This window comes from Streptomyces sp. NPDC001100, assembly GCF_053598575.1.
Map to the genome: position 1 here is coordinate 127,033 of NZ_JBSFKO010000008.1, position 56,598 is coordinate 183,630.

Annotated in this window: 54 protein-coding genes and 1 tRNA gene (1 of these 55 only partly in view); 35 read left to right on the forward strand and 20 right to left on the reverse strand. The window is 68.8% G+C overall.

Translation table 11 applies throughout. From position 1 onward, the window contains the following. A partial coding sequence (locus ACWDEW_RS14035; RefSeq protein WP_450512636.1) for an NACHT domain-containing protein occupies nt 1–2,766 on the reverse strand: 2,766 nt, incomplete at its 3' end. 749 nt (nt 2,767–3,515) lie between these two features. Between ACWDEW_RS14035 and ACWDEW_RS14040 the strand changes: the two genes are divergently transcribed. Both ACWDEW_RS14040 and ACWDEW_RS14045 read left to right on the forward strand, forming a co-directional pair. Beyond that, nucleotides 3,516–3,977: a GntR family transcriptional regulator gene (locus ACWDEW_RS14040; protein WP_450512638.1), complete on the forward strand. Its 462-nt coding sequence runs from the start codon at nt 3,516–3,518 to the stop codon at nt 3,975–3,977. A 1-nt stretch (nt 3,978) separates the two neighbouring features. Further along, nucleotides 3,979–4,545, forward strand: coding sequence for an HD domain-containing protein (locus tag ACWDEW_RS14045; protein WP_450512640.1), 567 nt, complete (start codon nt 3,979–3,981; stop codon nt 4,543–4,545). Here the strand turns inward: ACWDEW_RS14045 and ACWDEW_RS14050 are convergent. Then, the gene (locus ACWDEW_RS14050; protein ID WP_450512642.1) at nt 4,533–5,006 is read right to left on the reverse strand and encodes an NUDIX domain-containing protein; all 474 of its coding nucleotides are present in this window, start codon (nt 5,004–5,006) and stop codon (nt 4,533–4,535) included. The two genes, ACWDEW_RS14045 and ACWDEW_RS14050, sit on opposite strands and share 13 nt — an antisense overlap. A 2-nt stretch (nt 5,007–5,008) precedes the next feature. Next, a complete protein-coding gene (locus tag ACWDEW_RS14055; protein WP_450512644.1) occupies nt 5,009–5,725 on the reverse strand; it encodes an XRE family transcriptional regulator in 717 nt (238 codons plus the stop codon). 1,147 nt (nt 5,726–6,872) lie between these two features. On the opposite strand from ACWDEW_RS14055, the gene ACWDEW_RS14060 reads away from it, so the two are divergent. The 18 genes from ACWDEW_RS14060 (at nt 6,873) to ACWDEW_RS14145 (ending at nt 23,128) form a co-directional block, all read left to right on the forward strand. Beyond that, the gene (locus ACWDEW_RS14060) at nt 6,873–7,166 is read left to right on the forward strand and encodes a hypothetical protein (protein WP_450512646.1); all 294 of its coding nucleotides are present in this window, start codon (nt 6,873–6,875) and stop codon (nt 7,164–7,166) included. After that, nucleotides 7,163–7,492 carry a hypothetical protein gene (locus ACWDEW_RS14065; protein ID WP_450512648.1) on the forward strand — a complete coding sequence of 110 codons (330 nt, stop codon included), beginning with the start codon at nt 7,163–7,165 and terminating at the stop codon, nt 7,490–7,492. The genes ACWDEW_RS14060 and ACWDEW_RS14065 overlap by 4 nt, the downstream gene beginning before the upstream one ends. Next, a complete protein-coding gene (locus ACWDEW_RS14070) occupies nt 7,492–7,863 on the forward strand; it encodes an RRQRL motif-containing zinc-binding protein (protein ID WP_450512650.1) in 372 nt (123 codons plus the stop codon). Before ACWDEW_RS14065 ends, ACWDEW_RS14070 begins: the two co-directional genes overlap by 1 nt. A gap of 12 nt (nt 7,864–7,875) precedes the next feature. Beyond that, on the forward strand, nt 7,876–8,892 hold the full coding sequence (locus tag ACWDEW_RS14075) for a hypothetical protein (RefSeq protein WP_450512651.1): 1,017 nt from the start codon (nt 7,876–7,878) through the stop codon (nt 8,890–8,892). A 372-nt stretch (nt 8,893–9,264) separates the two neighbouring features. Then, nucleotides 9,265–10,839 carry an FtsK/SpoIIIE domain-containing protein gene (locus tag ACWDEW_RS14080; RefSeq protein WP_450512653.1) on the forward strand — a complete coding sequence of 525 codons (1,575 nt, stop codon included), beginning with the start codon at nt 9,265–9,267 and terminating at the stop codon, nt 10,837–10,839. Between the two features lie 168 nt (nt 10,840–11,007). Continuing rightward, nucleotides 11,008–12,003, forward strand: coding sequence for a C40 family peptidase (locus tag ACWDEW_RS14085; RefSeq protein WP_450512655.1), 996 nt, complete (start codon nt 11,008–11,010; stop codon nt 12,001–12,003). Between the two features lie 3 nt (nt 12,004–12,006). Continuing rightward, the gene (locus tag ACWDEW_RS14090; RefSeq protein ID WP_450512657.1) at nt 12,007–12,282 is read left to right on the forward strand and encodes a hypothetical protein; all 276 of its coding nucleotides are present in this window, start codon (nt 12,007–12,009) and stop codon (nt 12,280–12,282) included. Between the two features lie 6 nt (nt 12,283–12,288). Next, entirely contained in the window at nt 12,289–13,539 is a 1,251-nt protein-coding gene (locus ACWDEW_RS14095) for a hypothetical protein (RefSeq protein WP_450512659.1), read from the forward strand. A gap of 99 nt (nt 13,540–13,638) precedes the next feature. Then, on the forward strand, nt 13,639–14,712 hold the full coding sequence (locus ACWDEW_RS14100) for a hypothetical protein (RefSeq protein WP_450512661.1): 1,074 nt from the start codon (nt 13,639–13,641) through the stop codon (nt 14,710–14,712). Then, a complete protein-coding gene (locus tag ACWDEW_RS14105) occupies nt 14,709–16,880 on the forward strand; it encodes a hypothetical protein (protein WP_450512663.1) in 2,172 nt (723 codons plus the stop codon). The genes ACWDEW_RS14100 and ACWDEW_RS14105 overlap by 4 nt, the downstream gene beginning before the upstream one ends. 169 nt (nt 16,881–17,049) lie before the next feature. Further along, nucleotides 17,050–17,268 (forward strand): hypothetical protein, encoded by a 219-nt coding sequence (locus ACWDEW_RS14110; protein ID WP_450512665.1) that lies wholly within the window; start codon nt 17,050–17,052, stop codon nt 17,266–17,268. A gap of 17 nt (nt 17,269–17,285) precedes the next feature. Beyond that, entirely contained in the window at nt 17,286–17,618 is a 333-nt protein-coding gene (locus ACWDEW_RS14115) for a MazG-like family protein (protein ID WP_450512667.1), read from the forward strand. After that, entirely contained in the window at nt 17,615–17,920 is a 306-nt protein-coding gene (locus ACWDEW_RS14120) for a hypothetical protein (RefSeq protein ID WP_450512669.1), read from the forward strand. Before ACWDEW_RS14115 ends, ACWDEW_RS14120 begins: the two co-directional genes overlap by 4 nt. 23 nt (nt 17,921–17,943) lie before the next feature. Further along, nucleotides 17,944–18,384, forward strand: coding sequence for a single-stranded DNA-binding protein (gene ssb, locus ACWDEW_RS14125; protein WP_450512671.1), 441 nt, complete (start codon nt 17,944–17,946; stop codon nt 18,382–18,384). An 89-nt stretch (nt 18,385–18,473) separates the two neighbouring features. Then, nucleotides 18,474–19,394, forward strand: coding sequence for a bifunctional DNA primase/polymerase (locus ACWDEW_RS14130; protein ID WP_450512673.1), 921 nt, complete (start codon nt 18,474–18,476; stop codon nt 19,392–19,394). Nucleotides 19,395–19,585: 191 nt separating this feature from the next. Further along, the gene (locus tag ACWDEW_RS14135; protein ID WP_450512675.1) at nt 19,586–19,768 is read left to right on the forward strand and encodes a hypothetical protein; all 183 of its coding nucleotides are present in this window, start codon (nt 19,586–19,588) and stop codon (nt 19,766–19,768) included. Then, a complete protein-coding gene (locus tag ACWDEW_RS14140; RefSeq protein ID WP_450512677.1) occupies nt 19,765–21,027 on the forward strand; it encodes a DUF3631 domain-containing protein in 1,263 nt (420 codons plus the stop codon). The genes ACWDEW_RS14135 and ACWDEW_RS14140 overlap by 4 nt, the downstream gene beginning before the upstream one ends. 532 nt (nt 21,028–21,559) lie before the next feature. Beyond that, entirely contained in the window at nt 21,560–23,128 is a 1,569-nt protein-coding gene (locus ACWDEW_RS14145) for a LacI family DNA-binding transcriptional regulator (RefSeq protein WP_450512679.1), read from the forward strand. A gap of 285 nt (nt 23,129–23,413) precedes the next feature. Here ACWDEW_RS14145 and ACWDEW_RS14150 read toward each other — a convergent pair whose 3' ends face one another. The 4 genes from ACWDEW_RS14150 to ACWDEW_RS14165 form a co-directional block, all read right to left on the reverse strand. Continuing rightward, nucleotides 23,414–24,223 carry a hypothetical protein gene (locus tag ACWDEW_RS14150; protein ID WP_450512682.1) on the reverse strand — a complete coding sequence of 270 codons (810 nt, stop codon included), beginning with the start codon at nt 24,221–24,223 and terminating at the stop codon, nt 23,414–23,416. 617 nt (nt 24,224–24,840) lie between these two features. Continuing rightward, a tRNA-Pro gene (locus tag ACWDEW_RS14155) sits at nt 24,841–24,914 on the reverse strand. A 54-nt stretch (nt 24,915–24,968) separates the two neighbouring features. After that, on the reverse strand, nt 24,969–25,754 hold the full coding sequence (locus ACWDEW_RS14160) for a Pr6Pr family membrane protein (protein WP_450512684.1): 786 nt from the start codon (nt 25,752–25,754) through the stop codon (nt 24,969–24,971). Between the two features lie 219 nt (nt 25,755–25,973). After that, nucleotides 25,974–26,900, reverse strand: coding sequence for a metallophosphoesterase (locus ACWDEW_RS14165; RefSeq protein ID WP_450512686.1), 927 nt, complete (start codon nt 26,898–26,900; stop codon nt 25,974–25,976). A 103-nt stretch (nt 26,901–27,003) separates the two neighbouring features. On the opposite strand from ACWDEW_RS14165, the gene ACWDEW_RS14170 reads away from it, so the two are divergent. Continuing rightward, a complete protein-coding gene (locus tag ACWDEW_RS14170; protein ID WP_450512688.1) occupies nt 27,004–27,471 on the forward strand; it encodes a GatB/YqeY domain-containing protein in 468 nt (155 codons plus the stop codon). 115 nt (nt 27,472–27,586) lie between these two features. Here ACWDEW_RS14170 and ACWDEW_RS14175 read toward each other — a convergent pair whose 3' ends face one another. Then, on the reverse strand, nt 27,587–29,848 hold the full coding sequence (locus ACWDEW_RS14175) for a transglycosylase domain-containing protein (RefSeq protein WP_450512690.1): 2,262 nt from the start codon (nt 29,846–29,848) through the stop codon (nt 27,587–27,589). A 63-nt stretch (nt 29,849–29,911) separates the two neighbouring features. On the opposite strand from ACWDEW_RS14175, the gene ACWDEW_RS14180 reads away from it, so the two are divergent. Together ACWDEW_RS14180 and wblA are read left to right on the forward strand one after the other, a co-directional pair. Then, on the forward strand, nt 29,912–30,085 hold the full coding sequence (locus tag ACWDEW_RS14180) for a hypothetical protein (protein WP_450512692.1): 174 nt from the start codon (nt 29,912–29,914) through the stop codon (nt 30,083–30,085). 703 nt (nt 30,086–30,788) lie between these two features. Beyond that, on the forward strand, nt 30,789–31,127 hold the full coding sequence (gene wblA / locus ACWDEW_RS14185; protein ID WP_019063745.1) for a transcriptional regulator WblA: 339 nt from the start codon (nt 30,789–30,791) through the stop codon (nt 31,125–31,127). A gap of 66 nt (nt 31,128–31,193) precedes the next feature. On the opposite strand, the gene ACWDEW_RS14190 is transcribed toward wblA, so the two are convergent. Together ACWDEW_RS14190 and ACWDEW_RS14195 are read right to left on the reverse strand one after the other, a co-directional pair. Then, nucleotides 31,194–32,567, reverse strand: coding sequence for an ArsA family ATPase (locus tag ACWDEW_RS14190; RefSeq protein WP_450512694.1), 1,374 nt, complete (start codon nt 32,565–32,567; stop codon nt 31,194–31,196). Then, on the reverse strand, nt 32,564–33,541 hold the full coding sequence (locus ACWDEW_RS14195; protein WP_450512696.1) for an ArsA family ATPase: 978 nt from the start codon (nt 33,539–33,541) through the stop codon (nt 32,564–32,566). The genes ACWDEW_RS14190 and ACWDEW_RS14195 overlap by 4 nt, the downstream gene beginning before the upstream one ends. A 95-nt stretch (nt 33,542–33,636) precedes the next feature. Between ACWDEW_RS14195 and ACWDEW_RS14200 the strand changes: the two genes are divergently transcribed. From ACWDEW_RS14200 to ACWDEW_RS14215, 4 genes are all read left to right on the forward strand, one after another. Continuing rightward, entirely contained in the window at nt 33,637–33,795 is a 159-nt protein-coding gene (locus ACWDEW_RS14200; RefSeq protein WP_019063748.1) for a DUF4177 domain-containing protein, read from the forward strand. Next, nucleotides 33,792–34,259, forward strand: a complete 468-nt coding sequence (locus ACWDEW_RS14205; protein ID WP_450512698.1) for a RidA family protein — start codon at nt 33,792–33,794, stop codon at nt 34,257–34,259. The genes ACWDEW_RS14200 and ACWDEW_RS14205 overlap by 4 nt, the downstream gene beginning before the upstream one ends. Before the next feature lie 74 nt (nt 34,260–34,333). Beyond that, complete coding sequence (locus tag ACWDEW_RS14210) at nt 34,334–35,215, forward strand: NUDIX hydrolase (RefSeq protein WP_450512700.1); 882 nt, start codon at nt 34,334–34,336, stop codon at nt 35,213–35,215. Next, nucleotides 35,212–36,042, forward strand: coding sequence for an MBL fold metallo-hydrolase (locus tag ACWDEW_RS14215; RefSeq protein ID WP_450512702.1), 831 nt, complete (start codon nt 35,212–35,214; stop codon nt 36,040–36,042). The genes ACWDEW_RS14210 and ACWDEW_RS14215 overlap by 4 nt, the downstream gene beginning before the upstream one ends. Nucleotides 36,043–36,051: 9 nt before the next feature. On the opposite strand, the gene ACWDEW_RS14220 is transcribed toward ACWDEW_RS14215, so the two are convergent. Then, nucleotides 36,052–36,870: a nucleotidyltransferase domain-containing protein gene (locus tag ACWDEW_RS14220; RefSeq protein ID WP_450512909.1), complete on the reverse strand. Its 819-nt coding sequence runs from the start codon at nt 36,868–36,870 to the stop codon at nt 36,052–36,054. Nucleotides 36,871–37,113: 243 nt separating this feature from the next. After that, entirely contained in the window at nt 37,114–37,788 is a 675-nt protein-coding gene (locus tag ACWDEW_RS14225; RefSeq protein WP_019063754.1) for a Crp/Fnr family transcriptional regulator, read from the reverse strand. Nucleotides 37,789–38,040: 252 nt separating this feature from the next. On the opposite strand from ACWDEW_RS14225, the gene nth reads away from it, so the two are divergent. From nth to ACWDEW_RS14240, 3 genes are all read left to right on the forward strand, one after another. Next, complete coding sequence (gene nth / locus ACWDEW_RS14230; protein WP_450512705.1) at nt 38,041–38,916, forward strand: endonuclease III; 876 nt, start codon at nt 38,041–38,043, stop codon at nt 38,914–38,916. A gap of 75 nt (nt 38,917–38,991) precedes the next feature. Beyond that, a complete protein-coding gene (locus tag ACWDEW_RS14235; RefSeq protein WP_450512706.1) occupies nt 38,992–39,687 on the forward strand; it encodes an NUDIX hydrolase in 696 nt (231 codons plus the stop codon). A 13-nt stretch (nt 39,688–39,700) separates the two neighbouring features. Then, nucleotides 39,701–40,900: a MarP family serine protease gene (locus ACWDEW_RS14240; protein WP_450512708.1), complete on the forward strand. Its 1,200-nt coding sequence runs from the start codon at nt 39,701–39,703 to the stop codon at nt 40,898–40,900. A 15-nt stretch (nt 40,901–40,915) separates the two neighbouring features. On the opposite strand, the gene ACWDEW_RS14245 is transcribed toward ACWDEW_RS14240, so the two are convergent. From ACWDEW_RS14245 to ACWDEW_RS14270, 6 genes are all read right to left on the reverse strand, one after another. After that, the gene (locus tag ACWDEW_RS14245; RefSeq protein WP_078623198.1) at nt 40,916–41,095 is read right to left on the reverse strand and encodes a hypothetical protein; all 180 of its coding nucleotides are present in this window, start codon (nt 41,093–41,095) and stop codon (nt 40,916–40,918) included. A 127-nt stretch (nt 41,096–41,222) separates the two neighbouring features. Continuing rightward, nucleotides 41,223–42,173: an alpha/beta fold hydrolase gene (locus ACWDEW_RS14250; protein WP_450512711.1), complete on the reverse strand. Its 951-nt coding sequence runs from the start codon at nt 42,171–42,173 to the stop codon at nt 41,223–41,225. Further along, the gene (locus ACWDEW_RS14255; RefSeq protein ID WP_401944782.1) at nt 42,170–42,655 is read right to left on the reverse strand and encodes a phage holin family protein; all 486 of its coding nucleotides are present in this window, start codon (nt 42,653–42,655) and stop codon (nt 42,170–42,172) included. The genes ACWDEW_RS14250 and ACWDEW_RS14255 overlap by 4 nt, the downstream gene beginning before the upstream one ends. 59 nt (nt 42,656–42,714) lie before the next feature. Continuing rightward, a complete protein-coding gene (gene nhaA / locus ACWDEW_RS14260; RefSeq protein WP_450512713.1) occupies nt 42,715–44,154 on the reverse strand; it encodes a Na+/H+ antiporter NhaA in 1,440 nt (479 codons plus the stop codon). A 159-nt stretch (nt 44,155–44,313) separates the two neighbouring features. Next, nucleotides 44,314–46,314 carry an acetate--CoA ligase gene (acs, locus tag ACWDEW_RS14265; protein ID WP_450512911.1) on the reverse strand — a complete coding sequence of 667 codons (2,001 nt, stop codon included), beginning with the start codon at nt 46,312–46,314 and terminating at the stop codon, nt 44,314–44,316. Nucleotides 46,315–46,438: 124 nt separating this feature from the next. Beyond that, nucleotides 46,439–48,757: a SulP family inorganic anion transporter gene (locus tag ACWDEW_RS14270; RefSeq protein WP_450512715.1), complete on the reverse strand. Its 2,319-nt coding sequence runs from the start codon at nt 48,755–48,757 to the stop codon at nt 46,439–46,441. Between the two features lie 335 nt (nt 48,758–49,092). Here ACWDEW_RS14270 and ACWDEW_RS14275 point away from each other — a divergent pair, with 335 nt between their 5' ends. Further along, nucleotides 49,093–50,364, forward strand: coding sequence for a hypothetical protein (locus ACWDEW_RS14275; RefSeq protein WP_450512717.1), 1,272 nt, complete (start codon nt 49,093–49,095; stop codon nt 50,362–50,364). A 21-nt stretch (nt 50,365–50,385) separates the two neighbouring features. Here ACWDEW_RS14275 and ACWDEW_RS14280 read toward each other — a convergent pair whose 3' ends face one another. After that, nucleotides 50,386–51,366 carry an ATP-binding protein gene (locus ACWDEW_RS14280; protein WP_450512719.1) on the reverse strand — a complete coding sequence of 327 codons (981 nt, stop codon included), beginning with the start codon at nt 51,364–51,366 and terminating at the stop codon, nt 50,386–50,388. A gap of 101 nt (nt 51,367–51,467) precedes the next feature. Here ACWDEW_RS14280 and ACWDEW_RS14285 point away from each other — a divergent pair, with 101 nt between their 5' ends. Next, nucleotides 51,468–52,292, forward strand: coding sequence for an oxidoreductase (locus ACWDEW_RS14285; RefSeq protein WP_450512721.1), 825 nt, complete (start codon nt 51,468–51,470; stop codon nt 52,290–52,292). A 340-nt stretch (nt 52,293–52,632) separates the two neighbouring features. Here the strand turns inward: ACWDEW_RS14285 and ACWDEW_RS14290 are convergent, their stop codons facing one another. Continuing rightward, entirely contained in the window at nt 52,633–53,475 is an 843-nt protein-coding gene (locus ACWDEW_RS14290; RefSeq protein ID WP_450512723.1) for an HAD family hydrolase, read from the reverse strand. A gap of 583 nt (nt 53,476–54,058) precedes the next feature. Between ACWDEW_RS14290 and ssd the strand changes: the two genes are divergently transcribed. From ssd to ACWDEW_RS14305, 3 genes are all read left to right on the forward strand, one after another. Beyond that, nucleotides 54,059–55,162, forward strand: a complete 1,104-nt coding sequence (gene ssd, locus ACWDEW_RS14295) for a septum site-determining protein Ssd (protein ID WP_450512725.1) — start codon at nt 54,059–54,061, stop codon at nt 55,160–55,162. A 79-nt stretch (nt 55,163–55,241) separates the two neighbouring features. Further along, nucleotides 55,242–56,486: a TadA family conjugal transfer-associated ATPase gene (locus tag ACWDEW_RS14300; protein ID WP_450512913.1), complete on the forward strand. Its 1,245-nt coding sequence runs from the start codon at nt 55,242–55,244 to the stop codon at nt 56,484–56,486. Further along, nucleotides 56,486–56,598, forward strand: partial view of a type II secretion system F family protein gene (locus ACWDEW_RS14305; protein ID WP_450512727.1) — the 5' end (the start) only. 760 nt of this gene lie beyond the right edge of the window; the window shows 113 of its 873 coding nt (coding positions 1–113); the start codon lies at nt 56,486–56,488; its stop codon lies off the right edge, out of view. Before ACWDEW_RS14300 ends, ACWDEW_RS14305 begins: the two co-directional genes overlap by 1 nt.

Here is a 56,598-nt window from a genome sequence, read left to right on the forward strand (position 1 = left end):
ACACTCGCGGACCAACACCGCGGTCTCAGGATCCTCCCCCCAATGACTAGCAAGCACCTCAACGGCAGAGGCTCGCACTTTCGCCTCATTGTCAGCAAGACACTCGCGGACCAACACCGCGGTCTCAGGATCCTCCCCCCAATGACTAGCAAGCATCTGAACGGCAAGGGGCCGAAGGTGCACCTCGCCGCCGGCAACGAGTTCACGCATAAAGGGCAGCGTGCTCGGCTCATCGATCCATCGAGAACCAAGAATACGCAGGGCCGTATCCCGCACACCAGAGTCCTCGTCATTTACTGCGCGCTCACGCACCAGTAGTGACGCCTCAGAGGAATTCCCCCATGCATACGCGACAAAATTCAGGGCATAACTCCTCACCTTTGGCAATGGGTCTCCTGTTGCCCACTCACGCGCCAGGGAGAGCATATCGGCAGCAGCACGCACGTGACGCAGAGCAGCCAGAGCACTCATGCGAACCCTGGGCTCTTCATCCTCAACTGCACGCGCTAGAAAATCTCGCGTGCTCTGCTCGTCAGGCCAGTATTCGCCAAGCGCACCGATTGCAGCACAGCGAGTCGGCACTGTCACGCCGTTTTGAGCCCACTCACGCAGGACCGAGGAATCCGGGTGACACTTCAGCATGGACGTCGCGATTTCCCCTATAAGGGTGCTTAATGAGTTCGCTATGACCTCATCATCTTCCCTGAACAGCTTTGCACCGACAGCTTGATACCAATCGAGGTAATATTGACGACCAGCCCAGTGCGCCCCCAGCGTTGAAACTGCGGAAGCGATCGAGCTGATAAATTCATACGGGTAGATATATTGTTCATCTATCGCGCTATATGCTTCAAACATATGGGCAAGCTTCATCGAAGCCGCTCTGCTCTGTGGGGCAAGTACACCAAGACGTCGAGTTTCACTCAGATACCGAAATGAAAGAGTCAGACCTTCGTATCCTCGCGCACCATCTCTGCCTATCGGGATTGATGGTGCTGTATCAAGGAGTCGATCTATAGCTTGCGCTACATAGCGTTCATCCACCAGACCTACCAGTAGAAGCAAAACCTCGTTCCATGTGGAATCACGCCACTTATCCGACAGTAAACTAACGAGATCACTCTCAGACAGGGAGCGTTCCTTATGGAAGCGATGCGCGATATCGACAGCAGCTAGATATTCAAGAAACGTACGGTGTACGAAACCATAGACTTCTCCCCCGAAGCGGCTAAGGATGAAATTTCTTTCCCTAAACTGCTGCAACATAATACGCGCAGCAACCGCTGCCCGATCACGCGGCAGGCTATAGCGGTCTTCTAGGTAGCTCTCGAAGCTGTCTATGAGATCGGGGCCAGCGATATGGTTACCCGCAATCCCACTACTCCCCTCCTGCATTCTTCGCGCGACCAAGCGTAAGAGTTCAAGTTTGTCTTCCGGACCCAGGTATGGAAGGTGCTCTTCCACTCGACGATCCCTGAGGTACTTGCTGGGATCCCAATGTTCTACGAGTACAGCCACGGCGTGTTCGTATACAGTTCGCCGATCTCTAGGTAGCTCGCGACGCCGACCAATTATCGCTAGAATGGTGAGGATAAGAGGATTGCCAGCGAGTTCGCGAACCGATGCCGACCCTTCGACGGCATCAGTGACTCGACGGGTCAAGCGTCGCGCTTTATTCTCATCGCCAGGACACGCGTGCGTGAACCATTTAGTGGCAAAATCGGCGATCTGTTGACGGTCGAGATCCTGAAGCATGTAGTGCGTAAATCCAGCTGCGTCTAAAGTAGCCCTTTGGTAGCCTACTCGTCGGGACGTAACAATTATTCGAACCGATGGGTATCGAGATGAGAATGCAGCTATGCGCTGCGCTACAGTGCTGCGCACTTCCTTCTCAAACAATTCATCCAACCCATCGAAGATCATTAGAATTCTTCGTGGACCATTTTCACCCAGACATGATTTCAATAAATTAGAAGGCAGGCTGAGGCCTTCGGTGGAACTAACATGATCCAAAAATTCCTCGAATGTCTTCGCTCGCCATTCTGCCTCAGCGTAGCTCCGCAGTTCCACAATCAATGGCACAAAGTTGTTCAACGAGGATAGTTCACGCATCGAGTTCCCCGCCGTGAGGGCTAAAGCCAAGAAACGGCCCAGTGTGGATTTACCCGCCCCTGGGTCCCCAAGAAGGACGATTCGACTCGCAGTCGAATTATTGAGCACCTCAAGGATGGGACGAGCCGGCCGTGCCATATATGCACGTTGAACACGTTCTACGGCTTCTCGGTCTACCCCTGGAGGCAGGTCAAGATCTCTTTCCTCTGATGCCGCCAACCTATGCAGCAACTCCCTGGGCAATTCCACGGGAGGCGGGTCCGCGCGGACCGCTTGGGCGATGAATACCTCGCGCAACTCAATGACTGGGTGCTCATCCTGCTCTTTGAGCGGTGTCAACACTTCCAGGTCGAGTCTCCCATACCTCTGACGCAACCGCTCAGCGTAACTTGTACATGCTGTAATTACCTCCTCCTCGCGCGGTTCGGAAGGGGGATTCGACGACGCGCCTTGAATGATAGAGACCTGGCCATTCACGCCGCTGATCATAGTTACATCTCGACCGACCAGGGTGCTGTCCACAGACATCACCGAGGGTCCTACTACGTATTTCGATGCTGCTGGCAGGTCCGACTTACTCTGGTCTAGTGCCGTGTCTATGCCATCATTCCGCTTGCTTCGTAATTTCCAATTCCACGGCAAGAATCGGGTCATCAGTTTGGCGCTCCTTCTCCGTCTCGTGATTCGCTGGGAGGATTTCCAATCTGCACTGCTCCGCCTACTTGGTCAATCTGCGAAACGTCTCCGCCTACCCGCGAGTTTGAAACGGACTGTCCATCCTGAGTATCGGCTGTTTGATTCGGCGTTTGTTGGTGTTGCACGTCCCTAGGCGTTACGGTACTTTGAGCTATTCGGACGTCGCCGCGGACGTTTCGCACCTGGTGAACAGAACCGGCCACGGAACTACCGTCTGTCGCCTGTCTGCGGGAATCCCCCGTATTGCGGGGAAAGAAGCCTGCCCCGCCCACGAAGAGGCCTGCCACAGTCAAACCGAGGCTCAGGATGCTGCTCCACTGGTCTGCGCGCTCAAGGCCCTGACGCCAGAGGAAGATCGTCAAGCTTGCGATTGTCAGCCCGGCACCGGACCAAAACAGAACGGGTCGTCTCATGACACCATCGTCCCCCCATTTGGCACAGGCTGCGGCGAGTTTGATGATGTCGATGTTGAGGGCTGCTGTTTGCGGCTGAGATGGGAGATCCACTGGCGTGACCCTGTCCACGCCAGGTTCAAGGTTGCCGTATAAGGAAAGGCTCTGCTTACCATGCAGGTGTCCATATGGTGAGACAGTGAAAGGCGGATGACAACCCGGGGGTAGCAGACCTCGTACATCCTTGACGACCCTTCACGGAGGGCCGCACATGGGAGGCTTGTTCTATCCGATGAGCTGACGGGGGGAGAGTGAGTGTCGCAGCAGGCCAGCCCTCGGGGAACCTTCCTGAAGATTGCCGACTCAGTGAAGGTGCTGATCGAGGGCGACCCGGAGATGACTGAGTTGCCGTCCCTGGCTGAGGTCATGCGTGACCACGGCGTCTCACGCGGCGTTGCCATCCGCGCATACGGGGTACTGCGGCAGGAAGGCCTGGCCGAACCCGTGCCGGGCGACCGGTGGCGCGTCGTGCGCTCCGGTGATCGAGTTGACCGGCGTCCGCTCGATCAACGGATCGCGGACATCATCGCGGCTGAAGGCCTCGCAGTGGGGGAAGCGTTCCCGAGTGCTTCCGTGCTCGCCGAACGGTTCGGGGTCTCCCGCCCCACAGTGACCAAAGCTCTGGAAAAGTTGGAGACCGCCGGCGTGCTGGCGGGGGGAGGACAGGGCAGGGTGCGGAGAGTCCGTGCCGTGCCGACGCGAGAGGAGCGTTCGTAGCTTGCCGACGTTGACGGAGTGGGCCCATCCCCTGGCTGAGTCCCTACTCGCCGAGCCGCTGCCGCGGCGGTGGAAGCACTGCCAAGGGGTCGCTGAGAGGGCACGCACGATCGCTCTCGTTCTTGATCAGGACGCGGATCTGTTGGAGGCCGCGGCGGTACTGCACGACATCGGCTATGCGCCGGACCTGGCCAAGACGGGGTTCCATCCTCTGGACGGCGCCCGCTACCTGCGGGATACGGCCAACGCCGATGAGCGGGTCATCAACCTGGTCGCCCATCACTCCTGTTCCTGGCTGGAGGCGGAAGCGCGCGACCTGCGTGAGGAGTTGGAGAGTGAGTTCCCCCGCGAGAGTGCGCACCTGAACGACGCGCTCTGCTACTGCGACATGAGCACCACACCGGACGGGACTCCCACGAATCCGATCGACCGGATCATCGAGATCACAGGACGGTACGGGCCGGACAGTTTGATCGGTAAGTTCATCCGGCGGGCCGAACCCGAGATCCTCGGCTGCACGTCGCGCGTCCTGGAACGCGTCGCCGCCGCCAAGCGTCAGCCGATGTAGGGAGCAGTGCGCGTTCGGTCCATGGCGTGCTCGATACGGAGCCGCATCGTGGGGTGGACGTCCAACTCCCGCAGGTCCGTTGGGTCAACCCAACGGACCTGCGTCGTCTCGTCGCTCGTACGCAGCTCTCCGCCGACAGGCCGCGCTCGGAAGCAGATGCTGAACTGCTGGCGGATCTCGCCGTCGTCGTACTGCATGACGTGCCCAGGGTCCGTGTAGATCCCGGACAGGTCGACGACTTCGGCCTTGACCCCCGTCTCTTCCGAGACTTCACGGACCACCGTGTCACTGATGGACTCGCCGACATCGTGGCCACCGCCGGGTAGCGCCCAACGGCCGTTGTCGGACCGCTGAATCATGAGCACCTGGCCTGCGTCGTTCTGGACGAACGCCACGACCGAGGGCACAACCGAGTTGGCCGGCGGAGCATCCGGATCGTGCAGGTAGTCGATGCGTCCCATGTTCAGGCTCCGGTGATGTCGTGTTCGGTCACTGGCCTGGCGCCTTCCCAGGTCTGCTGAACGCTATTGGCGAAAGTGTCGAACAGACCCCCTCCGGGGAGCCTCCGCAGGTGGAACACGGGCGCCATGTAGGCGCCGATGCCGTACACGTGCGTGTTGGCCAACATCTCGTCATCAGCGCAGTAGATCGAGTTGTAGAGCACAGTGTCGTGCAGGCGGAAGGCAATCTCGGGGTGGCTGGTGAACAACGGGCGGTAGTTGACCAGCGCATTACGGATCTTGCCGTCCATGATGCGATGCCCTTCGTCGATGCCGCGTCGTGTGACGGCTTCGCACTCTGGATCGCCCATGAGTACTCGGATGCGGACGCCAGTCTCTGCCTTCTTCTTCAGTGTCGAAAAGAAGCGAGGATCCTCCGCCAGGTAGATGCCTGCGTACACGAGGATGTCGATGCGCTCCGTGGCTCGCTCGCACATCTCACGCCAGAGGTCTGTCGGCACCGTGTGGCGATGCGGATAGACAGAGACGATCTCGGCCTTCGACAGGTCTGCTGCGCTCTCCGCATTGCGATCGTCGTCCCACAGCATCGTCACGTCGACCTTGAGCGCTGCCGCCGTTGCGTACTGATGTCGCCGGTATGGCGCTATGTCTTGCGTGATCCAGCGCTCAACGGTTTTCGGGTTGACCTTGATCTCCTCAGCGAGGCTCTGGATGGTCATGCCTCGCGCCAACAGGGCTGATCGCAAACGCTCGTTAGACATCCGTCCCCTCCGTTGGACATCTAGGGAGCTCTTGACGGTAGCGAGATCAATCGAAGCTGTCCACGAGCGGGGTGACCAACTCCCCTGACCTGGGGCGATTCTGATTGTGCGCCAAGAAGTCCTGGCGCGAACACCAACGAGTTCCGTGCCAGTACTTGACGGACCACTATGCAGTACCTGTAAAACAGGTACTGCAACACAGTGAAACCCCGTCGGCCCCGCTTGCACGCGGTCCGAGCGGTAGGGGAGACGTAGAAGTCCGTCGTCTTCACGGATCGATCGGTGTCATCGGCTAAGCCGCTGGTCTGACCCTCGGGCGTAGACCCAGGACCGGACCGGCGGGGACCCCGGTGATTGGGCTGCACCCGGTCCATGACAGGTAGCCATTCCAGGGAGATCGACTCAGCGAGTGACGTCTGAGTGACGCGGTGACCGCGCGCCGTCCAAAGGAGGCGGAGCAAGGCGCACACGGGAGCCGCGAGACGACAGTGACGGGCTTTCCCGTCACTCGTCATGCGGGCAGGGCGCCGACGTCATGTCGGTGCCCTGCCCGTTTGATGAGAAATCAGAGCAGCCCCCTGGGATGCCACCCGGGGGACCGCGTACAGGCACCTGATTGGGAGGCACCTGTGGTCACGAGTTTGACAGACGCGGAGCGGGACGAACTGTCCCGCAAGAACGGCGACGTGAACAAGCGCAGCGAGGACAACGCCCGTGCCCGGGGCGGCCAGTGATGGTCGGCAGCGAACACGACAAGGCGGGCGGCAGCCCGGTGCCAGCCGCCGGATTCAGGGTCGTGGCGTATCAGCGTGCCGTTGCAGTGTGTGAGGTCGCCAGCGTAGGCGCCGGCCTCACCGGGACGGACGCGACCTACTTCGCTCACGAACTGCGCGAGGAGTTCCCGGGCGCGATCGTAGCGATCCTTCCCTGGGACTAGGCCTAGTCACTCTGATCAGCCCCGATGTGCAGGTCGGGTTCGACTCCAGGCCGGGGCGCTTCGGTCCGCCGCTCCACGAGGCGGCGCCGCGCAACCCGGACCAGCCGCCGCCCTCTTGGCGCTCTCGCGGCCCGGCTTTTCTTCTATCCCCTCGACATGGGAGCTCCCATGCGTTCTTTCGTGTCTGGCCACCGGGCCGACACCCCCCAGGACTTCGCCGAACTCGCCCTCGGCACCCCCGCCGAACTCTGGCTTGGGGTCGACGGCGAGAGCGACGAGGAGCGCGCGGCCCGTCTGGACGCGGCCCGCGACATCCTCACTGATCCCGAGTACCGCACCCTGCCAAACGAGCTGATCCGCCTGGCCGCGCGGGTGGTCGAGGAGCACCCGGACCTGTTCAACGTGGTCCCGCTGGCCCGCCCCGCCCGCCGCCGTCCGGCACACCGGGAAGTTGCGGCATGAGCGAGACGCCGACGCTGGACGACCTGTCCCTGCCGCTGCGGGCGCTACGCCTGCTGGCCACCGACTTCGGGCACCTGCCCGCACCGCACGTGCACGTCTCCCCGATCTACCCCGCCCAGCTCACGCTGGCACTCCATGACGACCTGGCCCACTTCGAGGCCTGGCGCCAGGCGCTTGGCATCGCCCCGGACGCGGTCACCCACGGCACCCAGAGCGCGGGCCGCACGCACGTGCTGAAGACCTCAATCGAGTACGCGGGCGCCACGCTGGAACTGGTGGGCTACGCCGACATCCCCGACCCCGAGCCGGTCGGAGCCTCGGTCTGATGACCGCATGGGCCAAGTGCTTCGATCCGACCGGTGCCCGCTACGGCATCCCCACCTACCCCTGGCGCTACGCCCCCGAGGGACTGGCCACCAGGCGGCAGTTACGGGCCCGTGGCCTGCGCCCTGGCGGTCAGCCGATCGCCGGGCAGGCCTTGCTCCCGCGCTTTCGGCGGGCCCCGCTGGTCGCCTACTTCTACCGCATCGACCTGGCGAAGCCGGTACGGCCGATGACCTCCCGCAAGTGGGGCGCGCTCGCCCTGGCGATGCACGCCCGCCGCACCTGCCCGAAGTGCCAGATCACCTACAGCTACTGCATCCCGCCGTCGCTCGGCATGTGCGTGCTGTGCGCCTACCCCGACGACCAGAACTAAGGAAGTGATCACATGAACAAGGAGTGGAAGGACATCGCCCGCAAGGCGGTTCACTGGAGTCTGCCGGTCGGTCTGACCGGCCTGTCGCTGGGCTGGACGGTCTACGCGGTAGGCGAGATCCTCGCCCACCAGGCCCCGGCACCGCTCGCCTACACGGTGGCCGGGATCTACGACGCGGTATGGCTGTACGCGCTGGCGATGGAGACCGCGCACCGCCGGCAGGGCTCCAACGGGACGCTCCCCGCCGTGCTCGGCTGGCTGTTCCTCGTGACCTCGGTCGGCGTGCTGTTCACGCACGGCCTGCTCTACGCCACCGCGGTCGTCGCGGTGATCGGCGCGGTGGTTCCGGCCGCGGCGAAGGCGACGCTGATCATGGCTGTGGAGCGGGACACCACCCGGATCTCCTCCGCGGCGCAGCAACAGATCGACGCCGTGCGCAGCGCGACGCGGGATCAGGTGGCGGTCGGCCGTGCGGTCACCCGGGCCAAGGCCGACCGGCACAAGACGGCCGCGGTCCTGGAGCGCGAGGAGCGCACTGCCCGCGGCAAGGCGCACAAGGTGCGCCACGAGGCCGCCGACAAGCTGGCGAAGCTCACTGCCAAGCACCCTGCCGCGGACCTCCCCGAGGAGGTTCCGGCGCTGTTCTCGGACGACGACCTGGCCCAGGTGCTGGGTCAGTGGACGCAGGGGGGTGTGTCCCCGACCGTGTCCCCTGTGTCCCCGCAGGTCGGCCCCGTGTCCCCGATCGGGGAACTCCCTGCGCCGCAAGGCGGGGGACACGCCCCGCTCGACTGGCTGGCGCTCGCCGCGGTCGCGGCCGTGGCCGGTGTCGAGACCCCCGAGCCGGGCGAGCCGCTGACCGAGGATCAGCTCACGGTCGTACTGCGGTGGCTGCGCCACTCGGAGAACCCCCCGCTGTCTTACCGCAAGGCCCTGACCGCGTACCGCGCGGCGGGCTTCTCCGCGAAGGAGGAGCGGGTGCGCAAGGCGTACGCCGCCCTGATCGACGCGGAGGACGCACAGCCGTAAACCGGCATCCGGCACACATCAATGAAGGCCAGCCCAGGGCTAGTGGGCTGGCCTTCGTCGCGACTGCCGGAGCAGTCGACCGCACCAGTGAAGCAGACCCGGTGAGCCCCGGCGAGCGGCACGTTCGCAGACCCGGCGCGCAGACCCGGCGAGCACCACAGCACCCGAATCCCATGAATCCGAAAGGGACGCGCGAGTCATGCCCGCGTGCCCACGATCACACAGAACGGAGGGGGTGTGACGAGGAAGAAACAAGCAGGCCAGGGTGGGGACACCTACGGGCAGGCGGCGGGCGCGATCGGCGGTCTCGCCACCGTTTTCGGTGTCCTCGCCGCCATCAAGGACAAGTTGGGCCTGTCCTGGCCGGCCACGGTGCTTCTCACCGCCGGGGCGCTGGTCGCCCTCGGCTACCTGGCCTGGAGGATCCGGCGGGGCGTCCCACAGCTGTGGGCCCGCACCCCGCGCAGCTCCTCTGCGAGCCAGCCGACGGCCCTGCAACAGGAATCCCCTGCCCAAGCCGTCAACCAGGAACAGGCGCCTGGTCAGCCCGTCCATGAGGAGCAGACGCCCGGCCAGCCCATGAGCGAGGCGCATACGTCTGCCGCGGCCTCCCCGGGCGGGGAGGCGAGCCACCCGCAACTGACCATGGTGCTCAGCAGGGTTGGGGCCATTGGCAGGGGCGAGCAGGTCCGTGCCAGTGACGTCACGATCGAGGATCTGCCCGGTGTCGGCACCGTCTACGACTTCCTGGTGCCGGAGGGCCGTACCTGCGATGACGTGGCGAAACGGCTCGGTCCTATCGCGTCGATGTTCGGCGTGACCCGGCTGCACCTGAAGCTGGAGACGAGCCGGAAGACCGAGCGCCGTGTGCGTCTTCTGGTGCTGAACGAGCCCCCGTTCAGCAGCCCGTTCGCCTCCCCGACTCGACAGGAGATCCAGTCGTTCGCGGGAGTTCCCCTCGGACACGAGGTCACCGGCCGGCTTGCCGGGGTGCCCACGTTCGACAAGGCGTCACTGCTGATCGCGGGCATGACCCAGATGGGCAAGACGACGCTGGTCAACGGGCTCATCACGTGCCTGCTGATCGCGTACGGCGAGTTCGATCTGTATCTGCTCGACGGGAAACTGTGCGGGCTGACCAAGTTCGAGAAGCTCGCCGTCCGTTACGAGGCGTCCGACGATCCGGCCGTTCTGGAGGACATGCTCGATGAGCTGAACTCCCGTGTGGAGGGCCGGTATACGCAGTTGCAGGACGCCATCCGCAACCGGCAGCCTGCACCGGTCTTCAAGCCGGTGTTCTTCATCGTCGACGAGGCAGCCGACTTCTACACGGACAACGGCACCAAGGAATCCAGGGAACAGGTCCGCCGGGTAGAGGACAAGTCCCGGTCCCTGGTCTCGAAATCCCTGGAATCCGGCATTGCCACGGTGATGCTGACGCAGCGTCCGGCACGGGACGCGATCCCGGTGAAGGTCCGGGATCAGTTCCTGTACCGGATGTGCCTCTACGTGGCGTCGGAGGGAAGCGCGAAAGTCGCCCTCGGGGACTCGTATTTCGATACCGTCGCCCCGATCCACCCGGCGCTTCTCGATCCGGACATCAAGGGCCAGGCCGTGCTGTTCGCCAACGGCTCTTCGACCCTGCTCCGGGGCTTCAATTTCCCGGATCAGTTCATCTGGGACGTGGTCGACGAGGTCCACGCCCGCCGCGAGGCGGCGATCCCGGATTCTCCGCTGAAGCAGGCAATCGAGCTGATGCGGAACACCGGAGTGGAGTTCATGCCCACGCCCGACCTGGCCCCGGCTCTCGGGATCACGGAAACCGATCCGACAGAGCGCGGAAAGCAGTTGTCGCGGCTTCTGGGCGGGGTGTCGGCGGGCAAGACCGCGCAAGGCCGCGGCTACCGCCTGGCCGACCTCACCGCAGCCGCCATGTCCGCTTCCTGACCGCCACCCGGCACCGCCCGCCCACAGCCATGCGACCGCCACACACGACCCGCCCATGGCGGTCACATGGCGGTCCCCGGCGACGGCGTGGCGGTGCCCTGACGGTCCGGCATGGCGGTTGTGGCCAGCACAGACGACCACACACCCAGAAAGGAGGGAGGAAGCTCGTTGCGTGCCTCTTCAGCCGTCACCATCGGCGTGGGAGCGACCGCGGCCGTCATCGTGGCCGCTCTCGTACAAGCCGCCGGCAACAACCCCGTGGCGGGGACGGCGCTCAGCCTGTCCGTCCCGAGCACCTACCGCAGCCTGATCGAGGACGCGGGAAACACCTGCTCCACTGTCACACCGAATCTGCTCGCCGCGCTCCTCACACAGGAATCCGGCTTCGACCCGAAGGCGCAGTCCCAGGTTGGCGCGGAAGGCATAGCGCAGTTCATGCCGTCCACATGGGCGGCCCACGGAATCGACGGCAACGGCGACGGAAAGCGCGATGTGTGGGATCCCGTCGACGCGATCCCTTCGGCAGCCGCATACCTCTGCGACATCGCCAAGGACGTCAAGGACGTTCCCGGCGATTCGCAGAGCAACATGCTCGCCGCGTACAACGCCGGAAGCGGAGCCGTCCACAAATACGGGGGCGTTCCCCCCTACAAGGAGACTCAGAACTACGTCAAATCCATTCAGGCACTCGCCGACCAGCCGTCTGCCGGGAAAGCCGCGACCACGGCGCAGGCCGAAGCCGCGCTCAGTGCGGCGAAAGAAATGACCGGCACCCCGTATTCGTGGGGCGGCGGCACGGCCGGCGGTCCCAGTACGGGAATCTGCTGCTCGCCCAACGGGCGTTCCGGCACGAGCATTTCCGGGTTTGACTGCTCGGGGCTCACGCTCTACGCCTACGCGAAGGCAGGTATTTCCCTGCCCCGCACGGCAGTTGAGCAGTACGCGGCCTCGGAGCCCGTCAAGCCGGATGACATGCGCCCCGGGGATCTCGTCTTCTACGGCTCCAGCCTTTCGACGATCCACCACGTCGGCATCTTCGTCGGCGGCGGCTGGATGCTCGACGCCCCCCGCCCCGGCACCAAGGTCCGCTACGACCCCCTGAACGTCATGACGGACCTGATCGCCGTTGCCCGCCCCACCTCCCACCGCAACAAGGAGATCTGATCCATGTCCAGGTTCACCGTCCTAGCCAAGCCCGTCGACATGAGCGGCGGCTTCAAGGACTTCTTCGACACCATCGGCCTGACCGGCGGCGGCCTGGTCACCAAGGGCATCGCCGCCGTCATCACGATCATCGCGCTGCGGATGCTGCTGCAACTGTCCGGCGACCCCAAGGGCGCGCTGCGCAAGGGCTCCATGGCCATCGGCACCCTGTTCGTCGCCGTGGTCCTCGCCCTGTACGGCGACACCCTGTTCTCCACCGTCACCCAGGCCAAGGGCTGACCCGGCATGGCAGACAACCCCTCGTGCTCCGGCCTGTTGGGCGAAGCGAAGAAGATCTGCGAACAGGGGCAGTCGGGCAGTCCCCCCACCAACCCGGACGGAGGCGGCATCACCGGTGGCGCCTCCGACCACGTCAAAGACCTGGCCAACAGTCTCATTGGTGCGCTCAAGGGACTCATCGCGCCTCAGCACGCGTGGGTGCCGACGGACAACGGGCTGTACGCACCGTTCCTATGGCTCGGTCAGCACCTGGCGGTTGCGATCTTCGTGTGCGTGGTCGTCGTCTGCGCCCTGACCGCCTGGCAGGGCGCACCCCGCCTCAAGCAGATGGGCGCGTCGACCGGATGGACCCTGGTGGCCGTCGCCAGCATGGCGTCGGCCCCCGGGGCCGTCATGCTGCTGAACAAGGCCGTGAGCGGCGCGTTCACGGTCGCATTCAGCAGCAACGAGTCGACGCTGTTCGGCGCGATCAGCGACGACATGCAGCACGGAACGGACGCGGGCAACCCGCTCGCCACCCTGATCATCGTCAGTGCTCTGGTCGTCGCTCTCGGCTTCGCCGCGCTGGTGTTCATGACCCGTCAGCTCGGCATCCTGGCGTTCGTGTGCGTGGCCCCCCTGGTGCTGGCGTCGCTGGCCCGCGGGGGCAACACGTCGGCGGTCACCACGTGGGCGCGGCGGCTGCTGGGCCTGATGTTCGCCCCGTTCGCGCTGCTGCTGGTCAGTCCCTTCGTCGAACTCGCCCACGGCTCGCTCGTACTGGACGCCGTCCTGTTGGTCGCCGCGGACGTCCTCATGCTCCGCCTGATCTTCCACGGTGTGCCGTACTTCGGGCCCCGGGTGGCCCGTGGCGCCCGCGCCTGGGTGGAACGCCGAACCCCCAGCCCACTGGTCCACGCTCTGGTGCGGGCCGGTGCCCCCGACTTCTACGAGAAGGAGAACGCCCCGCGCAGCGCCCGCACTGTGAACACCCCGGGCCGCGCCGTGTCCCAGGACCGCGGGGTCCTGTTCGCCGCCTACGGCGCCAACAAGCCAGATCGGCCCGGACGGCTGACCACCACGTCGGCCGTCACGAAGGAACGGCGGGACGCCAACGAGAGCGCAGCCCGCCGTCAGCAACTCCGGACAGTGCGCGAGCAGTACCGGACCACCCGGACACAGACCCCGGCCCCGGCCCCCGCAGGCCAGCCGGCCAACACCCCCGCACCGACGCCCGGCCCCCGACGCCCGACCAGGGGCCGACCGCCCACCCCGTAGAGCCGGTTCCTGGCCCCGGCGCTCTCACCTCTGCCAAAGGGCAGCGGGGAGAGCGCCGGGGCCAGGACCGCTCACCCACAGACCCAGGAGGTTGCTCCCGTGTACTCCCTGACCCCCGGCTACCGCATCCCCGCCGTGCAGCGCGGACTCAGCCGCGCCGAAACCCTGCTGACCAAGGTGAATGCCGGGCTCGGGAGCGCCGCGCTGATGTCGGCGATGATCACCCAGCCCCCGGTGTGGGCGTTCGGCGCCGTGGGCGCGACGGCCGCCGTCGTCAACCTCGCCCCGGGGCCGCGCTCGATCGCCCGGTGGGCGACGGTCGGCTACCGGCATCTGCGCGAGCGCACCGTGCCGGACACGATCGCCACCCACCCGGGTACGACCACGACGTGGGAGCTCTACCCGGAGCACGGCACCATGCAGGACCCGCAGCGCCGGGCGGGCTTCCACGACGCGTTCGCCCGAACCCTGGTCTTCGCCGGCGGGCAGGCCCGCACCGCGGGCGTCCAGGTCCACGTCACCCACCACACCACCGCCCGCGACTACACCGACCACACCCAGACCATCACCGTCCACGTCCCCAAAGGGCTGATCGCCCATCCCGCCCGGGTCATCGACAGCCTGGAAGCCGAGTTCGTCGGCCTCGGGACACTGACCCGGACCCAGCCGGAGCCGCTGCCCACGGTGACTGAACGCGGCTCCGGCTGGGTGGGGTTGGACGACGGCTGCTTCGTGGCGACCGCGCGCATCACCGGCTGGCCGGAGGAGACCGACGGCGACCTCATGCCCAGGCTCCTGCTGGGACCCGGCGCCGACCGGTCCCTCGCCGTTCTGTACCGGCCGTTGCCGGTGGGCCTGTCCCGCAGGTCCGCGAAGTGGCAGCGCGCCGCGTCCGAGGCCTTCACCGCCGACAAGGTAAAGGCCGACGCGCAGGACATCGCCAGCGGATCGACGCACGGCGCGCTCGTGCAGGGCGCCACTCTTGTCGACCTGGACGCCTACCTCACGGTGTTCGGCGACTGCCCCGAGAGCGTCACCGAGGCACGCTGGCAGGCCTCCCTCACGGCCGACCGGCACCGCATCCGTCTGGACTGGCTCACCGGCCAGCAGCACCGCGCACACGTGATGACCACCCCGCACGGCGCCGCCACCAGGAAAGGGGCGATCCTGTGATTCGTCTGCCCACCACCCATGCCGCGATCACGGCGCCGCTGGTCGCCTCCAGCACCCGCTTCCCCGGCATCGCGATCGGCCGCTCCCTGCTGGACGGACGGCCCTTCCACCTCTCGCCCGTCCAGACGTCGGCCGCACTGCTGCCGTCGACCAACTCGCTCGCCCTGGGCGGTCTCGGCTCCGGCAAGAGCACGACCGCGAAGACGCGGATCCGCCGCGAGATCCTGGACAACGGCCACCAGGCCGTCGTCATCGACTCCTTCGGCGAGGACAACGCCGGCGAGTGGGCACCGCTGGTGCGCTCCCTGGACGGCCGGGTCATCGAAGCCGGCACGTTCACCCTCAACCCGGTCAGCACCCTCTTCCCGCCCGAGGTCCGCGAGCAACTGGTCCGGTCACTGATCCTGGCGGTCGAACCCGGCGCGCTCACCCACCAGGCCACCCACGCCTTGCAGCACGCGCTGAACCACCCCAAGGCCACCTCACTCAACGGCCTGGTCGACGCCCTCGTCAGCCCGGAAGACGGCCGCTGGCCCGCCGCGAAGCTGACCGAGTGGGGCGAGGGCGCCGCGATCGGCCTGTCCCGCTACACCGAAGGCAGCCTGCGCGGCCTCTTCGACGGCCCCGACGCGAGCCTGCCCGAGACGGACCTGCCGATCATCTCCTTCGACTTCTCCCACCTGGACCGCAACTCCCCGGCGATCCCCTCGCTGATGGCCGCGGTCAGCTGCTGGGCAGAGCACGTGTGGCTGCGCCAGTCGACCGCCGTGCACAAGCACCTGGTGCTGGAAGAGGCGTGGCAGATCCTGCTCTCACCGGCCACCAGCGAACTGATCCAGCGGCTGCTGAAGAACAGCCGCAAGGCCGGGCTGTCGCTGGACGTGCTCATGCACACGCTGTCCGACCTGGGGGAGGGCAGGGCCCGCGACCTGGCACGGCTGTGCGAGATCGCCCACGTCGGACGGCTGAACCCGGAAGAAGCCGCCCTCGTCGGCGCCCTGCTCGGCCTGCCCGCCTGGGCAGTCGAGAGGATCCCGGCACTCGATCCCGGACAGGCCGTCTGGAAGGTCGGCCCCGACTACGTCGACATCGTCCAGACCGTCCTCAGCGACGAGGAAGCCGCTCTCACCGACACCTCGGCACGACGCCGCGCGGCGCAGCACGCTCTGGCCGTCGAACAGGACACCACCGCCTCCCCGACCGAGCCGCTCGCGGAGCCGGGCGAGGACACTGACATCGCCGTCGACCCCCGCGAGGACCTGTACGTGCCGTTCACGACGGCCGACGACGGGTGGGACTGGGAGGCGCTGCCGCCCAACGTCATCGGCACCCCAGAGCACTTCGACCTTGCCCGGCACGAGAGCGTCCTGCGGACCGCGCTGGAGGGCCGGTTCGACGAGGCCGCTCAGGTTGCCGCCGTCTACGAGCGCGAGGACATCAGCGCCCACGGCCTCAACTCCGCTCAGGCCCTTGCCTGGTTGGAGACGCGGGCGCAGATGGCGGATCTGCGCGGTGAGCCCGGACAGGCCATGCAACTGCGCGCTACCGTCGCCCGTATGGGCATCGACGAGGGCGAGTGGTTCCAGAAGCGAGGCGACAGCACACCCCCGGCACCCCATCCCGAGCCGCCGTCGTCCGCCCCCGCGCAGGCATCGAGCGAGGAACAGCCCGGACGGAACCGTCGGCGCACCTGGCCGTACGTCGCTGCGGTCGCGGGCCTGTCGATTGCGGCTGCCGGCGTGTGGACGAACGCACAGAGTGAACACCACGCCCAGGAACGCCAGCAGAAAGCCGCCGCCTACAAGGGCCGTTCGGGCGCGGCGCTCACCATCGACGGCGTCAAGACCGATGTCGTGGCGCAGTGGACCACGGACAGGGACAACGTCATCGTCGAACTGCGCTCGTTCTTCGACAAGAATGCCCGGTACCTGCGGATCGACGGATCCGGCAAGACCGCCAGCAGCGTCCGCGAAAATGGCTGGTTCCCCAAGGACCCCGAGATCAAGCTCCCGGTGAGCGACTACCTCGCCGACGTGACGGTCCACATCGCGGTCGGCGGACGTACCTGGAAGGACGGCTCCCGAGCCCCCTCGCGGACCGTCCGCCTGTCCCCGACCGGAATCGCCTACGACGCACAGACCGGAGAAAAGCTCCCCTCCGACCTGTGACGCACGCCAGTCACTGAGGGCCCGCACCCACGAGGGTGCGGGCCCTTACTCGTGCTCGCCTCCCGGCGCTCCGTCCGGTCCTCGCCCATGCGCTCCGGCGCGGTGAGCGAGGACCGAACAGGCCGCCCGGCCACCCCGAACCGCCCCCGAGAGACAAGGAGATCCCGTTGTGGCGAACATCAACGACACCGGCCGTACCGACTTCCCGTGGCGGCGCCTGTTGTACCCGTTCGCCGTCGCCGGCGCATTCATCGTCGGCGCCTGGGGACTCGCCGCCGCCCTGGCCTGGCTGCTCGGCATCGCCGCCCACACCGCCACCGTCATGGCAAATGCTGCCGGACCCATAGGCGTCGGCGGCATCACCCTCAAGCTCTTCGCGAAGAAGTGACCCAGGAGGAATACCGGATGAATGCTGCTCTGTGGCCCGTCACGGCCCGCATCGTCACCACCCTGAACACCGCCAACGGCACCGGCGAACACGAGACCGCGATGCGCCTGATGAAGGTCGTCGAAGAAGCGGGCGAGGCATCGGCCGCGTACATCGGCATGACCGGCCAGAACCCCCGCAAGGGCGTCACCCACACCGCGGCGGACGTGGCCGACGAACTCTGCGACGTCATCATCGCCGCGGCCGTCGCCCTGCACGCCTTCACCACCCGCCCGCCCGCCGTCCTGGACACCAAGCTGCACGCCGTCGCCCGCCGGCTCAGCGCCCCCGCCGCGGAGTCGGCCGCATGAGCCGCCGCACCCTGCCCCGGCTCCGCTTCCAGGTCATCGGCTACCCCCGCCGGGCACTGATCCTGACCGACACGCCCCGCCCCGGCTGCCTCAACTGCGAGGGCGACGGCGGCATTGAGTACCCCTACGGCGACGACAACGGCGAGTACGCGGGCAGCGACTGGGAGCCCTGCGAGTGCTCGAACGAGACCCACCGCTGGCGCCTGCTGGCCCTGCCGCGACTTCCCCGCCTGCTGCGTCGCGGCTGCGGCGGCCGTGACCCGTGGGGGCCGTCCGGCTACAGCAACGAACCGCCCTTCTAACCCGACCAGTTCAGGAGACAAGCATGTCGTTCGGAGAGACCCCGATCACCATCATCGGCAACCTGACCGCCGACCCCGAGGTCAAGGTCACCGACTCCGGCCAGGCCCTGGCCCGCTTCACCGTCGCCTCCACCCCGCGCACCTTCGACCGCGACGCGAACCAGTGGAAGGACGGCACGTCCACGTTCTTCCGCTGCGCCGCCTGGCGCACGCTCGCGGAGCACGTCGCCGACTCGCTGACGAAGGGCTCGCGGGTGGTGCTGTCGGGCCGGATCCGTCAGCACGACTGGAAGACCCCGGAAGGCGAGAACCGCTCGATGCTCGCCGTGGAAGTTGACGACATCGGCGCCTCGCTCCGCTTCACCACCGTGGCCATCAACGGCAAGAGCACAGCCGGCGGCGCCCCGTCGGATGACCCGTGGGCCACGGACGGCCGACCGGCCGCCGACAAGCCGCCGTTCTAGCTGTGCCCGGGGCGACCGCCCGATCTCGCCAAAGACACGCGGTCGCCCCGGCCAACCAGTCCACAACAGACCTGTTGGAGGCATCCAGCATGACCCATCCCACCGACCCGCGGCGAGCATCCCTGCTCACCGCCGCCCTCAACACGGCCGCGCGCGGCTGGCACGTCTTCCCGCTCCGGCCCGGCAGCAAGCAACCCGCCCTGCACGGCGCGGCGCGCTGCCGCACCACCGGTGACTGCGCCGACGGACACCTGAAGTGGGAGCAGCGGGCCAGCACCGACCCGCACCGCATCGCGCAGTGCTGGGAGACCCACCCCGCCAACATCGCGATCGCCACCGGCCCCTCCGGTCTACTCGTCGTCGACCTGGACGTGCCCAAGGAGCAGAACGGGAAGGGAAGTTCGGACACGTCTGACGGCGTGAGCTCCTTCCTGGCGCTCTGCGCGCGCGCCGGCCAGACCTGGCCGACGACCTACACGGTGCGGACGCCTTCCGGCGGCATGCACCTCTACTTCCAGGCCCCACCCGGCATCCGTCTGACCAACACGGCGGGCACGCTCGCGCCGATGGTCGACACCCGAGCGTGGGGCGGCTACGTCGTCGCCGCGGGAAGCACCCTCAACGGTGCCGAGTACGAGGTCACCGCCCCCTGGCGCGTCGCACAACTCCCCGACTGGCTGCGCGCCACCCTCGCCGACACCCCGAAGACCGGCGCCACGGGCACGATCGCCCCGGCGCGCAACGCCACCCGGCTCGCCCAGGTGGTGCTGGAACGCGAGACCGCCGCCATCGCGGCGGCACCGGAGGGCGAGCGGGAGCAGACCCTGTTCAAGGCCGCACGCGCCATGGGGCGCTTCGTGGCCTGGGGCGACATCCCCCGCGACGAGGTCGAAGAGGCTTTTCAGTGCGCGGGAGAGACGGCCGGACTGCGGTCGTACGAGTGCCGCTCGACCCTGCGCAGCGCCCTGGACTGGTCCATCCGCAACGCCCGACCGCGGGAGACGCGATGAACCCCGCCGCCCCGCCCGCATCCCCCACTGAAAAGCCCCTCACCCCCGCCGAACCAGGCCGTGTGCGCCCGGTTGCGGCGGGCCCCGGCGGGGGTGATGGCGCGAAGGACGACGGCCGTCAGGCCGTCCTTTCAGCCCTTCCCCCGGGGCAGGACCCCAGCCTCCCGCCGCCCGGTGACGGGCGCTTCCCCGTGGCCTGGCTCTGTATCCGCGCACCGCGCGGCGCCACCCCGACGGCCACGTCGACGTGCCTGTGCGGCAGGGATCGCAGCGCCGTCGGACACCGCAAGGTGCTCGCCCTGATCGCCGACCACAAAGCCCACCGCGACCTCTGCCCGCTCCGCACCACCGAGGAAAGGAGGAACGCGGCATGACCAGCACCAACACGTCCGAGCCGATCGACGGCGCGGCCCTGCTCGACGAGGTCGAAGCGTTCCACCGCCGCTTCAACGTCTTCCCCACCGAACACGCCTACGTCGCGGTCGCGTTGTGGGACGCGCACGCCCACCTGATGGACGCCCTCGACGGTACCGCCCGCATCGCCTTCCTGAGCCCCGAACCGGGATCGGGGAAGTCCCGCGCCCTGGAGATCATCGAGACACTCACCCCGCGCGCCGCGACCACCGTCAACGCGTCCGCGAACGCCCTGTTCCGGCTCGTCTCCGCAGACGAGGGAACCCCCACGCTCCTCTTTGACGAGATCGACACCGTGTTCGGGCCGAAAGCCGGCGGGAACGAGGAAGTCCGTGGGTTCCTCAACTCCGGCTACCGGCGCGGCGCCAAGTCCCTGCGCTGCGTCGGTGAAGGCTCCGACCAGAAGGCAGGGTTCTTCCCGTCGTTCTGCGCGGTCGCCATGGCCGGACTGGGCTCGCTGCCGGACACGATCCTGACCCGCTCGGTCATCATCCGCATGCGCAAGAAGGCGCCCAACGAGAAGTGCGAGCCCTACCGGCGCCGCATCCACGAGAAGCAGGGCCACGTTCTGCGGGACCAGCTCGCGGACTGGACCGCCACCCTGCACGACCAAGTCGCCGAAGCCTGGCCGGAGATGCCCGAAGGCGTCTCCGACCGGCCCGCCGACGTGTGGGAACCGCTCCTCGCGGTCGCGGACGCGGCCGGCGGACACTGGCCCGAGCGCGCCCGCACCGCCTGCGTCGCGCTCCTCCAAGACGCGTCCGCGGGTGATCAGGCATCCCTCGGGGTGCGTCTACTGACCGACCTGCGCGACAAGGTGTTCTGCGGAGTGGACCGGATGCCCACCGCGGCCATCCTCGAAGTCCTCCATGGTCTGGACGACGCTCCCTGGTCCGACATGAGCGAGGACGGGCAGAACGCCAAGCCGCTCACCGCGCGTGGCCTGTCGAAGCTCCTGAGCCAGTACGTGCGCCCCGACATCACCCCCATCAAGCCCCGCGGAATCCGGGTCGGAGCCGCGACCCCGAAGGGGTACTACGCGGAGGATCTCGCGGACGCGTGGATGCGCTACTGCCCCCAGGACCCCCAGAAGTCCGCAACATCCGCAACGTCCGCAACATCGCAGGTCAACGGAGGTGAATCTGTGGCGGATACCCCTTCCGAGACCCGCCACATGTTCGAGGAATCCGACACACGCCCACTCCGCATCGCCGGCTGACCAGCGCGTACCCCAGAGTCCCGCCGCGCCGCGGTGCGGCGGGACCTATCCGCAACAGAAACGGCATCCGCCACAGATTCAAGCCGCTGACCAGCAATGTTGCGGCGTGGCGGATGTTGCGGATTCCCCAGAAGGCAGAGAGGAGTCACGCAGGTGCCGAAGGAGAGTGGACTTCCCCTGAGCTATTCGGCGGCGGAGGTAGCGACGTCACTGGGGTGCTCGGAGTGGTGGGTGAAAGAACAAGTCCGCCGACGGCGTATCCCCTTCCTGAGGAGCGGTGGCGGGTACCGCTTTACCGGCGATCACGTTCAAGAGATCTTCCACATTCTTGAAGAGCGACCCAGCCCGGCAAACGCCACCGACGGCGAAGCCGTACCCCGCCGCCGCACTGTGGCGCAGCCGGTACGACCAGTAGCGAATCTCCGTGCGCGCCGTCCGCGTCGCGCACAGAACGCCGCCTGATAGAAGAGCCGATCATGAGGGGTGGAGGCCAGCCATGGCCTCCACCCCTCTCCTGTCGTGAGAGGTACCCATGGGCTACGGCGAGAAGCGAGCCGATTACTACCGAGGCCGGTACTGGATTGCACCCGGTGTGCTTCGCACCGTGGTGGACGCCAACGGTGCCACGATCCGATTCGCCACCAAGCGCGAAGCCGCGAAGGCGGCGAACGATGCGGAGGCCAAGGTCCGAGAGGTCGGCTACCGCGACCCGAATGCCGGTAAGGAGACCTTCGGCGAGTACGTGAATCGCTGGTACGCGGCACAAGAGTTGGCCGCGTCCACCATGCAGAACTACAAGCGGCACATCGAGGAACACCTTCTCCCCGCCTTCGAGAACAAGGCCATTGCCGACATCCAGCCCACGGACGTTGGCGCCTGGGAGAAGCAGGAGCAGAAGCTCTACGCTCCCTCCAGTGTGAAGACCTGGCATGGCACGCTGCACCTCATCCTCGCTGACGCCGTGGACGAGGGGCTTCGAGACTCCAACCCGGCCACCAAGCGGCGCGGCCGAGGCAAGCGTGCCGGCCGCTCCCGGAACCGCGGCCCCGAGAAGGTGGTAACCGACGCTCTTGGCATCCTCCTGACAGCCGAGCGAGCCTCACTACTGTCCGGCCGCGATGACGAGTTCGTGGCTGTGGTCCTTAAGGGCTACACCGGTATGCGGTGGGGCGAAATCGTCGGCCTGGAGCGCAAGTTCGTGCGCCCCGCATCGGTGCGGGTGGAGTGGCAGCTGTACGAACTCGACTCGGGAGAGTTCGAGCGCTGCCCGCCCAAGGACGACTCCTACCGGACCATCGACACGCCGAAGTGGCTGTCTACCTTGGTCGCAGGCCATATCGCCAGGACCGAGTCGGCACCCTGCCCGTGCCACGAGCACACCTACGTGTTCCGTGGCCACGGTCCCGCCAACGGCGCTGCCCGGCATATCGGCGCAAAACTGGTCGACGTCGCCCGCCGCGCCGAGGTCTCTGCCGCAACGGTCTCGAACGTGCTGAACCGTCCGGACACGGTCGCGGAGCGAACGCGGATCAGGGTGGAGACGGCCATTGCGGAACTCGGCTACGTCCGTGCGGGCCAGGCGGGAGAGACAGCCGCGCACTGGCGTCGTACCGGCTTCGCGACCTGGCTGTTCCATCCGGCCACGACGGGGTGGTATCCGAAGAAGGCCCCGCAGGCAGCTCACCCCGTACCCGTGATGGCGCATCCCTGGCCAGGGGTGCCGGCGCGGGGCCGGAATGCCTCGGGCCGTGCCGACGCGTGCTGGCTGCCGATCGCACGGGGGCTCACTCCGCACGGGCTCAGGCACTCCCACAAGACAGTCATGGAGGAGCTCGGGACCCCACCCAAACTCATGGATGAACGGATGGGACACGAGGATGGCTCGGTGCAAGCCCGCTACTCGCATATCACGGCGCGGATGAGGAACCGGCTCATGGACGAACTGACCGAGCAGTGGGAGGAGGCGTTGGCGGTACGGTCTGCCATGCACCCGCGGTCACCGGTGCGCGCGCTTGATGGTCTGCTGAGCGCATCCACTTCGGAATCGGCGCGCTCTGACCGCAGTTGGCGTCCTACAGGTCCATCGGGATGTACTGGGTGACTTGCTGGACGCGCATGTTGAGCTGGAACGGGAGGAACCCGTTCTGCCTGTGCGGGTCGTCGTGGCCTCCAGCGCCTGGCGGCGCATCGCATCCCGGGACTTGAACTGGTCGAGGCCCGGGTTGGGCCACTTCCAGTTCGCCTCGTCCCACGGGTCGAGGCTCACCGACAGGTCGGGGTGGCAGGGGAAGACGCGGTGCAGCCGGTCCAGCTCGTCCTGGGAACGGGGGCGCCTTGCGGACGTAGGCGAAGATGTGCGGCGCCCGGGCCTTCCTCCTCCGGCCGGTCATGCGGGCGGGGTCACGCGCTCCTTGTAGAGCTGGAAGCCGTACTCGACCATCTGCACGGTGCGCGTCGTGACCCAGACCATGATCTTGGAGTCGGTGGAGAGGCGGGTAAGCGCGACGTTGCCCACCTGGCCGACTGTCTCCTTCTCCAGGAAGCCCATGCTGTGGACGTCCCCGTGCGCGAGCGCGCTGCATGCGCTCCAGACAGCTTCTGCCTGGTCCTTCCCCATGCCAGCGAGGTGTTCGCCAGCGGTTTGGACCATCTTTGTGTAGCCGAAGGCCAGCTCCTTCTTCACGTCGCTCTGCGGGATCCCGGCGCCGACGGCCAGGTCCCGGATCTGCTTCGCGCGCTCGGCCGTGGTGCGCGGCGGGGTCGTGCCGAGGAGCTCGTGCACGCGGTCCGAGTGCTTCTCGTTGTCCGCCTGGAGGGCCAGTCTGCGCTTGATGCGCGTCAGGCGCTTGCCCGGCGCGAGCAGCCAGACCGAGCGAGCGCCGTTCTCGAACGCCCCGCGCAGCAGCGTCGCCTGGGCGTAGGGGTGCATCGTGACCGTGATGTGATCGCCCTGCTGGTCGCCGACAAGGCTGCGGCGGAGGGCATTCAGGTGATCGGACGCGACGGTGAGTGCCTGCCAGGCCAGATGCGATACCTGATACGGGTTGGTCTTGGCGTCGTCGCCCGCCAAGGCGCTGCTCGCCTGCACATCCCAGGCTGACGAGCGCGTGGAGGTGAGCGCCTCGTAAGGTTTCATCCTCTCCAGCTGCGTCAAGATGGCCTGGAGGTACTGCTGTTCGTTGGTGCTCGTTGTCACGGGATGAGCGTATTCAGGGAACTCGCCCGTACGCGACCGACTTTCGAGGGCGGGTAAATGGGCGCCAGCGGTGGCGGCCCGGGCTCTCAGCCGTGGTGTGGCGCCCGGGTCGATCGGTGGCCGGGGGCAGAGCCCGCTTCCGTTTTACGGTACCGGCCAGCGCGTACCGCCACGGGCGGGGGTCGGCCTACCCATCCCTGTGCGTCACCCCTATGTGGGAGTCCTCTGCATGTGGCGCTCAGCGTACGTCTTCAGATGTGCTGGCCAGACCGGATGGCTGCGGAGTGCTCCGCGAAGGCGACTTCGGCCACGGCGCCGCCAGGGCTTGACCCGGCAACGTACCCACAGGAGCAGATAGTTACCTTGCCGTTCGGCGCGAGCACAGCGCGACCATCGCGGCCAATGATCTTGTGATGGATAGGGCGTATTTCGAGTCTGTGGGTAGTCATGCCCCAAGTGTGCGCCCCATTTCTCCTTGATCGTTCCGGAACGCCAGGGGCGCTGGGGGGAGTCAATTTCCTTGATCCACTCCCCATTCACTCCCCAGGGACCTTGCGGAACGAGTCAGGGCCGGTTTCCCGTTAAGGGGAACCGGCCCTGACCTGGTGCTCTAGCTGTCGGGGTGGCGGGATTTGAACCCACGACCTCTTCGTCCCGAACGAAGCGCGCTGCCAAGCTGCGCTACACCCCGATGTCGCCGCTCATCTTGCCGGTGTTGCTGCTCATCGCGGCGACGTCGTTTACTTTAGCCCACCGGTGGCTGGAGACGAAATCCGGTTTTGGCGCGGTGGCGGATCGGGTTGGGGCGGGCGTGGTCGAGGGCCACGAGGAGGACGGAGAGGGCGTAGAAGGCGAGGCCGAGGAGGAGGGCGTTGCCTAGGACGCTCTTGTAGCCGTGGTGCTCGACGTCCAGGAACGTGTAGAGGTAGCGGCCCGGTGTGCCGGGGAGGATCAGTTCGCCCCGGGCCAGATAGACCGCCAGGTACGTGAGCGGGTACAGCAGCCACGTCGCCGCCATCCGCAGGTGCAGCCGGCCGGGTGCGGTCAGCAGCAGCCAGTCGAGCACCGCCGCGATCGGTGTCACCGTGTGCAGGACCTGGTTCGTGACCGCCTGCCAGCCCGTGGGGGCCGTCGTCCCGCCCGTCATCGCGAACGGGATCGACGCGTGCGCCAGGATCAGGTGGTACACCAGGCCGGTGATCGTGATGTAGAGGAGTGCCGCGCCCGTCACCAGGGGGGAGAGGGGGCGGCGGGCCGTCCATGCCCGGCGGGCGGTGGCGAGCATCACCAGGGCCAGCAGGATGTTGCTCTGGATCGTGAAGTAGGTCAGGACCCTGATCGGGCTGCCGAGGAACAGGTCGGCGGTCACCGCCGCCGCTGCCACCAGCGCGACCAGCAGTCGGTACACGGCCGCCGTCGGACGGCGGTACGGAGCCACCACCGCGGTGGCGGGAACGGGTGAGGCGAACAGGGCGGGCATGCCGGGTACCGCGGGGAGGTCCGGGATGTCCCTGGGTATCGGAGCGGTCATGTCCTCACGCTAGACAGAGGGGACGAACCGGGCGATACGGGTGGGCCGCACGAGCTACCCGGGTCGGCCGAGCTACGTGGTCCCGCACGAACTGCACGGGCCGCACGAGCTACGCGGGTCGGCCGAGCTACGCGAGTCGACCAAGCCGCACGTCCCGCGAGCCCTCCCCCGCGGCGCGACGGTACATCGCCCCCCGCGGCGCGACGGTATCCCGCCCGCCTACTCCCGCCCCACCAACGTCATCAACGTAGCCTCCGGCGGGCAAGCGAACCGCACCGGCGTGTACCGGCTCGTCCCGCACCCCGCCGACACGTGCAGGTACGACGTCCGGCCCTCCGCCGTATGCGTGGAGAGGCCCTTCACGCGGTCCGTGTCGAGGTCGCAGTTGGTGACCAGGGCGCCGTAGAACGGGATGCAGAGCTGGCCGCCGTGGGTGTGGCCGCCGAGGATCAGGGGGTAGCCGTCGGCGGCGAACGCGTCCAGGGCGCGGAGGTACGGCGCGTGCACGACGGCCATCGAGAAGTCGGCGTCGTCCGACGGGCCGCCCGCCACGTGCGCGTACCGGTCGCGCTTGATGTGCGGGTCGTCGAGGCCGGTCAGTTCCACCGACGCGCCCTCGATCTTGAGCGTGCCGCGGGTGTTGGTGAGGTTGAGCCAGCCTCCCGCGTCGAAGCCGTCCCGGAGGTCCTCCCACGGGTTGTGGACGGCTCCCACGATGGGTGGGTTGCCGTTCAGACCGTGGCGGCCCGCGGTCTTCTCGAACAGGTACCGGGCGGGGTTGCGGAGGGTGGGGCCGTAGTAGTCGTTCGAGCCGAAGACGTACGCGCCCGGGAACTCCATCAGCGGGCCGAGCGCGTCCAGGACCTCGGGGACGCCCTCCGGGTCGGAGAGGTTGTCGCCGGTGTTGATCACGAAGTCGGGGCGCAGGCCCGCGAGCGAGCGCAGCCAGCGCTGCTTCTTGCGCTGGCCGCCGACCATGTGGATGTCGGAGACCTGGAGGACTCTGAGCGGGCGCATGCCGGTCGGCAGCACCGGGACCGTCACCCTCCGCAGGCGGAAGGAGCGGACCTCGAAGGCCGCCGCGTAGACCACACCAGCGGCGCCGGCCGCCGCAATTCCCAGGGGTACTCCGTATCGCGCGCGCATGCCTCCATCGTGTCAGACCCCACTGACACGCCTGACACCCCGTCGGCCGGGGCCCGGTAAATCGGCGGGCGGAGGCGGCCGCGCACCTGCGAGAATCGGACCCATGACCACCACGCTCAAGGCGAAGCTGCAGGAAGACCTCAACACCGCGATCAAGGCGCACGACAAGCTGCGTTCCTCCACGCTGCGGCTGACGCTCGCCGCGATCACCAAGGAGGAGGTCGCGGGCAAGGAGAAGCGCGAGCTCTCCGACGACGAGGTCCTCAAGGTGATCACCAAGGAGGCGAAGAAGCGCCGTGAGGCCGCGGACGCCTTCGCGCAGGGCGGTCGCCCGGAGCAGGCCGCGCAGGAGAAGGCGGAGGGCGAGGTCCTCGCCGAGTACCTGCCCAAGCAGCTCGGCGACGAGGAGCTGACCGCGATCGTCTCCCAGGCCGTCGAGGAGGCGAAGGCGGCCGGCGCCGAGGGCCCGCGTGCCATGGGTGCCGTGATGAAGATCGTGAACCCGAAGGTGGCCGGACTGGCCGAGGGCGGCCGCGTCGCCGCCGTGGTGAAGAAGCTGCTCGCCGGCTGACCCACGAACGTGCGTCCACGAACGTGCGTCCACGACGACGGGGGCGCCCCTTTTCACCAGGGGCGCCCCCGTCGTCGTAGACGAAGCCTCAGAACGGCCGATGGCCGCAGGGGAGTTATCCCCTGTTGCCGCCGTTCCCGTTGCCGTTGTTGCCGCCGTTCGTCGTGCCCTGGATGAAGCCGTCCGGGAGGGAGAACGTCGGGGTGGGGGTGGTGCCTCCGTCGGTGGTGCCGCCGTTGTCGTTGGCCCCGTTGGTGTTCCCGCCGTTGTCGTTGTTCTTGCCGTCGTTGTTGCCCTTGTCCTTGACGGGGTCGGGGATGTTGACGAGCTGGAAGTTCTCGACCTGCTTGCCCTCCAGGGCGCCGGTCATGGCGTCCTTCCAGATCGGGCCGGGGGTGTCGGCGCCGTAGACCTGGTCGTGCCAGACGCCGCCGATGCGGATGCTGGTCATCTCGACGTTCTGCTTGGCGCTGCCGACCCAGACCGCGCCCGCGAGCTGGGGCGTGTAGCCGACGAACCAGGCGTTCTTGCGGGAGTCCGTCGTACCCGTCTTGCCGGCGCTCTGGCGGTCGGTGAGGCCGGCCTCCTGGCCGGTGCCGGAGTCGACCACGCCGCGCAGCACGGTGTTGATGGTGTCGGCGGTCTTCTTGCTCATCGCCCGCGAGCAGGTGGACTTGGGGACGGCGAGCGACTTCTGCTCGTTGCCCACCTTCTGGGTGATGGACTCGATGGCGATGGGCGTGCAGTACGTGCCCTCGTTGGCGAAGGCCGCGTACGCGGAGGCCATCGTCAGCGGCGAGAGGCCCTTGGAGCCGAGCGCGATGGCCGGGACCTCGGGGATCTTGTCGCCGTTGCCCTGCACGACCCCGAGCTTGTTGGTCATGCTCACCACGGGGCACAGACCGATGTCGGAGATCATCTGCACGAAGTAGGTGTTGACCGACTTGGCCATCGCCTCCTTCAGCGCGTACGGACCCTTCTCCGACTCGCTCTCGTTCTCCACCGTCGCGCCGTCCGTGTTGACCCAGTTCTTGCCGCTGCAGGTCGAGACGGGGCTCGGGTAGTCCATCGAGTACGGCGCCGGATACTGCTGGGTGGCCGGCAGGCCCTGCTCCAGCGCGGCGGCGGCGACGAAGGGCTTGAACGTCGAACCGGTCGGGAAGCCGAAGTTCGAGCCGCCCATGTCGGCGTTGACCGAGTAGTTGTACTCCGTCTCGTTCTTGCCGTAGCCGTACGGCTTCGACTGGCCCATGCCGAGGATCTTGCCGGTGCCGGGTTCGACGAGGGTGGCCGCGGCGGCGACGGAGTCCGACTTGTAGATGTGGTCCTTGAGCGAGGCCTGCACCGAGTTCTGGGCCTGCGGGTCCAGGGTCGTACGGATCGTGAGGCCGCCCTGGTTCCAGATCTTCGCGCGGGCCTCCTTGGTCTTGCCGAAGACCGGGTCGCTCAGGAAGACCTTCTCGACGTACTTGCAGAAGAAGCTCGCGCCCTTGACCGCGGTGATGCAGCCGTTCTTCGGCTGGCTGACCTTCAGCCCGAGGTCGGTCTTCTCGGCCGCCAGGGCCTCCGCCTTGGAGATGTCGCCGACCTCGGCCATGCGGGCCAGCACGGTGTTGCGGCGCTTCTTGGCCTCGGCCTCGTCGTTGATCGGGTCGTAGCGCGTGGGCGACTGGACGATGCCCGCCAGCAGCGCCGACTGCTGGAGGTTCAGGTCCTTGGCGTGCTTGGAGAAGTAGCGCTCGGACGCGGCCTCGACGCCGTAGGCCTGCTCTCCGAAGAAGGTGATGTTCAGGTAGTTCTCGAGGATCTTCTTCTTGCCGAGCTTTTCCTCGATCTGGATCGCGTACTTCAACTCGCGGACCTTGCGGCCCAGCGTCTGCTGGGTGGCCTCGGCGACCTTCGTCGGGTCGTCGCCGGCCTCCTCGATGAAGTAGTTCTTCACCAGCTGCTGCGTGAGCGTGGAGGCGCCTTGGGAGACGCCACCGCTCTGCGCGTTCTTGTTCAGGGCGCGCAGGACGCCCTTGAGGTCGATCGCGCCGTGCTGGTAGAAGCGCGAGTCCTCGATCGCGACGATCGCCTTCTGCATGTACGGCGAGATGTCCTTGAGCTCCACCACCGTGCGGTCACGGGAGTAGACCGTGGCGAGCTGGTTGCCCTTGCTGTCCAGGATCGTGGTGCGCTGGCTCAGCTGAGGGCTCTTCAGGTTGTCCGGGATGTCGTCGAACCCCTGGACCGAGCCCTTGGCCGCGAGCCCCAGCGCTCCGGCCGCGGGCAACGCGATTCCGGCCATGAGGGCACCGGCGAGCACACTGACACCGAGGAACTTGGTGGCCTGCTGCAGAGGGGACAGACCACCACCCGAGCGCTTTTTTGGCATGGGGGCAGCCTAATCCCTCACCCGGGGCGTCCCGGGGGAGCGGGTGGGTCTCGGGATGTTCGGGTGCGGGATCGTGACATCCGGGGCAGCGGGGCGATCCGCGGCGGGGTGATCCGCGGCGGGGTGATCCGCGGCGGGGTGATCCGTGAAGGCGCCTTGCGCACGGTGGTGGCCGCCCGGCCCGCGGTGGTGGTCGCCTGGCCGGCGGTGGCGGACGCCCCTTGCCCGCGGTGGTGACCGAAGTCGGTCACTCGCCCATGAGACCCGAAGTGCGGGCGTTCGTCGCCGACGGCCCGCTTCCCTACCGGGACGCGAGCGAGGACGAGATCGACCGGCGCGACCGCCAGTCCGATGCGACCGCCGGCCCGATGCGACCGGCGGCTCGGCGTGATTGCGAAACCGGTCACGGGTGAGGAGGCCCGGGCGCTCGTCCCCTGCTTCGGCCCGCGAGCGACGCCAGCGAGTGGCACCCACGGCTCCACGACCGCGCGGTGAACGGCGGGCTCGTCCCGGGAACATGACGGCGCGGCAATAGGAGCCGTCTACGTTCTCATTTGCCGGACAGGTGTATAGGCCTTGGCCTAAGCTGCTCTCAACTGTCACAGCAGAGCGGTCACGTATCAATACGTCCGGCGACCCCGAATCGTTCCGGTCGTGCCCTGTTTTTTTGTGGGAGGCGTGTCCGAATCCGCCTCCTGTGTCATCCGGTGCCCCTTGTGGCGCATGTCAACTGTCCCGGTTTGCCGGGAAGGTCACGCATGTCGTCAGCTCACTCCCCCGGGTGATCTGCCGCTTACCCATAGTCCGTTCGGGCCATTCAAGATTGGGCCCGAAGGGGGTGTTGCGCTGTGCCCACCTTCCGTAACGTCCTCAACTGGCGGCGGTGAATATGCCGCTGCCGCCGTGGGGGAGCCTCGATTCGGGAGAGGACGGCGCCGGTATGGGCTGGGTAACCGACTGGAGTGCGCAGGCGGCCTGCCGCACTACCGATCCGGATGAACTGTTCGTTCAAGGAGCAGCGCAGAACAGGGCGAAGGCAGTGTGCACCGGATGTCCGGTACGCACGGAGTGCCTCGCCGATGCGCTCGACAACCGCGTCGAATTCGGCGTATGGGGAGGCATGACGGAGCGGGAGCGCCGCGCACTGCTGCGCAGGCGGCCCACTGTCACTTCATGGCGCCGGCTACTGGAGACCGCGCGCATCGAGTACGAGCGAGGGGTCGGCATCATCCCCCTCGACGACGACGAGATCTACGAGAACTACGCGGCGGTGGGCTGAGGCCCACCGGTCCCCTCGGGGCCGACCTCGGGCGATCCCCGGGGGGTACGCGCCCGGAGGTCCGCGTCAGACCTTCGTCTCGGGCAGCTCCGGCCGACCGGCCGCGAGCCGGTTCCCGATGTCCCGCAGCCCCGCGAGGTCGTGCACATCGCCGGGCAGCGCGGCCACTTCGGCGACGGCCACCTCGGGGTGGCGCGCGGTGAAGCGGTCACGTGTGCGCTGCTCACGGGAGAGCAGCCGCATCCGGTCGGCATGCAGTCTCAGCAGGCCTGCGGTGAGTCGGTCGACGGATGGCTCGTCGTCGGGTCGCTTGTCGGCGGGGCGCTCGTCGTCCGTGGCGGCGGGGGAGCCTTCGTCACGAGCTGCTGCCCGGGAACCGGGAGATCCGGTACCGGAGGATTCTGAACTGCCGTACGTGTCGGGAGAGTTACGAAGTCCAGCTTTCCCGCCCACCTGATCGACAATGCGGGACTCCTCAAGATTTTCCGCGGCGGCGAGTGCCCGCTCGGCCGACAGCCGGGCGGCTCCGCTCCCGTGCACCCGGTTGAGCACCAGACCGGCCAGCGGCATGTCCTCGGCGGCCAGCCGCTCCACGAAGTACGCGGCCTCGCGCAGCGCGTCCCGCTCCGGGGCCGCGACCACCAGGAACGCCGTCCCGGGCGCCTGCAGCAGCTTGTACGTCGCGTCCGCGCGGGTGCGGAAACCGCCGAAGGTGGTGTCCATCGCGGCGATGAACGTCTGGATGTCCTTGAGTAGTTGACCCCCGAGCAGCTTGCCGAGGGTGCCGGTCATCATCGACATGCCGACGTTCAGGAACTTCATCCCGGCCCGGCCGCCCAGCTTCGCCGGCGCGGTCAGCAGCCGGATCAGCTTGCCGTCCAGGAACGAGCCGAGACGTTTCGGCGCGTCCAGGAAGTCCAGGGCCGAGCGGGACGGCGGCGTGTCCACCACGATCAGGTCCCAGTCGTGCTGGGCGCGCAGCTGGCCCAGCTTCTCCATGGCCATGTACTCCTGCGTGCCCGCGAAGCCCGCCGAGAGCGACTGGTAGAAGGGGTTGTTCAGGATCGCGGCGGCCCGCTCGCGGTCCGCGTGCGCCTCGACGATCTCGTCGAAGGTGCGCTTCATGTCGAGCATCATGGCGTGCAGTTCGCCGTCCCCGTCGACGTCCTTCACCCGCCTCGGGGTGTTGTCCAGCGAGTCGATGCCCATGGACTGGGCGAGTCGGCGGGCCGGGTCGATGGTCAGGACGACGACCCTGCGGCCCCGCTCGGCGGCCCGCAGTCCGAGCGCCGCCGCGGTGGTCGTCTTGCCGACCCCGCCCGAGCCGCAGCACACCACGATGCGGGTCTCCGGGTCGTCGAGCAGCGGGTCGACGTCGAGCACGCGCGCGGAGGACAGCCGACGGCCGCCGTCGCGCCCCTGCTCCTGGTCCGGGCTCATGACATCCCCTGCTTCCGCAGCTCGGTGGCGAGTTCGTACAGGCCCGCCAGGTCCAAGCCCTCGGCGAGCAAGGGCAGTTCGTGCAGCGGCAGGTCCAACGCGCCGAGCACGGCCCGCTGCTCGTGCTCCAGGGCGTACCGCGCGGCGTACTCCTCGGCCTGTGCGAGCAGCGGATCCACCAGCTTCTCGGCGTTCCCGCCGCGCCGCGCCCCGCCGAGCCCGGCGGCCGACAGCGACTGCGCGACGGCGGTGCGCGGCAGGGCCCGTACGAGATCCAGCTCGGCCGGGTCCAGCACCTCGGGCCGCACCATGTTCACGATGATCCGGCCCACCGGCAGTCGCGCCGCCCGGAGTTCGGCGATTCCGTCGGCGGTCTCCTGGACTGGCATCTCCTCCAGGAGCGTCACCAGGTGCACCTCCGTCTCCGGGGACTTCAGGACCCGCATCACGGCCTGCGCCTGATTGTGTATCGGGCCGATCTTGGCGAGCCCGGCGACCTCGTCGTTGACGTTCAGGAAGCGGGTGATGCGGCCGGTCGGCGGAGCGTCCATCACGACGTAGTCGTAGACGAACCGCCCGCTCTTGTCCTTGCGCCGCACCGCCTCGCACGCCTTCCCGGTCAGGAGGACGTCCCTCAGGCCGGGCGCGACCGTGGTGGCGAAGTCGATCGCGCCGAGTTTCTTCAGGGCGCGGCCCGCGCCGCCCAGTTTGTAGAACATCTGGAGGTAGTCCAGAAGGGCCAGTTCGGGGTCGATGGCCAGTGCGTACACCTCCCCGCCCCCGGGAGCGACGGCGATCTTCCGCTCCTCATAGGGCAGCGTCTCCGTCTCGAAGAGCTGCGCGATGCCCTGGCGACCCTCGACCTCGACGAGAAGCGTCCGCTTCCCCTCGGTGGCCAGGGCCAGCGCGAGGGCTGCGGCCACCGTGGTCTTGCCGGTACCGCCCTTGCCACTGACGACCTGGAGCCTGCTCACGTCTTCGAGCCTAACCAGTCCGCGACCGAACCAAGCGGGAGGCTGTGGATAACGCGACCACTGACGGCCGGTTCGCAGCCGCTAAAGTCGGCCGCATGACCAAGTGGGAATACTCGACTGTGCCGCTGCTCGTCCACGCCACGAAGCAGATTCTGGACACCTGGGGCGAGGACGGCTGGGAGCTCGTCCAGGTCGTGCCCGGGCCGAACAACCCCGAGCAGCTGGTGGCCTACCTCAAGCGGGAGAAGGCGTGAGTGCCGTAGAGGCCCGGCTGGCCGAACTCGGCCTGACCCTGCCGGCGGTCGTCCCGCCGCTCGCCGCGTACCAGCCCGCCGTGCAGAGCGGGGTCTACGTGTACACCTCCGGCCAGCTGCCCATGGTGGACGGCAAGTTGCCCGTCACCGGCAAGGTGGGCGCCGAGGTCACCGCGGAGGAGGCCAAGGAGCTGGCCCGCACCTGCGCGCTGAACGCCCTCGCCGCCGTCAAGTCCGTCACCGGTGACCTGGACCGGATCGCGCGCGTGGTGAAGGTCGTCGGCTTCGTCGCCTCGGCCCCCGACTTCACCGGCCAGCCCGGTGTCGTCAACGGCGCCAGCGAACTCCTCGGCGAGGTCCTCGGCGACAAGGGCGTGCACGCGCGCAGCGCGGTCGGCGTGGCGGTGCTGCCGCTGGACTCGCCGGTCGAGGTCGAGATCCAGGTGGAGCTGACGCAGGCCTAACCAGGCTGTTCGCCGTCCCGGAGCGCGCGTTGTTGCCTCTCGAACATCCGCGCACTACGGGATAGCCTCCGCCCATGGCGAACGGTCAGTGGTTCCCGGCGGAGTGGCCCGAGCGCATCCGCGCGCTCGCGGAGGGCACTCTCACACCGGTCGTGCCCAGGCGCGCGGCCACGGTGATGCTCCTGAAGGACACCGACACCGGCCCCGCCGTCCACATGCTGCGCAGACGCGCCTCCATGGCCTTCGCCGGGGGCGCGTACGCGTACCCGGGCGGCGGTGTCGACCCGCGCGACGACGACCGCCAGGTCCGCTGGGCGGGCCCCACGCGCGCGTGGTGGGCGAACCGGCTGGGCGTCGACGAGACGGCCGCCCAGGCGATCGTGTGCGCGGCCGTACGGGAGACCTACGAGGAGGCGGGCGTCCTGCTCGCCGGACCGAACCCCGACACCGTGGTCGACGACACCACGGGCGAGGCCTGGGAGGTGGACCGCGCCGCCCTGGTCGCCCGTGACCTGTCCTTCGCCGAGTTCCTCGACCGCCGGGGCCTGGTCCTGCGCTCCGACCTGCTGGGTGCGTGGGCACGCTGGATCACCCCGGAGTTCGAAACCCGCCGCTACGACACCTGGTTCTTCGTCGCCGTCCTTCCGGAGGGGCAGCGCACCCGGAACGCCTCCACGGAGGCCGACCACACGGTGTGGATCGCCCCCGGCGAGGCGGCCACCGGGTACGACAAGGGCGATCTGACGATGATGCCGCCGACCATCGCGACCCTGCGCGGACTGATCCCGTACGGCAGCGCGGCCGAGGCCCTGTCGTCGGCCCCGGAGCGCGATCTCACGCCCGTCCTCGCACGGGCCCGCCTGGAGGACGGCGAGATCGTCCTGTCCTGGCCGGGCCACGAGGAGTTCACCAAGCACATCCCGACCGACCTCTCGACCGGTGGAGCCCCCGCATGACCGACGCAGCCGCGCTCCCCGGCCAGCCACGGGGCGGGGTCCTCACCGGCCCCGCCACCGCACGTGCCGTGAACGTCCTCGCGCCCAACGCGTCCGCGATGACCCTGGACGGGACCAACACCTGGATCGTCGCGGAGCCCGACTCCGAGCTGGCCGTGGTCATCGACCCGGGGCCCCTGGACGAGGGTCATCTGCGCAACGTCGTGGACACCGCCGAGAAGGCCGGGAAGCGGATCGCTCTGACCCTGCTCACGCACGGACACCCCGACCACGCGGAAGGCGCCGTCCGCTTCGCCGAGCTGACGGACACCAAGGTCCGCGCGCTGGACCCGGCGCTGCGCCTCGGGGACGAGGGCCTCGCCGCCGGGAACGTCATCCGGGTCGGCGGCCTGGAACTGGTCGTCGTGTCGACGCCCGGCCACACCGGGGACTCCCTGTGCTTCCATCTCCCGGCCGATCAGGCCGTCCTGACGGGAGACACCGTCCTGGGGCGCGGCACGACCGTGGTGGCGCATCCTGACGGCCGCCTGGGGGACTACCTGGACTCGCTGCGGCGGCTGCGCTCGCTCACGGTCGACGACGGCGTCCACACGGTCCTGCCGGGCCACGGACCGGTCCTGGAGGACGCCCAGGGCGCCGTCGAGTTCTATCTCGCCCACCGTGCCCACCGGCTCGCCCAGATCGAGACGGCCGTGGAGAACGGCCACCGGAGCCCGGCCGAGGTCGTCGCCCACGTGTACGCGGACGTCGACCGCTCCCTGTGGCCGGCGGCGGAACTGTCGGTACGCGCCCAGCTGGACTACCTGAAGGAACACGGCCTGATCTGACGGCCTGACCTAGGCGATGCCGTTCGGGCGCGGCGCCTTCACGCCGTGCACGCGCGCGTACTCCTCGGCCAGCCACGGGCCGAGATCGTCGACGTACGACCGCAGCACGCGCCCGTCGCCGTTCGGTTCGCCACCCAGGACCGCCGCCTCGCGCAGTTCCGCCGCCCGCCCGGGGTAGTAAGCGCCGAACGCCCCGGCCATCTCCCCGAGGTCGCTGGTCCAGCCGTTCCAGCGGGGCATCACCAGAGTGAAGCCGGTGCGGACCAGGTGCCGCGACATGAAGCGCACCAGGGGCCTACGGGCCTCGTCGGTGTCCTCGGAGGCGGCGATCCGTTCCCGCCAGCGGGGGAGCAGCAGCGACAGGTCGCCGTTGGTCTCCCGGGCGAGGAGCGAGTCCGGGCGGTAGCGGGGCAGGTACTCGGCGAGGTCCTCCCCGAGCAACGGTGTGCACAGGCACGCGACGAACCACCCCAGGTCGTACGTCTCCGGCTCGCTCAGCAGCCGTGTGCGGCCGTACAGGAGGATGCCGACCCCGTCGATCTCCGGGAACTCCTTGTCGAGCGCCTCGCCCAGGCCGCGCGCCGCGTCCCGGTCCTCCTCGGTCGGCTCCCGCCGGGTCGCCACGAGCAGGTCGAGATCACTGCGCCCCACGCGCGCGGTGCCGCGCGGGATCGACCCGTAGAGGTACGCGCTGTCGAGGCGTCCCCCGTAGACGTCGAGCAGCCGGTCCCGCGCGGCGGCGACGACCGGCCCGAAGACGTGCGGGATGCGTCCAAGGGAGCCTTCGCGATCGATGTATCCCTGGGCGTCCAGCCCCTTGTTCCGCATGGCACCACTCTGCAACCGATCGAGGCCGGGGCAGGTCATTTCCAGCGGAACACGCGTACGCGTGCGGCGGTACGCGGCGCCGCAGACCACGGCGAGGCAGTCCCCGGCGGCGACGAGACGCGCCTGGTGGTCCTCGTGGTCCTCGTGCATTCCCGCCCCCTGTTCCTGGGCCCCCGCCCGGCGATGCGCTGAGGGGCCCCGCCGTGCGGCAGGGCCCCTCAGTAAGAAGACGTGCGATTCGATCTAGCGCGAGCGCTTCGCCAGCCGCTCGACGTCCAGCAGGATCACCGCGCGGGCCTCCAGGCGCAGCCAGCCGCGGCCCGCGAAGTCGGCGAGGGCCTTGTTGACCGTCTCGCGGGAGGCGCCGACCAGCTGGGCCAGCTCCTCCTGGGTGAGGTCGTGCACCACGTGGATACCTTCCTCGGACTGCACGCCGAAGCGGCGGGAGAGGTCCAGCAGGGCGCGGGCCACGCGGCCGGGGACGTCCGAGAAGACCAGGTCGGACATCGCGTCGTTGGTCTTGCGCAGCCGGCGGGCGACCGCGCGCAGCAGCGCGGAGGCCACCTCGGGGCGGGCGCTCAGCCAGGGCTGGAGGTCGCCGTGGCCCAGACCGAGCAGCTTGACCTCGGTCAGCGCGCTGGCGGTGGCCGTGCGCGGGCCCGGGTCGAACAGCGACAGCTCGCCGATCAGCTCGCCGGGGCCGAGGACGGCCAGCATGTTCTCGCGGCCGTCGGGGGAGGTGCGGTGGAGCTTCACCTTGCCCTCGGTGACCACGTAGAGCCGGTCGCCGGGGTCGCCTTCGTGAAAGAGGGAGTCCCCGCGCGCGAGGGTCACCTCACTCATGGAGGCGCGCAGCTCCGCGGCCTGATCGTCATCGAGCGCCGCGAAGAGCGGGGCGCGCCGCAGAACGTCGTCCACGAGTTCTCTCCTTGTCGACCTGCTCAGGGGATGGTGCTCCCCCTTGGTACCAGGGGACCGTGCTCCCCATTTTGCCGGACCGTCCAAACAGTGTGATCTGTCACAAGGATGCCGTACAGGTGTCCCGAGGTAAGCGGCAGGGGTCCAATTGGGGGCTGATCTTCGGGGTCCGGGGCGGATGTCAGTGGTGGGCTCTAGGCTGGCCGGGTGTCCAAATCGCCGGTGAGAGCACAGGCCAAGGGGGCTGGGCGGATGGTTGTACCTCGTGATTCCGCCGTGGGCGAACAGAGCCCTGACGGCGGCAGGAAAGCGGCAAAGGGGGTAAAGCGGGTGGCTGTCGTGAAGAGCGGGAAGAGCGAGTCGCAGACCGCCCTCGTCCGCCGTGCCCGCCGTATCAACCGCGAGCTGGCCGAGATCTATCCGTACGCCCACCCGGAGCTCGACTTCGAGAACCCCTTCCAGCTCGTGGTCGCCACGGTCCTGTCCGCCCAGACCACCGACCTGAGGGTCAACCAGACGACACCGGCCCTGTTCGCCAAGTACCCGACCCCCGAGGACCTGGCCGGCGCCGACCCGGAGCAGGTCGAGGAGATCCTCCGGCCGACCGGGTTCTTCCGGGCCAAGACGAAGTCGGTGATAGGCCTCTCCAAGGCGCTCGTCGAGGACTTCGGCGGTGAGGTCCCGGGTCGGCTCGAAGACCTCGTCAAGCTGCCGGGCGTCGGCCGCAAGACCGCCTTCGTGGTGCTGGGCAACGCCTTCGGGCGCCCCGGCATCACCGTGGACACGCACTTCCAGCGGCTCGTACGGCGCTGGAAGTGGACCGGGGAGACCGAGCCGGACAAGATCGAGGCCGCCGTGGGAGCGCTCTTCCCGAAGAGTGACTGGACGATGCTCTCGCACCACGTGATCTTCCACGGCCGCCGCATCTGCCACGCCCGCAAGCCCGCCTGCGGCGCCTGCCCCATCGCCCCGCTCTGCCCGGCGTACGGCGAGGGCGAGACCGACCCCGAGAAGGCCAAGAAGCTGCTCAAGTACGAGAAGGGCGGCTATCCGGGTCAGCGCCTGAACCCTCCGCAGGCCTATCTGGACGCGGGCGGCAAGCCGGCGCCGCCGCTGGGATCGGCATGACGACGGCATCGAGGGCCGGATCGCGGAACGATCTCGGAGGTATCGGGCGTTGATCAGTGGGAACGGGGGTGGGGGATGACACACGCGAGCAACACCCAGGGTGTGGGGCTCAGCAAAGAGGGGCTGCCCGACTGGCTTGATCCGGTGGTGCACGCGGTGGAGACGGTCGAGCCGCTCCAGCTGAGCCGGTTCCTGCCGCCGGAGGACGGGGCGGGCCGGCAGTCCGCGGTGCTGATCCTGTTCGGCGAGGGGGACGGCGAGCGCGGGCCCGAGCTGCTACTCATGGAGCGGTCGAGCTCGCTGCGCTCCCACGCGGGGCAGCCGTCCTTCCCCGGTGGCGCCCTCGACCCCGAGGACGGCGACCCGACGGGCGACGGCCCGCTGCGGGCCGCTCTCCGCGAGGCCGAGGAGGAGACCGGGCTGGACCCCGCCGGAGTGCAGCTCTTCGGGGTGCTGCCCAAGCTGTACATCCCGGTGAGCGGCTTCGTGGTGACCCCGGTGCTGGGCTGGTGGCGGGAGCCGACACCGGTCGGGGTGGTCGATCCGAACGAGACGGCCAGAGTGTTCACGGTCCCCGTGGCGGATCTCACGGATCCGGCCAACAGGGTCACGGTCTCGCACCCCAGCGGCTTCCTGGGTCCGGCATTTCTGGTCGAATCGGCCCTCGTCTGGGGTTTCACGGCCGGAGTCATCGACCGCCTGCTGCACTACTCGGGCTGGGAGCGCCCCTGGGACCGCGAGAAGCAGGTCCCCCTCGACTGGCGGTCATGACAAGGTGTCGCTCGTGAATGTGCTGGACATCCTGTTGCTGGTCGCCGCCGTGTGGTTCGCGATCGTGGGCTATCGCCAGGGGTTCGTCGTCGGCATCCTGTCGGTGATCGGCTTCCTGGGCGGCGGCCTCGTCGCCGTCTACACGCTGCCCGTCATCTGGGACGCGGTGACCGACAACGCGGAGGTCTCCACCACCGCGGCCGTCGTCGCGGTCGTCGTCGTCATCGTCTGCGCCTCCGTCGGCCAGGCCCTGACCACCCACCTCGGCAACAAGCTGCGCCGCTACATCACCTGGTCCCCGGCCCGCGCCCTGGACGCGACCGGCGGCGCCCTCGTCAACGTCCTCGCGATGCTCCTGGTGGCCTGGCTGATCGGCTCGGCGCTCGCCGGCACCACCCTGCCGACGCTCGGCAAGGAGGTCCGCAGCTCCAAGGTCCTGCTGGGAGTGTCCCGGGCGCTGCCCGCGCAGGCCGACACCTGGTTCGCGGACTTCTCCTCGGTCCTCGCGCAGAACGGCTTCCCGCAGGTCTTCAGCCCGTTCGCCAACGAGCCGATCAACGACGTCCAGCCGCCCGACCCGGCTCTCGCCTCCAGCGAAGTCGCCGTCCGCGCCCAGCGGTCCATCGTCAAGGTCATGGGCACCGCCCAGAGCTGCGGCAAGGTCCTGGAGGGCACCGGCTTCGTCTTCGGCGACCGCCGTGTCATGACCAACGCGCACGTCGTGGGCGGCGTCGACGAACCCACCGTCCAGATAGGCGGCGTGGGCCGCAAGTACGACGCCAAGGTCGTCCTCTACGACTGGCACCGCGACATCGCCGTACTCGACGTACCGGACCTGAAGGCGCGCTCCCTGCAGTTCGCCACCAAGGACGCGGACAGTGGGAACAGCGCGATCGTCGCCGGCTTCCCGGAGAACGGGTCGTACGACGTCCGGGCCGCACGCGTGCGGGGACGCATCACGGCCAGTGGCCCGGACATCTACCACCGCGGCACGGTCCGCCGCGATGTGTACTCGCTCTACGCGACGGTCCGTCAGGGCAACTCCGGCGGCCCGCTGCTCACGCCCCAGGGCAAGGTGTACGGCGTGGTCTTCGCGAAGTCCCTCGACGACCCCGACACCGGGTACGCGCTCACCGCCGACGAGATCCAGCCGGACATCGTCAAGGGGCGCAGTGCCAACGAGCAGGTGGACAGCGACAGTTGCGCACTCTGACGCGGTGTGAAGTGGCTAGCCCCGTGGATGACGCAGCCGTACCGAGACCCAGCGGGCCCGGCGGCGCAGAATGCGCGGGATCCCCACCCTGAGGTCTGTGCCCTGGAGTTGCGGCGCGCCCCGTTGGTGGGAGCTCAGACCGTGGTCCGAGCGGCGATTGCGTGCTGCGTCACTGTAGTCGTGCGTCCAGCCCATACCCCGACGTCTGCCCCTGCCCCAAGGTCGATAACCACCCCTTGGGGCCCCAATTGGCGTATGCGCCAGGCAAGTGGCCGTTCGTAGTACAGGTGTTCACGTCCGGATACCGGGCGCGACGGCTTCGTCACCGATCGGGTTCGGGATCCTTGAGCCAGTTGACCAGTTCGGTCGAGAAGACCGCCGGCTCCTCCTCGTGCGGGAAGTGCCCGAGACCGTCGAACAGCCGCCAGCGGTACGGCGCTTCGACGTACTCCCCGGAGCCCGCCGCGCTGCGGGTGCGCAGCACCGGGTCGAGGGAGCCGTGCAGATGCAGGGTCGGCACCCGCACCGGCCGCTTCATGCGCCGGTTGAACTGGATGCCGTCCGGGCGCGCCATCGACCGCACCAGCCAGCGGTACGGCTCGATCGAGCAGTGCGCGGTCGACGGGATCAGCATCGCCCGCCGGTACGCCTCGATCGCCTCGTCGTCCGGCAGCTGCGGGCCGGACCAGTCCCGGATCAGCTTGCCCACCAACTCGGCGTCCTCGGCCAGGAGTTGCCGCTCGGGGAGCCAGGGGCGCTGGAACCCCCAGATGTATGAACTCGCCGCCGACTGCCTGACGTCGGACAGCATGGCGTTGCGCCAGCGCCGGGGGTGCGGCATCGAGGAGACCGCGAGCCGACGGACCAGCTTGGGGCGCATCGTGGCGGCCGTCCACGCCAGATAGCCGCCGAGGTCGTGGCCGACCAGCGCGGCGTCCGGCTCGCCGAGGGAGCGGATCACGCCGGTGATGTCGAGGGCGAGGTTGGCGGGGTCGTAGCCGCGCGGGGTGCGGTCGCTGCCGCCGACGCCCCGCAGGTCCATGGCGACGGCCCGGAACCCGGCGTCGGCCAGCGCGCCGAGCTGATGCCGCCAGGTCCACCAGAACTGCGGGAAACCGTGCAGCAGCAGCACCAGCGGCCCGTCGCCCACCTCCGCGATGTGGAAGCGGGCGCCGTTGGCCGCGACATCCCGGTGAGTGACCTGGCGCCCGCCGGGAAGGGCGAGCCGTACGACCGAAGCAGGTTGTGCCCAAGGATGGGCGGGGTCCGTCATGAGGACGAGCGTGCCACAGCCTCGATGGCTTCGGGGACACGGTCCTCGATCGCCGCGCGGGGATGCGGCTTCGCGTTGCCGAGGACCCCGGCGGTCTCCTTGACCGACGCGGCCACCTTCTGCGGGCCCTTGCTCTTGGCTGCCTTCTTCGCGAAGGCCACGCCGATCAGGCCGAGGACGACCGCGACCAGCACGTTCGCCGCGAAGGAGAGCAGGAAGCAGAGCGCCATGTTCCAGCCGCTCCAGGTGCGGATGCCGTACGCCAGCGCGAAGTTGAGCATCGGCAGGGAGAACAGCAGGACCACCGCGGCGACCGTGAACGCGCCGCCGCTCACCGCCCCGCGCTTGACGTCCTGCTTGAGCTGCGCCTTGGCCAGCGCGATCTCGTCGTGCACCAGCGCGGACATCTCGGTCGTCGCCGAGGCGAACAGCTGGCCGATGCTGCGTTCGGCGCCGACCGGGCTGCCGTCGGGTGCGCTCATCGCGTACTCCCTCTTCCGCATGTGTCTGTACCGGCATGTGTTTGTACCGTCTCGTCAGATCATGCCGGACCGTCGTTGTCCTCGCCTGCCCCGCCCGCCACTTCGACACGCCCGCGCCGCTGTTCGGCGGCCTTCTCCGCGGCGATCCTGCGGTGCTCGGCGGCCTTGCGGTCGTGGAGTTCGGCCATGCGCAGGTGGTACGCCGGGTCGTCCTGCTCGTAGATGTCGGGGATGCCGTCGAGATCCTCGTCGCGCTCCTCGTCCTCGTACATCCTGCGGTACCGGGCGTTGCGCAGCTTGAGCAACACGGTCGCGCACAGGGCCGCGACGAGGGATCCCACGAGGACGGCCGCCTTGACCTCGTCGGTGAGCACCTGGTCGCCGTCGAACGCGAGTTCCCCGATGAGCAGTGACACGGTGAAGCCGATGCCGGCCAGCGAGGCGACCGCGAACACGTCCGGCCAGGCGAGGTCGTCGCTGAGCGAGGCCCGGGTGAAACGGGCCGTCAGCCAGGTCCCGCCGAAGATCCCGACCGCCTTCCCGACGACCAGCCCGAGGACCACACCGAGGGTCTCGGGCTTCGTGAATACGTCACCCAGCGCGCCGCCGGAGATGGCGACCCCGGCGCTGAACAGCGCGAACAGCGGCACCGCGAGGCCCGCCGACAGGGGCCGTACGAGATGTTCGACGTGCTCGCCCGGGGAGTGGTCCTCGTCCTCGTGGGTGGTGCAGCGCAGCATCAGACCCATCGCCACCCCCGCGATGGTGGCGTGGACGCCGCTGTTGTACATCAGCGCCCAGATGACGAGCGCGAGCGGGACGTACACGTACCAGCCGCGCACGCCCCGGCGCAGCAGCAGCCAGAAGACCGCCAGGCCGATGGCCGCCCCGGCGAGCGCGGCGAAGTCGATGCGGGCGGTGAAGAAGATCGCGATGATCAGGATCGCGAACAGGTCGTCGACCACGGCGAGGGTGAGCAGGAAGGCGCGCAGGGCGCTCGGCAGGGAGGTGCCGATCACCGCGAGGACGGCGAGCGCGAAGGCGATGTCGGTGGCGGTGGGGACCGCCCAGCCGTTCAGGGAGCCGCCGCCGGTGAGGTTCGTCAGCGTGTACACGAGCGCCGGTACGGCCATTCCGCACAGAGCGGCTACGACGGGCAGGGCGGCGGCCTTGGGGTCGCGCAGGTCGCCCGCGACGAGTTCGCGCTTGAGCTCGATGCCGGCGACGAAGAAGAAGACGGCGAGGAGGCCGTCGGCGGCCCAGTGGGCGATGGAGAGATGCAGGCCGAGGGCGGCGGGGCCCAGGTGGAAGTGGCTGACGCTCTCGTAGCTGTCGTGCAGGGCGGGGACGTTCGCCCAGATCAGGGCGGTGACCGCGGCGATCAGGAGGAGGACACCGCCGACGGTCTCGGTGCGCAGCGCCTCCGCGACGAAGTTCCGCTCGGGCAGGGACAGGCGTCCGAGCACCTTGCGGGCGGGAGTGGAGCGGGGCGCGGCCATCGGGGGAACCTCCGGTCGGTGGGCAGGACGGATCTACTCGCCGACCAGACTTCCCGGCACACCATGAGGGTCACGTTTTGCTTAGTTTACCTAAAAGGGGTGCCCGGCGCGCGCTGCGCCGGGCACCCCTCAGGGACGTGCACTTCCGTGACGTACTGCTCAGTCCTCGCTGGGCGCCGCCGGAAGCTTGTCCTGGATCAAGGACATGACCGATGAATCGGTCAGCGTCGTGACGTCTCCGAGCGCACGGTTCTCCGCCACGTCGCGCAGCAGGCGGCGCATGATCTTGCCGGAGCGGGTCTTCGGCAGCTCGGCCACCGGAAGGACCCGCTTGGGCTTGGCGATCGGACCGAGGACGGCGCCGACGTGGTTGCGCAGGTCGTTGACCAGGTTCTCGTCCTCCGCGTTCGCCGTGCCGCGCAGGATGACGAAGGCGACGATCGCCTGACCGGTCGTCTCGTCGGCCGCGCCGACCACGGCCGCCTCGGCCACGGACGGGTGGGAGACGAGCGCCGACTCGACCTCGGTGGTGGAGATGTTGTGCCCGGACACCAGCATCACGTCGTCCACCCGGCCGAGCAGCCAGATGTCGCCGTCGTCGTCCTTCTTGGCGCCGTCACCGGCGAAGTACTTGCCCTCGAAACGCGACCAGTACGTGTCGAGGAACCGCTGGTCGTCGCCCCAGATCGTGCGCAGCATCGACGGCCACGGCTCGGTGAGGACCAGGTAACCGCCGCCGCCGTTCGGGACCTCGCCCGCCTCGTCGTCGACCACCGTCGCGGAGATGCCGGGCAGCGGTGTCTGCGCGGAACCGGGCTTGGTCGCCGTCACGCCCGGCAGCGGCGAGATCATCATCGCGCCGGTCTCGGTCTGCCACCAGGTGTCGACGATGGGGGCCTTGTCGCCGCCGATGTGCTTGCGGTACCAGATCCACGCCTCGGGGTTGATCGGCTCGCCGACCGAACCCAGGACGCGGAGGGAGGACAGGTCGAACTTCGCGGGGATGTCGTCGCCCCACTTCATGAACGTCCGGATCGCGGTCGGCGCCGTGTACAGGATCGTCACCCCGTACTTCTGCACGATCTCCCAGAAGCGGCCCTGGTGCGGGGTGTCCGGGGTGCCCTCGTACATGACCTGCGTCGCGCCGTTCGCCAGCGGGCCGTAGACGATGTACGAGTGGCCGGTGACCCAGCCGACGTCGGCCGTGCACCAGTAGACGTCGGTCTCCGGCTTGAGGTCGAAGACCGCGTGGTGGGTGTACGCGGCCTGGGTGAGATAGCCGCCGGAGGTGTGCAGGATGCCCTTGGGCTTACCCGTCGTACCGGACGTGTAGAGGATGAACAGCGGCTGCTCCGCCTCGAACGCCTCCGGCGTGTGCTCCGTCGACTGCCGGGCGACGATCTCGTGCCACCACACGTCGTGGCTGTCGTCCCAGGCGACCTCCTGCCCGGTACGCCGTACGACGAGCACGTGCTCGACGTTGTCCACCTTGGTGAGGGCCTCGTCCACCGCCGGCTTGAGCGCGGACGGCTTGCCGCGCCGCCAGCCACCGTCCGAGGTGATGACGACCTTGGCGTCCGCGTCCTGGATCCGGGTCGCGAGCGCGTCCGCCGAGAAACCGCCGAACACCACCGAGTGCGCGGCGCCGATGCGCGCGCAGGCCAGCATCGCGACCGCCGTCTCCGGGATCATCGGCATGTAGACGGCGACCCGGTCGCCCTTCCGGACTCCCAGTTCCAGCAGGGCGTTCGCGGCCTTGGAGACCTCGTCCTTCAGCTCGGCGTAGGTGATCGCGCGGCTGTCGCCGGGCTCGCCCTCGAAGTGGATGGCGACCCGGTCGCCGTTGCCCGCCTCGACATGCCGGTCCACGCAGTTGTACGCGACGTTGAGCGAGCCGTCCTTGAACCACTTGGCGAACGGCGGGTTCGACCAGTCCAGCGTCTCGCTCGGCTCCTTGGCCCAGCTCAGGCGGCGGGCCTGCGCGGCCCAGAAGCCGAGCCGGTCAGCCTTGGCCTGCTCATACGCCTCCGCCGTGACATTGGCGTGCGCCGCCAGGTCCGCGGGGGGTGCGAACCTGCGCTCTTCCTTGAGCAGGTTGGCCAGGCTTTCGTTGCTCACGGCATCTGCCTTTCCCAGGGTGTCCGTTGTGTCCCGGGCCAGCTCATCAGACCCGGGGGTCCGATGACAAGGGTCGTCGAAATATTGGTTTAGACCTGTCATCGGACTCGGGGGCGATCTGAGTGGCGTGGGTCTTTCGTACCCACGGACACCGGGCGAATCAGGTTCAGGCCGACGCGTCCATCACCCCCACCCGATCGAACAACTCGTCCTCCTCCGTCAGCAGATACGCCTGCGCCTCACCCACGTGGAAATACATCCCGTGCAGTTCCAGCGCCCCTTCCTGCAGGGCCCGCGCCACCGACTCGTGCCCCCTCAGATGCTCCAACTGCTGCACCACATTGGTCAGACACAGCTGCTCCACGGCGTCGGCGGGCGCCCTGGCGGCCAACCGCGCCCAGGGCCGGTTGCCGCCGGCCATCCGCTCCAGGCTCGGCCGCCCGTGCCGCAGCCATCGCTTGAGCGGCGAACGGGCCTCTCCGGGCCGGGAGTTGAGCAGCGCCTGCATGGCTCCGCACCCGGAGTGTCCGCACACGGTGATCGATCTCACGCGGAGCACGTCCACCGCGTACTCGATCGCCGCCGCCACCGAGTCGTCGCCGCTCTCCTCGCCGGGCGGCGGCACGAGGTTGCCCACGTTCCGCACGACGAACAGGTCGCCGGGACCACTGGAGGTGATCATCGACGTGACCAGCCGCGAGTCGGCGCAGGTCAGGAAGAGCTGCGAAGGCTGCTGCCCCTCCCTGGCCAGCCGGGCCAGCTCGTCCCGCACGAGGGGTGCGGTGTTGCGCTGGAACGCGCTGATGCCACGGGTGAGTTGATGCCCGGAGCTGGGACCGCCGCTGCGGGGCGTGGACTGCGGGCGCTCGCAGCGATGCTCGCGCCACGGCGTCCAGGGGTGACAGCGGCAGGCCTCCGCACCCGTCGCGCCGGCACTGACGCCCGTACGGCGGCCGGTCAGTTCGGCCGTGCCTCCCCGCGCGGTGTGCGCGTTCTGCCAGTCCTGCAGTGACTCGTACGCCGCGTGGTCCATGAACGAACCGTCCAACTCCACGACGGCGTGGGCGCCCTGGGGTACGAGATGCAGGGTGCGGCTGAGCCGCGGCACCGCGAGGAACGTCAACTGCCCTCGGACGTGTACGTGATGGACTCCTTCCTTCTCGTCGTGCGTGATGCGGGTGTGGGTGAGGCGGTGCAGGGCGACGGCCACCGCCACGGCCACCCCGAGGAGCACGCCCTCCAGGACGCCGAGGAAGACCACGCCGAGGGTGGTGACGACGTAGACCAGCACTTCTCGGTGGCGGGTCACCGTGCGGATGTGGTGCAGGGACACCATCTGGATGCCGACGGCCATCACGAGTGCGGCGAGCGAGGCGAGGGGGATCAGCTCCAGCACGGGGACCATCAGCAGCGCGGCGATCACTACGAGAACGCCGTGCAGCATCGTGGAGTTCCGGCTCACGGCACCCGCTTGCACATTCGCCGAACTCCGTACGGCCACGCCCGCGACGGGAAGTCCGCCGAGCGCGCCGGAGACGATGTTGGCGGCGCCCTGGCCCAGCAGTTCGCGGTTGAGGTCGGAGCGGCCGACGCGGGCGGAGAGCCCGGGCCGCCCGGCGACCAGCTTGTCCACGGCGACCGCGCCGAGCAGCGACTGCACGCTGCACACCAGCGTGGTGGTGAGGACGGCGGCGGCGATCCCGAGCACCGGGCCCTCGGGCAGTCCGGCCAGCGCGTGGCTGCTCCAGGACGGCAGGTCGACCTTGGCCAGGGTCAGCCCGGTGAGGGAGGCGGTGAGCGTGGCCCCGGCTACGGCGACGAGCGCGGCCGGGATCTTCCGCATCAAGTGCCCGAGCCGGCCGGGGACGCGCGGCCACAGCAGCAGAAGGGCCAGGGTCAGCGCGCTCATCGCCACGTCGGCGGGGTGCAGGTCCGCCAACTGGGCGGGCAGGGCGCGGAGGTTGGCGAGGACCGAGCTCTGCGGGGTGCCGCCGAGCACGATGTGCAGCTGGGCGACGGCGATGGTGACACCGATCCCGGCGAGCATGCCGTGCACGATCGCGGGGCTGACGGCGAGCGCGGTGCGGGCCACGCGCACGCAGCCCAGGGCGAGTTGGGCCAGCCCCGCGAGGACGGTGACCGCGCAGGTCGTCCGCCAGCCGTAACGGTGGATCAGGTCGGCGGTGACCACGGTGAGTCCGGCGGCCGGGCCGCTGACCTGGAGGGGGCAGCCTCCGAGCAGTCCGGCGACGAGTCCGCCCGCGGCGGCGGCGACCAGGCCGGCCTGGAGGGGCGCGCCGGTGGCGAGGGCGATGCCGAGGGACAGGGGCAGGGCGATCAGGAAGACCGCGATGGAGGCCGACACATCGGCGCCCGCGATGCGGAAGCGGCGGTGCGGGGGCGGTGGCGGGCTGTGGGGCGGGTGGACGCGCTTGGTCCGATCGGCGTTCGAGTCGGTGGCGCGGGTGGGTACGCAGGCTGACATGTCTTCCCGTCTCCTCCGGGGCAGCGCGGTCGCGGAACTGGTGGTCCCCGTCGATGGCGGGGGTCGGTCGCGGCCGTGGGTCACGGCGTGCAGCGGCGGGATATCTCAACGCTCGGTAAACGGATCGTAATGCAGAGTAAAGGTCAAGCATAGACTTTGCGGGCAAATGGGTTAATAAGTCACCTTGCAGAGTGAAGTGAGAATTTCATCGGCTTGTCGTACTAATCCCACCTTCGGCCCCGTGCGACCTTGGCGGCGCTGCCGGGAATACCGGCACATAGCCAGAAAACGCCCTGATCGGCGTCGGTCCGAACGAAGGAAGAAGGTGGGCGGACATGGCCGCCACCCAGAGGATCACCGCGGGCGCCGTGATCGCCGCGGCCTGTGCCGCGTCGCTCGCCGGTTGCGCGATCGGTGACAACGGTTCCCCGCACGGAGCGAACGGTCCGCACAAGGCGGCGCCCGCCCCGGCACCCAAGAGCGGAGTCCGCCTGATCGGGGACGGCTCCACGTCGTACACCGGGGCGCAGCCGCATCTGCCCAGACCCGAGCGGCTCAAGCCCGGTCAGAAGCCCCCGCAGTTCGTGGTCTTCTCCTTCGACGGGGCCGGCGAGGACAGCCAGAAGCTGTTCTCCCACTTCCGCAAGGTCTCCAAGGCCAACCACGCGAACATGACGTACTTCCTCAGCGGCGTGTACATGCTGCCGGAGGACAAGCGCGACCTCTACAAGCCCCCGGAGCACTCGCCCGGCAGCTCGGACATCGGCTTCAACGACGAGCAGGGCATCGCCGACACCGTGAAGCAGCTGCGCCTGGCGTGGCTGGAGGGCAACGAGATCGGCACCCACTTCAACGGTCACTTCTGCGGCAAGAACGGCGGGGTCGGCGAGTGGTCGGTCGCCGAGTGGAAGAGCGAGATCGCCCAGGCGAAGCAGTTCGTGAAGACCTGGAAGACCAACTCCGGGATGAAGAAGGCCTCTTCACTGCCCTTCGACTACGACAAGGAACTCGTCGGCGCCCGCACGCCCTGCCTGGAGGGCCAGGCCAACTTCATGAAGGCGGCCAGCCAGTTGGGCTTCCGCTACGACACCAGCGGGGTCAACGACCAGATCTGGCCCAAGAAGAAGGAGGGGCTGTGGGACCTGTCCATGCAACTCGTCCCCTTCCCCGGCCACTCCTACGAGCAGCTGACCATGGACTACAACTTCATGGTCAACCAGTCCGGCACGCAGACCCAGGGCGACCCCGACAAGTTCGACCAGTGGGGCGACGAGATGCGTGACGGCCTGCTCAAGGGCTTCGACCGGGCCTACGACGGCAACCGCGCGCCCCTGGTCATCGGCAACCACTTCGAGTCCTGGAACGGCGGCACCTACATGCGTGCCCTCGACGAGGTCGTCGAGAAGGTGTGCAACAAGCCCGAGACGCGCTGTGTCTCCTTCCGGCAGCTGGCCGACTGGCTGGACGCCCAGGACCCGGGGACCCTGGCGAGGCTGCGCACCCTGAACGTCGGCGAGGCACCGAAGCCCGGCTGGGCGTCCTTCCTGACCGGCCGCCCCGCGCCGGCCCCGAAGGGTGTGCCCGGGGCGCCGGCGGTCAAGCAGTAGCGGGACGGGAGGGGACGCGCCTCACACCGAGGCGGTGACGCTCTCGTCGAGCACGAACCCGGGGTCGACCTGCGCCGCCAGGTCGGCCCCGGTGCGTTCGTTGCCCCAACTCCGGGCGTTCTTCAGGTGGAAGTGCACCATCTGCTGCGTGTAGCGCTCCCAGTCGCGCAGTTCGTACGTCGCGTCGGCGGCGATCTCCAGCATGCGCAGGGCGCGGCGGTTGACGTCCTCCAGGAGCTCGAACCGGGGCGGGCGGCCCTTCTCCATGGCGCGCACCCAGTCCGAGTGCCCGACCGTCACCAGCAGGTCGTCCCCGACCTCGGCCCGGAGGAAGTCGAGGTCGTCCTGGCCCTGCACCTTGTTGCCGACGACCTTCAGAACGACTCCGAAGTCGCGGGCGTACTCCCTGTACTGGCGATAGACGGAGACCCCCTTGCGGGTCGGCTCGGCCACCAGGAACGTGATGTCGAAGCGGGTGAACATGCCGGAGGCGAAGGAGTCCGAGCCCGCCGTCATGTCCACCACGACGAACTCGTCGCGCCCGTCCACCAGGTGGTTCAGGCACAGCTCCACCGCTCCCGTCTTGGAGTGGTAGCAGGAGACCCCCAGGTCGGCGTCCGTGAAGGGGCCCGTGACCATCAAACGGGCGGCGCCGCCGTCGAGTTCCACCGAGCGCGCGCAGGTGTCGTAGACCGGGTTGTTCTCCCGTACCCGCAGCAGCCGGGAGCCCGTGCCGGGCGGGGTGGTCTTGATCATGGTGTCGGCGGAGGCGATGCGCGGGTTGCTGCCGCGCAGGTAGTCCTTGATCAGAGGGAGGTGCTCGCCCAGGGCGGGCAGTGCGGCGGCCTCCGCCTCGTCCAGGCCGAGCGCGGGGCCCAGGTGCTGGTTGATGTCCGCGTCGACGGCGACGACGGGTTGGGCGGTGGCCGCGAGGTGGCGGACGAACAGGGAGGACAGGGTGGTCTTTCCGCTGCCGCCCTTCCCGACGAAAGCAATTTTCATGTTCACGAAGAGTAGTCGGGTCATAGCTGTATGTGGCAGGTGCGCGTGAAGAAGACCACTCCATCGTGGGGTGCGCCGCCGGGATGGCTACTGTCGTACTCATGAGTACGACAGGTGCGACCGCCGATCCGCTCGCGGCCCTGGGCACGCTGCCCGGAGTGGCCGAGTCCGTCGAGTCCATGCGTAAGTCCGTGGACCGGGTCTACGGGCACCGGGTCATGCGGCGCCGCAGCAACGAGATCACCGCCGAGGCGGCACTGCGCGGGGCGCGTGGCTCCGCCGCGCTCTCCGGTGCCGACTGGGCCCTCGAAGAGGTGCGTCGGCGCACCGACTTCAGCGGTGACGACGAGGCCCGCACGATGGGCGCGGCCCTGCGGCTGTCCGCCGAGGCGGGCCAACTGCTGTCCATCTGGCGGCAGTCGCCCCTCCGGGTGCTCGCCCGGCTGCACCTGGTGGCCGCCGCGAGCAAGGAGGGCGAGGTCGGACGGCCGCGCCAGGAGGGCGAGCCGGTCGACGAGCCGCTCGTCGAACTGCCGCTCCCCGGTGCGGCCGAGGTCTCGGCGCGCCTGGACGGGCTCTCGGAGCTGATCATCGCGGGCGGTTCGGCGCCGGCGCTGGTGACGGCCGCCGTCGTGCACGGCGAACTGCTCGCGCTGCGCCCCTTCACCTCCCGCAACGGACTCGTCGCGCGCACGGCCGAGCGGATCGTCCTCATCGGCAGCGGTCTCGACCCGAAGTCCGTGTGCCCGGCGGAGGTCGGCCACGCCGAACTCGGGCGCGCGGCCTATCTGGCGGCGCTGGACGGCTATGTCTCCGGTACCCCGGAGGGCATGGCCGCGTGGATCACGCACTGCGGGCGTGCCGTCGAGCTGGGGGCCCGGGAGTCGACGGCGGTGTGCGAGGCGCTGCAGCGCGGAGCCGCCTGACACAGGAAAACGGCCCCCTACGGAGGGGGCCGTTACGGGTTGCGGCGGTACGAGGATTCGTACCGCCGCTGGCATGTTCCACCGGGTTACCAAGCGTCCTCGAAATATTGCCCATCAGGTCGGGAACATTGCCCGTCACCTGGTGCGGCTGGCCCGTAATCGACGGGTCGACGTCGCGTGGGTGCTCGGTGTTCATGCGCGGTCCGTGGGGCCAAATGCGTTATTAAGGTGATCCTTTCGGATGTCCTTGGTCTCGCGGGCCGTTGAGTCCTTTGTACTCCCGCGCCGGGGGAAGTGGAACCCCTTGCCGCGCTTCTTTACTTTTGCGTCCAAAGGGTTGCTAACCGGTGTAAACGGTCGCCGCCTTGCGTCGGCTCGCGTACCAGACGAGCCCCGCAGTGGCCGCCGCAGCGCCCACCGCCGCGGCCACGACCAGTGCCGGACGGGGTGGCACGGAGAGTGTGGGCAGCCGCTGCTTGAGCCGGACCGGGCGGTTGAAGTCCAGAATCGGCCACCCGCGCGCGAGTGCCTCCTTGCGCAGCGCGCGGTCCGGGTTCACGGCGTAGGGGTGGCCCACGGACTGGAGCATCGGCACATCGGTCGCCGAGTCGCTGTAGGCGTAGCAGCGGTCGAGGTCGTAGCCCTCGGACCGGGCCAGCTCCTTGATCGCCTCGGCCTTCGTCGGGCCGTACGCGTAGTACTCCACCTCGCCGGTGAAGCAGCCGTCGTCGCCCACCACCATGCGGGTCGCCACCACCCGGTCCGCGCCCAGGAGTTCACCGATCGGCTCGACCACCTCGGCGCCCGACGTGGACACGATCACCACATCACGGCCGGCGCGGTGGTGCTCCTCGATGAGGGAGGCCGCCTCGTCGTAGATGATCGGGTCGATCAGGTCGTGCAGGGTCTCCGCGACGATCTCCTTGACCTGCTGGACGTTCCAGCCGCGGCAGAGCGAGGACAGGTACTTGCGCATCCGCTCCATCTGGTCGTGGTCGGCGCCGCCGACGAGGAAGACGAACTGCGCATAGGCGGTCCGCAGCGCGGCCCTGCGGTTGATCAGTCCGCCTTGGTAGAAGGACTTGCCGAAGGTGAGCGTGCTCGACTTCGCAATGACCGTCTTGTCCAGGTCAAAGAAGGCTGCTGTGCGGGGCAAGGAGTGGTTTTCCACAACCCAGAGCATAGGCGCAGCCCATTCGGCGTAAGGTGTGGCGCGTGGGTTTGCCTGAGAGGGCTCTCGGGTACACCATGGAAGTCACGGATCGTTCGCGACCGTGCTAACGCGGCCCGGCTCCTCCCCCCCCGAGTCGGCCGTGAAGGCGACCCCCACTCTCCCCCCCGGTGGGGGTCGTCGCATGTCCGGACCCGTTTTCCCTTCCTGTGTGTGGTCGTGAGGCCATCCCGAGGCGGCTGAGGCCGCCTTTTTTCATGCCCGGAATCCGTCACTGTGCGTAGCTGTTGGGCTGCGCTGCGGAACTCGCACAGAGGCCAGTACGGGGGTCACCGGTATGGGTGACGGCGATATTCACAGGCGTCGCGTTGTCCACAGTTTTCGACCAAGATCCACACGATTTCCGGGATGCCCGCACCGTGATTCCAACGCGTCCTCGCTCGCGGCGAGTTCATGGCCGGTTCCGTTTGTCGGACGCGTTCGGCCGGTTTCTGTCGGCCGTGCATATGGAGGCCGATCGCCGGTTCTTCGCACGTTTGGGAATCGCGGGACCGCAGGGGCCACGCGAGAGACACATCGATGGGGGATGGAAAGAATGGCCGGAACTGTCACACACGATCCGCCACCCGCCGCCGGCGGACGCCAGGGCGGACCGCTGATCGTCACCGAGGACGCCGAACTCCTCGACGACCTGCTGCGCCTGTGCGCTGCGGCCGGCGCGACACCGGAGGTCCATCCCGGGGTCCCCGAGCGCCGGGGCGGCTGGGAGACGGCGCCGCTCGTCCTGGTCGGCGACGATGCGGCACGACGGGTGCGTGGGGCCGCCCGCCGCAACGGGGTGGTGCTGGTCGGCCGGGACCAGGACGACTCCGGGGTCTGGCGGCGGGCCGTCGAGATCGGCGCCGACCACGTCCTGATGCTGCCCGACGGCGAGCAGTGGCTCGTCGACCGCATCGCCGACGTGGCCGAGGGCGTCGGCCGCCCCGCGCTCACCGTCGGCGTCATCGGGGGCCGTGGCGGGGCCGGAGCGTCCACGCTCGCGTGCGCCCTCGCCGTCACCTCCGCGCGGGAGGGACTGCGCACCCTCCTGGTGGACGCGGATCCACTCGGCGGCGGACTCGACGTACTCCTCGGCGGAGAGAGCGCGGACGGCCTGCGCTGGCCCGCGTTCGCCGCCTCCCGCGGCCGGGTCGGCGGCGGCGCCCTGGAGGAGTCCCTCCCCGAACTCCACTCGCTCCGGGTGCTCAGCTGGGACCGCGGCGACTGCGTCGCGATCCCGCCGCAGGCCGTCCGCGCGGTGCTCGCCGCGGCCAGAAGGCGCGGCGGCACGGTCGTCGTCGACCTGCCGCGCCGCATCGACGACGGCGTTGCCGAGACCCTCGCCCAACTCGACCTGGGCCTCCTGGTGGTTCCCGCCGAGCTGCGCGCCGTCGCCGCGGCCGGCCGGGTGGCGTCCGCCGTCGGCATGGTTCTGCGCGATCTGCGCGTGGCCGTCCGCGGGCCGTACGCCCCCGGCCTCGACGACCGGGAGGTGGCCCGCCTGCTCGGACTGCCGCTGGCGGGCGAAGTGCCGGTCGAATCGGGCCTGTTGCGGCCGCACGAGGGCAAGGCGCCGCCGGGGACGGCCGGGAAGGGGCCGCTGGCGCGGTTCTGCCGGGAGTTCTGGGAGCGGGCGCTGGTCGAGGCGGGTGGCGTATGAGCGGGGCGGCGGGAGCGCGGTTCTGCCAGCAGGTCCGGAGGCGGGCCTCGGCCGAGGTGGATGGCGTATGAGCGAGCTGATGGGGAGTGGTGCGCTCGCTCGGGAGAGTGGGTTCGGTCCGGCTCCGGGCATGCCCGCCGGGATGCTCGACGGTGTGCGGCGGTGGCTGGCCGAGAGCGGGGGCGAGCCGACGCCCGCGCGGGTGGCGCAGGCGCTGCGGGAGCAGGGGCGGGTGCTGGGGGACGCCGAAGTGCTGGGCGCGGCCGAGCAGTTGCGGTCCGAGCTGGTCGGCAGCGGCCCGCTGGAGTCCCTGCTGGCCGACCCTTCGGTCACCGACGTGCTCGTCTCGGCCCCGGACCGGGTGTGGGTCGACCGGGGCGGCGGCCTGCAACTGACCGGCGTCACCTTCCCGGACGCGGCGGCCGTACGACGCCTCGCGCAGCGCCTGGCCGCGGTGGCCGGACGCCGGCTGGACGACGCGCGGCCCTGGGTCGACGCCCGGCTGCCCGACGGGACCCGCCTGCACGCCGTACTGCCCCCGGTCGCCGTCGGCTGCACCTGCCTCTCGCTCCGTGTCGTACGGCCGCGCGCGTTCACGCTCGACGAACTGGTCGCGGCGGGCACGGTCCCGCCGGGCGGCGACCGGGTCCTGCGGGCCGTGATCGGGGCCCGGCTGTCCTTCCTGATCAGCGGCGGTACCGGAAGCGGCAAGACGACACTCCTGAGCGCGCTGCTCGGGCTGGTGGGGCCCGGCGAACGGATCGTCCTCGCCGAGGACTCGGCGGAGCTGAAGCCGGACCATCCGCACGTCGTACGGCTGGAGAGCAGACCCGCCAACCAAGAAGGCGCCGGCCTCGTCACCCTCCAGGACCTGGTCCGCCAGGCCCTCCGGATGCGGCCGGACCGGCTGGTCGTCGGCGAGGTCCGGGGCCCCGAGGTGGTTCATTTGCTGGCCGCGCTCAACACGGGCCACGAGGGCGGTTGCGGAACCGTCCACGCGAACGCCGCGGCCGATGTCCCCGCCCGCCTGGAGGCCCTGGGTACGGCCGCGGGCCTCGACCGGGCCGCGCTGCACAGCCAGTTGGCGGCGGCGCTGTCGGTGGTCCTGCATCTCGTACGGGACCGCGCCGGGCGCCGCCGGATCGCCGAGGTCCATGTCCTGGAACGGGACCCCTCCGGGCTGGTGCGGACGGTACCGGCGCTGCGGTGGGGCGCGGAGGCGTTCGCGTACGAGCGGGGGTGGGAGCGGCTGCGGGAGTTGATCCGGGGTGGGGCGAAGGGGGCCGGGGCGTGCGGGGCTGACTACGGCGAACGGGAGTGGTGATGGACGTGGGAACGGGTGAGATGTCGCTCGGGGTGGCCGCGGTGTGTGTCGGGGCCCTGGTCTGGCTGATGAGCGGGCGGCAGTCCGGGGCGCGGCGGGCGCAGTTGCTGTT

Excerpts from the sequence above, each read along its gene's own strand:
- ACWDEW_RS14050 (WP_450512642.1), bottom strand. The coding sequence starts at position 5,006 with ATGGGACGCATCGACTACCTGCACGATCCGGATGCTCCGCCGGCCAAC.
- ACWDEW_RS14055 (WP_450512644.1), bottom strand. The coding sequence starts at position 5,725 with ATGACCATCCAGAGCCTCGCTGAGGAGATCAAGGTCAACCCGAAAACC.
- ACWDEW_RS14060 (WP_450512646.1), top strand. The coding sequence starts at position 6,873 with ATGCGTTCTTTCGTGTCTGGCCACCGGGCCGACACCCCCCAGGACTTC.
- ACWDEW_RS14065 (WP_450512648.1), top strand. The coding sequence starts at position 7,163 with ATGAGCGAGACGCCGACGCTGGACGACCTGTCCCTGCCGCTGCGGGCG.
- ACWDEW_RS14070 (WP_450512650.1), top strand. The coding sequence starts at position 7,492 with ATGACCGCATGGGCCAAGTGCTTCGATCCGACCGGTGCCCGCTACGGC.
- ACWDEW_RS14075 (WP_450512651.1), top strand. The coding sequence starts at position 7,876 with ATGAACAAGGAGTGGAAGGACATCGCCCGCAAGGCGGTTCACTGGAGT.
- ACWDEW_RS14090 (WP_450512657.1), top strand. The coding sequence starts at position 12,007 with ATGTCCAGGTTCACCGTCCTAGCCAAGCCCGTCGACATGAGCGGCGGC.
- ACWDEW_RS14095 (WP_450512659.1), top strand. The coding sequence starts at position 12,289 with ATGGCAGACAACCCCTCGTGCTCCGGCCTGTTGGGCGAAGCGAAGAAG.
- ACWDEW_RS14115 (WP_450512667.1), top strand. The coding sequence starts at position 17,286 with ATGAATGCTGCTCTGTGGCCCGTCACGGCCCGCATCGTCACCACCCTG.
- ACWDEW_RS14120 (WP_450512669.1), top strand. The coding sequence starts at position 17,615 with ATGAGCCGCCGCACCCTGCCCCGGCTCCGCTTCCAGGTCATCGGCTAC.
- ssb (WP_450512671.1), top strand. The coding sequence starts at position 17,944 with ATGTCGTTCGGAGAGACCCCGATCACCATCATCGGCAACCTGACCGCC.
- ACWDEW_RS14130 (WP_450512673.1), top strand. The coding sequence starts at position 18,474 with ATGACCCATCCCACCGACCCGCGGCGAGCATCCCTGCTCACCGCCGCC.
- ACWDEW_RS14140 (WP_450512677.1), top strand. The coding sequence starts at position 19,765 with ATGACCAGCACCAACACGTCCGAGCCGATCGACGGCGCGGCCCTGCTC.
- ACWDEW_RS14145 (WP_450512679.1), top strand. The coding sequence starts at position 21,560 with ATGGGCTACGGCGAGAAGCGAGCCGATTACTACCGAGGCCGGTACTGG.
- ACWDEW_RS14160 (WP_450512684.1), bottom strand. The coding sequence starts at position 25,754 with ATGACCGCTCCGATACCCAGGGACATCCCGGACCTCCCCGCGGTACCC.
- ACWDEW_RS14165 (WP_450512686.1), bottom strand. The coding sequence starts at position 26,900 with ATGCGCGCGCGATACGGAGTACCCCTGGGAATTGCGGCGGCCGGCGCC.
- ACWDEW_RS14170 (WP_450512688.1), top strand. The coding sequence starts at position 27,004 with ATGACCACCACGCTCAAGGCGAAGCTGCAGGAAGACCTCAACACCGCG.
- ACWDEW_RS14175 (WP_450512690.1), bottom strand. The coding sequence starts at position 29,848 with ATGCCAAAAAAGCGCTCGGGTGGTGGTCTGTCCCCTCTGCAGCAGGCC.
- wblA (WP_019063745.1), top strand. The coding sequence starts at position 30,789 with ATGGGCTGGGTAACCGACTGGAGTGCGCAGGCGGCCTGCCGCACTACC.
- ACWDEW_RS14190 (WP_450512694.1), bottom strand. The coding sequence starts at position 32,567 with ATGAGCCCGGACCAGGAGCAGGGGCGCGACGGCGGCCGTCGGCTGTCC.
- ACWDEW_RS14200 (WP_019063748.1), top strand. The coding sequence starts at position 33,637 with ATGACCAAGTGGGAATACTCGACTGTGCCGCTGCTCGTCCACGCCACG.
- ACWDEW_RS14210 (WP_450512700.1), top strand. The coding sequence starts at position 34,334 with ATGGCGAACGGTCAGTGGTTCCCGGCGGAGTGGCCCGAGCGCATCCGC.
- ACWDEW_RS14215 (WP_450512702.1), top strand. The coding sequence starts at position 35,212 with ATGACCGACGCAGCCGCGCTCCCCGGCCAGCCACGGGGCGGGGTCCTC.
- ACWDEW_RS14220 (WP_450512909.1), bottom strand. The coding sequence starts at position 36,870 with ATGCGGAACAAGGGGCTGGACGCCCAGGGATACATCGATCGCGAAGGC.
- nth (WP_450512705.1), top strand. The coding sequence starts at position 38,041 with ATGGTTGTACCTCGTGATTCCGCCGTGGGCGAACAGAGCCCTGACGGC.
- ACWDEW_RS14235 (WP_450512706.1), top strand. The coding sequence starts at position 38,992 with ATGACACACGCGAGCAACACCCAGGGTGTGGGGCTCAGCAAAGAGGGG.
- ACWDEW_RS14245 (WP_078623198.1), bottom strand. The coding sequence starts at position 41,095 with ATGGGCTGGACGCACGACTACAGTGACGCAGCACGCAATCGCCGCTCG.
- ACWDEW_RS14250 (WP_450512711.1), bottom strand. The coding sequence starts at position 42,173 with ATGACGGACCCCGCCCATCCTTGGGCACAACCTGCTTCGGTCGTACGG.
- ACWDEW_RS14255 (WP_401944782.1), bottom strand. The coding sequence starts at position 42,655 with ATGAGCGCACCCGACGGCAGCCCGGTCGGCGCCGAACGCAGCATCGGC.
- nhaA (WP_450512713.1), bottom strand. The coding sequence starts at position 44,154 with ATGGCCGCGCCCCGCTCCACTCCCGCCCGCAAGGTGCTCGGACGCCTG.
- ACWDEW_RS14270 (WP_450512715.1), bottom strand. The coding sequence starts at position 48,757 with ATGTCAGCCTGCGTACCCACCCGCGCCACCGACTCGAACGCCGATCGG.
- ACWDEW_RS14275 (WP_450512717.1), top strand. The coding sequence starts at position 49,093 with ATGGCCGCCACCCAGAGGATCACCGCGGGCGCCGTGATCGCCGCGGCC.
- ACWDEW_RS14280 (WP_450512719.1), bottom strand. The coding sequence starts at position 51,366 with ATGAAAATTGCTTTCGTCGGGAAGGGCGGCAGCGGAAAGACCACCCTG.
- ACWDEW_RS14285 (WP_450512721.1), top strand. The coding sequence starts at position 51,468 with ATGAGTACGACAGGTGCGACCGCCGATCCGCTCGCGGCCCTGGGCACG.
- ACWDEW_RS14290 (WP_450512723.1), bottom strand. The coding sequence starts at position 53,475 with ATGCTCTGGGTTGTGGAAAACCACTCCTTGCCCCGCACAGCAGCCTTC.
- ssd (WP_450512725.1), top strand. The coding sequence starts at position 54,059 with ATGGCCGGAACTGTCACACACGATCCGCCACCCGCCGCCGGCGGACGC.
- ACWDEW_RS14300 (WP_450512913.1), top strand. The coding sequence starts at position 55,242 with ATGGGGAGTGGTGCGCTCGCTCGGGAGAGTGGGTTCGGTCCGGCTCCG.